The 56,615-nt window shown below is 62.8% G+C and carries 54 protein-coding genes and 2 pseudogenes (2 of these 56 cut by a window edge); 22 read left to right on the top strand and 34 right to left on the bottom strand.

The features are described from left to right. The 4 genes from NL528_RS19120 to NL528_RS19105 all read left to right on the top strand — a co-directional run. Positions 1–39, top strand: the final stretch of a protein-coding gene (locus NL528_RS19120) for a mandelate racemase/muconate lactonizing enzyme family protein (RefSeq protein WP_309184230.1). The gene continues 1,161 nt to the left of window position 1, outside the view; the window shows 39 of its 1,200 coding nt (coding positions 1,162–1,200); its start codon lies off the left edge, out of view; it ends in the stop codon at positions 37–39. Between the two features lie 9 nt (positions 40–48). Next, entirely contained in the window at positions 49–816 is a 768-nt protein-coding gene (locus NL528_RS19115; protein WP_309184229.1) for an SDR family oxidoreductase, read from the top strand. 36 nt (positions 817–852) lie between these two features. Beyond that, positions 853–1,884, top strand: a complete 1,032-nt coding sequence (locus NL528_RS19110; RefSeq protein ID WP_309184228.1) for an L-idonate 5-dehydrogenase — start codon at positions 853–855, stop codon at positions 1,882–1,884. Between the two features lie 443 nt (positions 1,885–2,327). Further along, positions 2,328–2,576, top strand: a complete 249-nt coding sequence (locus NL528_RS19105; RefSeq protein WP_309184227.1) for a PilZ domain-containing protein — start codon at positions 2,328–2,330, stop codon at positions 2,574–2,576. Positions 2,577–2,603: 27 nt separating this feature from the next. Here the strand turns inward: NL528_RS19105 and NL528_RS19100 are convergent. After that, positions 2,604–4,355, bottom strand: a pseudogene (locus NL528_RS19100) (putative bifunctional diguanylate cyclase/phosphodiesterase); the annotation flags it as partial. A gap of 557 nt (positions 4,356–4,912) precedes the next feature. Here NL528_RS19100 and NL528_RS19095 point away from each other — a divergent pair. Together NL528_RS19095 and NL528_RS19090 are read left to right on the top strand one after the other, a co-directional pair. After that, positions 4,913–6,652: a helicase HerA domain-containing protein gene (locus NL528_RS19095; RefSeq protein WP_309184226.1), complete on the top strand. Its 1,740-nt coding sequence runs from the start codon at positions 4,913–4,915 to the stop codon at positions 6,650–6,652. A 97-nt stretch (positions 6,653–6,749) separates the two neighbouring features. Beyond that, a complete protein-coding gene (locus NL528_RS19090; RefSeq protein WP_309184225.1) occupies positions 6,750–7,328 on the top strand; it encodes a peroxidase-related enzyme in 579 nt (192 codons plus the stop codon). Positions 7,329–7,346: 18 nt separating this feature from the next. On the opposite strand, the gene NL528_RS19085 is transcribed toward NL528_RS19090, so the two are convergent. Next, positions 7,347–7,973, bottom strand: a complete 627-nt coding sequence (locus tag NL528_RS19085) for a ParB-like protein (RefSeq protein WP_309184224.1) — start codon at positions 7,971–7,973, stop codon at positions 7,347–7,349. Positions 7,974–8,089: 116 nt separating this feature from the next. Between NL528_RS19085 and NL528_RS19080 the strand changes: the two genes are divergently transcribed. The 7 genes from NL528_RS19080 (at position 8,090) to NL528_RS19050 (ending at position 13,905) form a co-directional block, all read left to right on the top strand. Continuing rightward, a complete protein-coding gene (locus NL528_RS19080; RefSeq protein ID WP_309184223.1) occupies positions 8,090–8,974 on the top strand; it encodes an ion channel in 885 nt (294 codons plus the stop codon). A gap of 85 nt (positions 8,975–9,059) precedes the next feature. Beyond that, on the top strand, positions 9,060–9,401 hold the full coding sequence (locus tag NL528_RS19075; RefSeq protein ID WP_309184222.1) for a hypothetical protein: 342 nt from the start codon (positions 9,060–9,062) through the stop codon (positions 9,399–9,401). Between the two features lie 192 nt (positions 9,402–9,593). Beyond that, entirely contained in the window at positions 9,594–9,887 is a 294-nt protein-coding gene (locus tag NL528_RS19070) for an acyl carrier protein (RefSeq protein ID WP_192740419.1), read from the top strand. Between the two features lie 9 nt (positions 9,888–9,896). Then, positions 9,897–10,370, top strand: coding sequence for a 3-hydroxyacyl-ACP dehydratase FabZ family protein (locus NL528_RS19065; protein ID WP_309184221.1), 474 nt, complete (start codon positions 9,897–9,899; stop codon positions 10,368–10,370). Continuing rightward, complete coding sequence (locus NL528_RS19060; protein ID WP_309184220.1) at positions 10,363–11,565, top strand: beta-ketoacyl-ACP synthase; 1,203 nt, start codon at positions 10,363–10,365, stop codon at positions 11,563–11,565. Before NL528_RS19065 ends, NL528_RS19060 begins: the two co-directional genes overlap by 8 nt. A gap of 106 nt (positions 11,566–11,671) precedes the next feature. Further along, a complete protein-coding gene (locus NL528_RS19055) occupies positions 11,672–12,949 on the top strand; it encodes a beta-ketoacyl-ACP synthase (RefSeq protein ID WP_309184219.1) in 1,278 nt (425 codons plus the stop codon). Positions 12,950–12,969: 20 nt separating this feature from the next. Beyond that, positions 12,970–13,905 carry a lipid A biosynthesis lauroyl acyltransferase gene (locus tag NL528_RS19050; RefSeq protein ID WP_309184218.1) on the top strand — a complete coding sequence of 312 codons (936 nt, stop codon included), beginning with the start codon at positions 12,970–12,972 and terminating at the stop codon, positions 13,903–13,905. Between the two features lie 154 nt (positions 13,906–14,059). Here the strand turns inward: NL528_RS19050 and NL528_RS19045 are convergent, their stop codons facing one another. The 14 genes from NL528_RS19045 to NL528_RS18980 all read right to left on the bottom strand — a co-directional run bounded on the left by NL528_RS19045 (position 14,060) and on the right by NL528_RS18980 (position 30,845). Beyond that, complete coding sequence (locus tag NL528_RS19045) at positions 14,060–15,169, bottom strand: polyamine ABC transporter substrate-binding protein (protein WP_309184217.1); 1,110 nt, start codon at positions 15,167–15,169, stop codon at positions 14,060–14,062. A gap of 6 nt (positions 15,170–15,175) precedes the next feature. Then, a complete protein-coding gene (locus tag NL528_RS19040) occupies positions 15,176–16,345 on the bottom strand; it encodes an aminotransferase (RefSeq protein WP_309184216.1) in 1,170 nt (389 codons plus the stop codon). Positions 16,346–16,353: 8 nt separating this feature from the next. Then, positions 16,354–16,632 carry a rhodanese-like domain-containing protein gene (locus NL528_RS19035; protein WP_309184973.1) on the bottom strand — a complete coding sequence of 93 codons (279 nt, stop codon included), beginning with the start codon at positions 16,630–16,632 and terminating at the stop codon, positions 16,354–16,356. Between the two features lie 163 nt (positions 16,633–16,795). After that, the gene (locus NL528_RS19030; protein WP_309184215.1) at positions 16,796–18,721 is read right to left on the bottom strand and encodes a potassium transporter Kup; all 1,926 of its coding nucleotides are present in this window, start codon (positions 18,719–18,721) and stop codon (positions 16,796–16,798) included. Between the two features lie 146 nt (positions 18,722–18,867). Further along, positions 18,868–20,766 carry a potassium transporter Kup gene (locus NL528_RS19025; protein WP_309184214.1) on the bottom strand — a complete coding sequence of 633 codons (1,899 nt, stop codon included), beginning with the start codon at positions 20,764–20,766 and terminating at the stop codon, positions 18,868–18,870. A 158-nt stretch (positions 20,767–20,924) separates the two neighbouring features. Next, positions 20,925–21,755 (bottom strand): flagellar motor protein MotB, encoded by an 831-nt coding sequence (locus NL528_RS19020; RefSeq protein ID WP_309184213.1) that lies wholly within the window; start codon positions 21,753–21,755, stop codon positions 20,925–20,927. A gap of 32 nt (positions 21,756–21,787) precedes the next feature. Next, positions 21,788–22,561 carry a motility protein A gene (locus NL528_RS19015; RefSeq protein WP_074281133.1) on the bottom strand — a complete coding sequence of 258 codons (774 nt, stop codon included), beginning with the start codon at positions 22,559–22,561 and terminating at the stop codon, positions 21,788–21,790. Positions 22,562–22,774: 213 nt separating this feature from the next. After that, positions 22,775–23,668, bottom strand: a complete 894-nt coding sequence (cbbX, locus tag NL528_RS19010) for a CbbX protein (RefSeq protein WP_375144063.1) — start codon at positions 23,666–23,668, stop codon at positions 22,775–22,777. 157 nt (positions 23,669–23,825) lie between these two features. Beyond that, the gene (locus tag NL528_RS19005) at positions 23,826–24,245 is read right to left on the bottom strand and encodes a ribulose bisphosphate carboxylase small subunit (protein ID WP_074281132.1); all 420 of its coding nucleotides are present in this window, start codon (positions 24,243–24,245) and stop codon (positions 23,826–23,828) included. A gap of 11 nt (positions 24,246–24,256) precedes the next feature. After that, a complete protein-coding gene (locus NL528_RS19000) occupies positions 24,257–25,717 on the bottom strand; it encodes a form I ribulose bisphosphate carboxylase large subunit (RefSeq protein ID WP_309184211.1) in 1,461 nt (486 codons plus the stop codon). Between the two features lie 50 nt (positions 25,718–25,767). Then, complete coding sequence (fba, locus tag NL528_RS18995; protein ID WP_309184210.1) at positions 25,768–26,853, bottom strand: class II fructose-bisphosphate aldolase; 1,086 nt, start codon at positions 26,851–26,853, stop codon at positions 25,768–25,770. Between the two features lie 33 nt (positions 26,854–26,886). Further along, positions 26,887–28,920: a transketolase gene (gene tkt, locus NL528_RS18990; RefSeq protein ID WP_309184209.1), complete on the bottom strand. Its 2,034-nt coding sequence runs from the start codon at positions 28,918–28,920 to the stop codon at positions 26,887–26,889. Then, positions 28,917–29,792, bottom strand: a complete 876-nt coding sequence (locus tag NL528_RS18985; protein WP_309184208.1) for a phosphoribulokinase — start codon at positions 29,790–29,792, stop codon at positions 28,917–28,919. The genes tkt and NL528_RS18985 overlap by 4 nt, the downstream gene beginning before the upstream one ends. 15 nt (positions 29,793–29,807) lie before the next feature. Then, entirely contained in the window at positions 29,808–30,845 is a 1,038-nt protein-coding gene (locus NL528_RS18980) for a class 1 fructose-bisphosphatase (RefSeq protein ID WP_309184207.1), read from the bottom strand. Positions 30,846–30,996: 151 nt separating this feature from the next. Here NL528_RS18980 and NL528_RS18975 point away from each other — a divergent pair, with 151 nt between their 5' ends. After that, the gene (locus NL528_RS18975) at positions 30,997–31,968 is read left to right on the top strand and encodes a LysR family transcriptional regulator (protein ID WP_309184206.1); all 972 of its coding nucleotides are present in this window, start codon (positions 30,997–30,999) and stop codon (positions 31,966–31,968) included. Positions 31,969–32,067: 99 nt separating this feature from the next. Further along, on the top strand, positions 32,068–33,042 hold the full coding sequence (hemC, locus tag NL528_RS18970) for a hydroxymethylbilane synthase (RefSeq protein WP_375144062.1): 975 nt from the start codon (positions 32,068–32,070) through the stop codon (positions 33,040–33,042). A 9-nt stretch (positions 33,043–33,051) separates the two neighbouring features. Here the strand turns inward: hemC and hemE are convergent, their stop codons facing one another. The 6 genes from hemE to NL528_RS18940 form a co-directional block, all read right to left on the bottom strand. Continuing rightward, positions 33,052–34,098, bottom strand: coding sequence for a uroporphyrinogen decarboxylase (gene hemE / locus NL528_RS18965; protein WP_309184205.1), 1,047 nt, complete (start codon positions 34,096–34,098; stop codon positions 33,052–33,054). Between the two features lie 133 nt (positions 34,099–34,231). Then, on the bottom strand, positions 34,232–35,059 hold the full coding sequence (locus NL528_RS18960; RefSeq protein WP_309184204.1) for an SDR family NAD(P)-dependent oxidoreductase: 828 nt from the start codon (positions 35,057–35,059) through the stop codon (positions 34,232–34,234). A gap of 9 nt (positions 35,060–35,068) precedes the next feature. Next, on the bottom strand, positions 35,069–35,704 hold the full coding sequence (locus NL528_RS18955; RefSeq protein ID WP_375144061.1) for an RraA family protein: 636 nt from the start codon (positions 35,702–35,704) through the stop codon (positions 35,069–35,071). 228 nt (positions 35,705–35,932) lie between these two features. Then, on the bottom strand, positions 35,933–36,823 hold the full coding sequence (gene pssA / locus NL528_RS18950; protein WP_309184969.1) for a CDP-diacylglycerol--serine O-phosphatidyltransferase: 891 nt from the start codon (positions 36,821–36,823) through the stop codon (positions 35,933–35,935). An 81-nt stretch (positions 36,824–36,904) separates the two neighbouring features. Then, entirely contained in the window at positions 36,905–37,603 is a 699-nt protein-coding gene (locus NL528_RS18945) for a phosphatidylserine decarboxylase (protein ID WP_309184202.1), read from the bottom strand. 56 nt (positions 37,604–37,659) lie between these two features. Further along, on the bottom strand, positions 37,660–39,660 hold the full coding sequence (locus tag NL528_RS18940; RefSeq protein ID WP_309184201.1) for an ABC transporter ATP-binding protein/permease: 2,001 nt from the start codon (positions 39,658–39,660) through the stop codon (positions 37,660–37,662). Between the two features lie 212 nt (positions 39,661–39,872). On the opposite strand from NL528_RS18940, the gene NL528_RS18935 reads away from it, so the two are divergent. Beyond that, on the top strand, positions 39,873–40,478 hold the full coding sequence (locus NL528_RS18935) for a TIGR00730 family Rossman fold protein (protein WP_309184200.1): 606 nt from the start codon (positions 39,873–39,875) through the stop codon (positions 40,476–40,478). Positions 40,479–40,491: 13 nt separating this feature from the next. Here NL528_RS18935 and NL528_RS18930 read toward each other — a convergent pair whose 3' ends face one another. From NL528_RS18930 to cysS, 4 genes are all read right to left on the bottom strand, one after another. Next, entirely contained in the window at positions 40,492–40,869 is a 378-nt protein-coding gene (locus tag NL528_RS18930) for a VOC family protein (protein WP_309184199.1), read from the bottom strand. A gap of 112 nt (positions 40,870–40,981) precedes the next feature. Then, a complete protein-coding gene (cimA, locus tag NL528_RS18925) occupies positions 40,982–42,580 on the bottom strand; it encodes a citramalate synthase (RefSeq protein WP_309184198.1) in 1,599 nt (532 codons plus the stop codon). Then, positions 42,577–43,089 carry a GNAT family N-acetyltransferase gene (locus tag NL528_RS18920; RefSeq protein ID WP_309184197.1) on the bottom strand — a complete coding sequence of 171 codons (513 nt, stop codon included), beginning with the start codon at positions 43,087–43,089 and terminating at the stop codon, positions 42,577–42,579. Before NL528_RS18920 ends, cimA begins: the two co-directional genes overlap by 4 nt. A 114-nt stretch (positions 43,090–43,203) precedes the next feature. Beyond that, positions 43,204–44,598 (bottom strand): cysteine--tRNA ligase, encoded by a 1,395-nt coding sequence (gene cysS, locus NL528_RS18915; protein WP_309184196.1) that lies wholly within the window; start codon positions 44,596–44,598, stop codon positions 43,204–43,206. A gap of 287 nt (positions 44,599–44,885) precedes the next feature. Here cysS and NL528_RS18910 point away from each other — a divergent pair, with 287 nt between their 5' ends. Together NL528_RS18910 and NL528_RS18905 are read left to right on the top strand one after the other, a co-directional pair. Continuing rightward, positions 44,886–45,194 carry a hypothetical protein gene (locus NL528_RS18910; RefSeq protein WP_074281117.1) on the top strand — a complete coding sequence of 103 codons (309 nt, stop codon included), beginning with the start codon at positions 44,886–44,888 and terminating at the stop codon, positions 45,192–45,194. Positions 45,195–45,384: 190 nt separating this feature from the next. Further along, on the top strand, positions 45,385–46,560 hold the full coding sequence (locus tag NL528_RS18905; RefSeq protein WP_309184195.1) for a DUF2865 domain-containing protein: 1,176 nt from the start codon (positions 45,385–45,387) through the stop codon (positions 46,558–46,560). Positions 46,561–46,562: 2 nt separating this feature from the next. Here the strand turns inward: NL528_RS18905 and NL528_RS18900 are convergent, their stop codons facing one another. From NL528_RS18900 to NL528_RS18890, 3 genes are read right to left on the bottom strand one after another with little or no spacing between them, the layout of a single operon-like run. After that, complete coding sequence (locus NL528_RS18900) at positions 46,563–48,314, bottom strand: NAD+ synthase (protein WP_309184194.1); 1,752 nt, start codon at positions 48,312–48,314, stop codon at positions 46,563–46,565. 45 nt (positions 48,315–48,359) lie between these two features. Then, the gene (locus tag NL528_RS18895; RefSeq protein WP_074281115.1) at positions 48,360–48,713 is read right to left on the bottom strand and encodes a diacylglycerol kinase; all 354 of its coding nucleotides are present in this window, start codon (positions 48,711–48,713) and stop codon (positions 48,360–48,362) included. A 1-nt stretch (position 48,714) separates the two neighbouring features. After that, entirely contained in the window at positions 48,715–50,103 is a 1,389-nt protein-coding gene (locus NL528_RS18890; protein ID WP_309184193.1) for a class II 3-deoxy-7-phosphoheptulonate synthase, read from the bottom strand. A 172-nt stretch (positions 50,104–50,275) separates the two neighbouring features. On the opposite strand from NL528_RS18890, the pseudogene NL528_RS18885 reads away from it, so the two are divergent. Then, a pseudogene (locus NL528_RS18885) lies at positions 50,276–51,182 on the top strand (alpha/beta fold hydrolase). A 672-nt stretch (positions 51,183–51,854) separates the two neighbouring features. On the opposite strand, the gene NL528_RS18880 reads toward NL528_RS18885, so the two are convergent. Then, complete coding sequence (locus NL528_RS18880) at positions 51,855–52,130, bottom strand: PilZ domain-containing protein (RefSeq protein WP_309184192.1); 276 nt, start codon at positions 52,128–52,130, stop codon at positions 51,855–51,857. A gap of 333 nt (positions 52,131–52,463) precedes the next feature. On the opposite strand from NL528_RS18880, the gene NL528_RS18875 reads away from it, so the two are divergent. Beyond that, positions 52,464–52,679: a hypothetical protein gene (locus tag NL528_RS18875; protein ID WP_309184191.1), complete on the top strand. Its 216-nt coding sequence runs from the start codon at positions 52,464–52,466 to the stop codon at positions 52,677–52,679. A gap of 752 nt (positions 52,680–53,431) precedes the next feature. Here NL528_RS18875 and NL528_RS18870 read toward each other — a convergent pair. The 3 genes from NL528_RS18870 to NL528_RS18860 all read right to left on the bottom strand — a co-directional run bounded on the left by NL528_RS18870 (position 53,432) and on the right by NL528_RS18860 (position 55,157). Next, positions 53,432–53,692, bottom strand: coding sequence for a transcriptional regulator (locus NL528_RS18870; protein ID WP_309184190.1), 261 nt, complete (start codon positions 53,690–53,692; stop codon positions 53,432–53,434). 62 nt (positions 53,693–53,754) lie between these two features. Then, the gene (locus NL528_RS18865; protein WP_309184189.1) at positions 53,755–54,105 is read right to left on the bottom strand and encodes a type II toxin-antitoxin system RelE/ParE family toxin; all 351 of its coding nucleotides are present in this window, start codon (positions 54,103–54,105) and stop codon (positions 53,755–53,757) included. A 389-nt stretch (positions 54,106–54,494) separates the two neighbouring features. Further along, a complete protein-coding gene (locus tag NL528_RS18860; protein ID WP_309184188.1) occupies positions 54,495–55,157 on the bottom strand; it encodes an SOS response-associated peptidase in 663 nt (220 codons plus the stop codon). 87 nt (positions 55,158–55,244) lie between these two features. Between NL528_RS18860 and NL528_RS18855 the strand changes: the two genes are divergently transcribed. Then, complete coding sequence (locus NL528_RS18855; RefSeq protein WP_309184187.1) at positions 55,245–55,670, top strand: hypothetical protein; 426 nt, start codon at positions 55,245–55,247, stop codon at positions 55,668–55,670. 267 nt (positions 55,671–55,937) lie between these two features. Then, positions 55,938–56,429 (top strand): metallophosphoesterase, encoded by a 492-nt coding sequence (locus tag NL528_RS18850; protein ID WP_309184186.1) that lies wholly within the window; start codon positions 55,938–55,940, stop codon positions 56,427–56,429. A gap of 58 nt (positions 56,430–56,487) precedes the next feature. Here NL528_RS18850 and NL528_RS18845 read toward each other — a convergent pair. Beyond that, the gene (locus NL528_RS18845) for an IS3 family transposase (RefSeq protein ID WP_143206051.1) occupies positions 56,488–56,615 on the bottom strand; it runs 1,005 nt beyond the window's last position. Within the gene, positions 56,488–56,615 belong to an annotated coding region that runs on past the window's edge; the region does not span the whole gene.

The following is a 56,615-nucleotide window of genomic DNA, read 5'->3' as shown; positions in this document are numbered from 1 at the left end:
GATCGTTCCGATCTGACCGTGCGCCGCAGCAACATCTAAGGATTTGAAATGTCGCACGCCTTGTTCGATCTCTCCGGCCGCACCACCCTGGTGACCGGTTCCTCGCGCGGGCTTGGCCGCGCCATTGCCGAGGGGCTGGCGAAAGCCGGCGCGCGGTTGATCATCAATGGCGTCGATCCCGCGCGCGTCGAAACCGCGGTCGCCGACATGCGCGGCGCCGGACACGCCGCGGAGGGTTCGGCCTTCGATGTCACCGATGAGGAGGCAATCGTTGCAGCCTTTAAGCGCTTCGACGCTGCCGGTATCGAGATCGACATCCTCGTCAACAATGCCGGCATTCAAGTTCGAAAACCGCTGGTCGAATTCTCTTCCGCCGAATGGCGTAAGGTGATCGAGACCAACCTCACCAGCGCCTTCGTGATCGGCCGCGAAGCGGCCAAACGGATGATCCCGCGCAAGCGCGGCAAGATCGTCAACATCGGATCGCTGGCGAGCGAACTGGCGCGGCCGACGGTCGGGCCCTACACCGCGGCCAAAGGCGGCATCAAGAACCTGACGCGTTCGATGGCGGTCGAATGGGCGGCGAGCGGCATCCAGACCAACGCCATCGGTCCCGGCTACATGCTGACCGACATGAACGAGGCCTTGGTGAACAACCCCGATTTCAACAACTGGCTGATGTCCCGCATCCCCTCGAAGCGCTGGGGACGTCCCGACGAACTCGTTGGTGCTGCGGTATTCCTCGCCTCAGCCGCGTCCGACTATGTCAACGGCCAGATCATCTACGTCGATGGCGGCATGCTGGCGGCGATGTAAGCCCGCCCGGCCACGACCAAACGCCAGGAGAACATCATGCAAGCCGTCGTCATCCACGCTCCGAAAGATCTGCGGATCGACAGCTTTCCAGACCCGGCGCCGGGTGCCGGCGAAGTCCGCGTCAGGATCGCGGCCGGCGGCATCTGCGGTTCGGACTTGCACTATTATCACCATGGTGGCTTCGGCACGGTCCGGATCCAGCAGCCGATGGCGCTCGGGCACGAAATATCGGGCATGATCGCCGCTGTCGGCAGCGACGTGCCGCATCTCAAGTCCGGTATGCGGGTGGCCGTGAATCCGAGCAGCCCCTGCAACCTCTGCGTCCATTGCCGCGAGGGAATGCGCAATCAATGCCTCGACATGCGCTTCATGGGCAGCGCGATGCGCATGCCGCATGTGCAGGGAGGTTTTCGCGAGAACGTGACGGTCGAGGCATCACAGGCTATTCCGATCGCCGATTCCCTCTCGCTCGGCGAAGCCGCGATGGCCGAGCCGCTCGCGGTCTGCCTCCATGCCGGAAAACAGGCGGGTCCGCTGCTCGGAAAACGCGTTCTGGTGACCGGCTGCGGCCCGATCGGCGCGCTGATGGTCGTCGTCGCGCGCTACGGCGGTGCTGCGGAAGTGGTCGTGACCGATATCGCCGACGCTCCGCTGGCCGTTGCACGCACACTCGGCGCGAGCCTTACCGCCAACAGCGCGACGGAAGCATCCGCGCTCGATCCCTATCGCGCCGGCAAGGGCGTGTTCGACGTGCTGTTCGAGGCCTCCGGAAATCAGGCGGCATTGCGCGCCGCGCTCGACCTGATGCGCCCCGGCGCCATCATCGTGCAGCTCGGGCTCGGCGGCGAGATGACGCTTCCGATCAACGCCATCGTCACCAAGGAATTGCAGTTGCGCGGCACGTTCCGGTTCGATTCCGAATTCGAACTCGCGCTGCGTCTGATGGGCGAAGGGCTGATCGACGTGAAGCCGCTGATTACCGCTTCGCTGCCGTTCAACGCAGCGGTCGACGCGTTCGAGTTGGCCAGCGACCGGTCGAAATCGATGAAGGTGCAGCTGACGTTTTGAGAGCGGCATCCAGGCGGACGTCCGAAGTCTCACCTCGCATTGGCCGGTGATGGCGTCCGTCTCCGGTGACGCGCCAGCCCGACGAGAACGGTGTCGGCCAGATCGAAGCTATCGTTGGCATGCTGCGTCAGAGAACGGCAAGGTTGGCCGTGTCCAGCTCAGACCGATCTGCCGCGACGACCGTTCGCGCCAGCCGCCTAGCGCCAGAGCCGCGACGCAAATCAATGCCACAACCCCCGCGAGCTACCGCCAAAGATGCTTCCGGCCAGGCGGGCGACGATTGCGAGTCATCCGCGGTTCCGGTAAAGCAAGAGCGTGTCACGCAGGTCTTGATGTGGCGTCGCCGCTCGGTTCGCCCGCCCTTCAGGTCGTTGACCACAGTGGAACGGCTCACGCGGACCGATAGGGACGCTACTCCGTCGTCACATGCGGAGGGTGGGCTGATGGAAGAACACAGAGCGGACCAGCGCCGGCGTGTCCTCAAGGCCGGTACGATTTCCTTCGGCGGCGGAGGTGCGATCAGCTGCACGATCCGCAATCTATCCGAGACCGGTGCGGCACTCGAAGTGGAATCCCCGGTCGGCATTCCCGATCAGTTGACCCTGTTGGTCGAAGCGGAGCACAGCAACCGGCAATGCCAGGTTGTTTGGCGGAAAGAGAAGCGGATCGGCGTCCGCTTCGTACCGGGTTAGCCGCCGTGGCCGACTGCGCCCGGCGCTTCAGGCCGCCGATACCGCGCGGCTCCGGTGCGAGCGCAACAACTGGCGTATCTCGACCGCGGGGATCGCGGGGCTGAACAGATATCCCTGCATCTCGGTACAGCCGAGCACGCGCAGCAATTCTCGTTGCTGTTCGGTCTCCACGCCTTCCGCCGTCGTCGTCATGTTGCTCGCGGCCGCGATGTTCACGACGGCCTCGACGATGGAGGATGAGGCAACCGCGCTGGCGATATCCCTGACGAAGGAGCGATCGATCTTGATCTTGTCGAACGGAAACCGCTGCAGATAGCTGAGCGAGGAATAGCCGGTTCCGAAATCGTCCAGCGCGATGCGAACGCCGATCGCCCGCAACTGATGCAGCACCTCCAGCGCCATTTCGTCGTCGCGGATGAGCACCGCCTCGGTGATCTCGAGCTCGAGCCTGGAGGCGGCAAGGCCGGAAGCAGCAAGTGCTGCGGCCACGTTGAGCGCCAGCGTCCGGCTCTTGAACTGAACCGGCGAGACATTGACCGCGACGCGGATGTCATCCGGCCAGTTCACAGCCTCGGCGCACGCGGTGTGGAGCACCCAATGACCGAGCTGGTTGATCAGGCCGGTCTCCTCGGCGATCGGAATGAATTCCGCCGGCGAAATCATCCCGCGTTCGGGATGGCGCCATCGCAGCAGCGCCTCGCAACAGCTGACCTTGCCGTGATCGAGCGTGACCACAGGCTGGTAATAGGCTTCCAGGCTGCCATCATTGATCGCCTGACGCAGTTCGAACTCGAGGCTTCGCCGCGCCTTGGCGCGTGCATCCATGCCCGCCTCGAAGAACCGGTAGGTCCGGCGTCCGTCGCCCTTGGCCCCATACAGGGCCAGGTCCGCATTCTTCAGCAACTGGTCCAGATCCAGCCCGTCGCCGGGCGCGAGCGCGATACCGATGCTGGCATCGGTGGTGATCAGGTGACCGGTGCACTCGAACGGCTCTCTGATCGCGGCATAGATGCATTCGACGAGGTGGCAGGTCTCCGACTGGCTTTTGATGGCGGTCTGAATCACCGCGAATTCGTCACCCCCCAGCCGCGCCGCCACATCGGTGTCCTTGAGACAGCCGCGCAGCCGGTCGGCGACGCCTTTCAGCAGCTCATCGCCGATCGCGTGGCCGAGCGCATCGTTGATGCTCTTGAATTCGTCGATGTCGATATACATCACGGCCAGCCGTTCGCCCGGCCTGATCGCCTGCAGGGCCTGTTCGAGCCGCTCGCGAAACAACACCCGGTTGGCCAGGTCGGTGAGCGCGTCGTAATGCGCCATATGCGCGATCTTCTCGTCGGCGCGGGTGCGCAGGGTGATGTCTTCGATGGTGGCAACCCACCCGCCCCCTTTCAGCGGCTGGTTGACGATCTCGATCGCCCGGCCGCCCGGAGCCTCCGTGAGCTGGCGCGTGCTTTTTCCGAGCGATACGTTTCGTATGATCGCATTGCAGAATTCGTCGACATCGCCGTCAAAGGATCCGGTTTCCTTCCGATGCGCGATCAGCCGCTGCATCGTGCAGCCCTGTTTGGCCACTTCCGGCGACAGGCCGAACATCTCGATGTAACGCTGGTTGCAGATGATGATCCGCGCCGACGCGTCGTAGAGAACGAGGCCTTGCGGAATGTTGTTCACGGCGATGCTGAGGTGCCGCCGCTCCAACGTGAGCCGCCGGCCCGACAACCGGTGACGCTTCAGCAACAGGCAGACGACGACGGCGAGGACGGCGGCAACGGCAAGCAATACGCGTTCACGCAAGCTCCAGGCGGTCATTCCCGCGCCAAACAGGATCGCCGCCGACAGTCCGGCGCAAAAGGCCAGCCATCCGACCCTCCCGGCCGTTTCGGCGGCACTCGCAGAACCGCCCGGCGACTGATGGCCGCTATCGATACTCACCTGGTGCCCTCCCAGAGCGCGTCAACGTTACGCATGACAGATGGAAGGTGCGTTACAACTTGCAGTTAGCAATCGGTTATCGCGACCCAATGGCTGACCCAATCTTTGGTCCGGGGATCGCAGGGTAGCGTCACGCGACCGCCGCGCCGGGCTCTCTCCGTCGAAATGGTAAACGAAGGATTAAGCGCCAGCGCGCGCGGTGCGCGCGAACCGAAGCGAAGAAACGCTGATTTTCCAGCATAACGAGCGCTGAAGCGACAACCGGGGTGCCGTGGCAAAACAAATCCTGACCAAGATGCGGCAGATTTAGCCAATCCTGAACCCGGCGAATTTAACCGTTTCGGTAACCCGCATCGGCATAATGCAGCTGACCCAATTCATGACATGCCAGGTTTAACACTGTGACATCCTTCGGACGCGTGATTTCGGTGCGGGGCTCCCTCGCCCGGGTCGGACTTCTGGCGGTGAACAAGATGGGCCTCGCCGAGGTGCGGGCTACCGTCGGCCGCTTCGTCAGCATCCGCTGCGCAAATTCCACCATCGTCGCCATGATCACGGAAGTGTCGTGCGAGAATCTGCCGACATCCGACAGCTACATCGCCAGCGCCTCGGTCGACCTGCTCGGCGAAATCCTCGGCGGGCCCGAGCGTCCCAAATTCCAGCGCGGCGTCACCAACTATCCGACCATCGGCGATGCCGTCGACCTGATCAGCAATGCGGAACTGCGCACGGTCTACGCGCCGAGCGGATCGGATCAGATCAATATCGGTACCCTGCAGCAGGATCCCTCGGTCATCGCCTATGTCGATATCGAGGAAATGCTCTCCAAGCATTTCGCGGTGCTCGGCTCCACCGGCGTCGGCAAATCGACCGGCGTGTCGCTGCTGCTGAACGAAATTCTCAAGTCGCGGCCGAACTTGCGGATCTTCCTGCTCGACGTCCACAACGAATACGGTCGCTGTTTCGGCGATCGCTCGCTGGTGCTCAACCCGCGTAACCTGAAACTGCCATTCTGGCTGTTCAATTTCGAAGAGATCGTCGACGTGCTGTTCGCCGGCCGCCCCGGCGTGCCGGAGGAACTCGACATCCTCGCCGAAGTCATTCCGATGGCGAAGGGAATCTATACGCAGTACCAGAACACCGATCGGCTCGGGCTGAAGCGCGCCGATCCCAAGGCGATCGGCTACACCGTCGATACGCCGGTGCCCTACCGTCTGGTCGATCTGATTTCGCTGATCGACGAGCGCATGGGCAAGCTGGAGAACCGCTCATCGCGCATCATCTACCACAAGCTGATTTCGCGCATCGAGACCGTGCGCAACGATCCGCGCTACGCCTTCATGTTCGACAACGCCAATGTCGGCGGCGACACCATGGCGGAAGTCATCAGCCATCTGTTCCGGCTGCCGGCCAACGGCCGTCCGATGACCGTGATGCAGCTGGCCGGTTTCCCCGCCGAAGTCATCGATTCCGTGGTGTCGGTGGTGTGCCGCATGGCGTTCGACTTCGGGCTGTGGAGCGACGGCGTCTCGCCGCTGCTGTTCGTCTGCGAAGAGGCGCATCGCTACGCTTCCGCCGACCGCAACATCGGGTTTGGGCCAACCCGCAAGGCCGTCTCGCGCATCGCCAAGGAAGGCCGCAAATACGGCGTCTATCTCGGGCTGGTGACGCAGCGTCCGGCCGAACTCGACGCCACCATCATCTCCCAGTGCAACACGCTGTTCACGATGCGCCTTGCCAACGACCGCGACCAGGCGCTGCTGCGTTCCGCGGTCTCGGACGCCGCCGCCAATTTGCTGTCGTTCGTCCCCTCGCTCGGCACCCGCGAAGTGCTCGCGTTCGGTGAAGGCGTCGCACTTCCGACCCGGCTGCGCTTCAAGGAAGTGCCGTTGCATCAACTGCCGCGCAGCGAAGCAACCATCTCGACCGTGCCGTCGGTCGCCGCCGGCCACGACATGCATTTCGTCTCGGCCGTGCTGGAACGCTGGCGTGGCGCTACCTCGCATCGCGATGTGCCGAACGATCCCACCATCAACGACCGGCCCGCCGCCCGCACGGTGTCGTTGGAAGCGCCGATGCTGCAGCCCTCGATGGGGCTCGATCCCGATCGCTTCTCGCTGCTGAAGAAGCCGCTGCGCTAAAGCGCATTCCAGCAAGCCACTCCTGCGCTTTGCGCCGAAGCCGCCATCGACTATGGTTTCGCCATAACCGCACCACGCGGCATGCCGGAACCTTTTCATGACACAGCCGATCGCAAGACGATTCCCGACGCCGTCCCTCGACAAACTGCCCGACGATATCCGCACCCGCATTCAGGCGGTGCAGGAAAAGTCCGGCTTCGTTCCCAACGTCTTCCTGACGCTGGCCTATCGTCCCGACGAGTTTCGCGCCTTCTTTGCCTATCACGACGCGCTGATGGACAAGGATGGCGGCCTGACCAAGGCCGAACGCGAGATGATCGTGGTGGCGACCAGCAGCGCCAACCAGTGCCATTACTGCGTGATCGCGCACGGCGCCATCCTGCGCATCCGGGCCAAGAATCCGCAGATCGCCGACCAGATCGCGGTCAACTACCGCAAGGCCGACATCACGCCGCGGCAGCGCGCCATGCTCGACTTTGCGATGAAGGTGAGCGCGGAGGCGAACCGGATTTCGGAGGAGGACTTCACAGCCGTCGCCAGCCACGGCTTCAGCGACGACGACATCTGGGACATCGCCGCGATCTCGGCATTCTTTGCGCTGTCGAACCGGATCGCCAATGTCACCGCGATGCGCCCGAACGACGAGTTCTACATGATGGGGCGGCTGCCGAAATAGAAACGGGCGCGCCGGACGCTAGCCGTCCGACGCGGGCCCACACCAGCCGGGCAGATAGACCGCGTCCTGGCTTTTGGCGAAAGCCAGCGCTTTCTCCATCGACCTGGAGAAATTTGCTTCCACGCTCTTGCGCGACATTTTCCGGCGCAGAAAATCCGCCCACAGGAATTCGCTGAACGGCGTGGTGTCCTTGGCAAAGCCGCCGGCGCGGCGCAATTCGCCGGCGAGGCTGCGGAACGGGTCGTCCTTGAGGGCGGCTACCGATTTCGGGATATCCTTGAATTGCCGGCGTTCGCCTCTGGCGTCGTACGGATAGACCCATCGCTTGTTGTCCATCACGCCCCAGAACGCTTCGCGCTGGACCATGGTGAGATCGCCGATCACGGTCACCAGGATATCGTTGACGCCTTCGTCGTGCAGCGCACGCGCCAGATGATGATGATCGACCACGTAGTAGTTCTGGTCCGGCCCGAAAACCACGGGAATCATGTGCTTGCCCAGCAATTCGGCGCGCTTCTTCGCCGACTTGTGCTCCCGCCAGCGCTTGCGCTTTTCCTTCACTTCCCGCATCCCAACCGTCATCTGGGTTGGACGCAGCGAGAGGATCGGGACCGGCTTGACGTATGGTTCACGCGTGTTGGCCATAACTAACCCCGTATTTGACTGGCGAAACCTGCTCTGAAGCCGGTTCCACTATGCCATGATGGCGCGGGCGATCAAATGCCCCTGCCACCTCACAGAGATTTGCGAGATTTGAAACCATGGCGAAAAGCCCGAACGAACGAATGTCGAAGGCCCAGGTCGTGCGTTTTGGCGGCCGCGAAGTGATCACCGAAGGCCTGCACCTCAATTTCTGGGCTGATATCAGCCACCGCTGCATGACGGCGTCATGGCCGGCCTTTATCGGCGGTGCAGCATTGGTGTTCGTCGCCTTCAACGCGTTTTTCGCGGTGTTCTACTGGATCGGAGGCCAGCCGATCTCCAACGTGCCGGGCGGCGACTACATCGACTATCTCTATTTCAGCATCGAGACGCTTTCGACCGCTGGTTATGGCGACATGCATCCGCAAACCCATTACGGGCATTTCATCGCGACCGTCGAACTGTTCACCGGGATCTTTTCGATGTCGCTGATGACCGGGCTGATCTTTGCACGCTTCTCGCGTCCGAGCGCGCGGCTGCTGTTCGCCGACAATCCCGTCATTTCAGACCATGAGGGCGAACAGACGCTGATGATCCGGCTCGCCAACGAACGCCACAACATCATCAGCAATGCCACCGCCAGATTATGGCTGTTCAAGAATATCGTCAGCAAGGAAGGCCAGCCGTTCCGGCGGTTCTACGAGTTGCCCTTGCTGCGAAACGAGAGCCCGGCGCTGGCACTGAGCTGGACGCTGTTTCACGTCATCGACGCCGGCAGTCCGCTTTACGGATTGACCGCCGATGACCTCGAAGCCATCGAGGTCTCGCTCGTGGTGGTGGTGTCCGGATACGACGTCGTCGCAGCGCAAACGGTGCATGCGCGAAAGTCGTACGATTATCCCGAGATCCGCTTTGGACAGCGCTACGCGGAAATCCTCGGCACCGCCGAAGACGGCCGTCTCAGGATCGATTACGGCCGGTTCCATGACACCGTGCAGGGGTAGACCTGCATTCACGCGCACCAAGATTTTATGTGAGCCGCCGGGCGAGCGTGTTAAACTGAACTGCAACGCCTCCGGACCGACAGCAGTGAAAACCCAGCGGCCTATTACCAGGGATGACGAGCACGTCGTGCTCAAATTCCGGCCGCGCACGTCTGCCCATCCGCCGGGCCGGCAGGACGCGCCGGCGGAGCCGGCAAATATCCGGCACGTTGCAAACGATCTGTCCCGCTACGAGCGGCCCCGGGACGAGCCGGACGACTTCCGTCATCGCATGCTGGCGAACATTGCGGCCTTCGCGTTCACCGTGGCGCTGACCGCGATCGGGATTTGGCTGGCGATGAGCATTGCGGACCTCCGCAAAACCCAGGATTGCGTGCTGATGGGCCGCCATGACTGCGCCCGGATTTCCATGGTGCCGCACGGCTAGATTGTGGAACCGGCCAGCCGTTTGCCCAAAAATCCGTCCCCGCAGGGGGAGCCAACCTCCATTGAACTCAGGGCTCCGCTCCGATATACGGGCACTCAACTCCGGCCGGAGGGCATCGGACATTCCGGGGCCGCCGCACCCGCCCCGACCAAGCCGCTCCAGAATTATCTCCAATATATCAAAGGCTTAATGATGTCTTCCACATTCGATCAGATCGCCAACATTATCGCTGAGACCTGCGACATTCCGCGCGACACGATCAAGCCGGAGAGCCACGCCATCGACGATCTCGGGATCGACAGTCTGGACTTCCTCGACATCGCCTTTGCCATCGACAAAGCGTTCGGAATCAAGATGCCGCTCGAAAAATGGACCCAGGAGGTCAACGACGGCAAGGCCACGACCGAGCAGTACTTCGTGCTGAAAAACCTCGCCGATCGTATCGACGAACTGGTCGCCGCCAAGAACGCAGGCACGGGCGCGTAATCGCCCGTCATGAACCTCGATTACTTCCAGCTGATCGACCGCATCGTCGACCTCGACATCGCCAAGCAGACGATTGTCGTCGAGGCGCAGGTTCCGCAGCAGCACACCATCTTCGAGGGGCATTTCCCGGGCTTTCCAATCATGCCCGGCGTCCTCCTGACCGAAGCGATGGCGCAGAGTTCCGGCTGGCTTTTGCTTGGCGTATTGAAGTTCGAGCGCATGCCGTTCCTGGCAATCGTGAAGGAAGCCAAGATGCGAGGTTTCGTCAGCCCCGGTCAGTTGCTGACGATCGATGCGAAGGTCGAGCACGAAGGTTCCGGCTTTGCCGTCACGAAGGCCAAGGGCCGCGTCGGCAAGGAGCTGAAGTGCAGCGCTGAAATCACCTTCGGCCTCGCCCCCTTCCCCGACCCTGCCTTTCGCGTTCACATGGACGCGATGGCCAACAAGATCGGCTTCCCGCTGCAGGCGATGCCCCATGACTGAGCCGAAATCACCGGGTGCGAAGGAAGTCTGGATCACCGGCATCGGCATCGTGTCCTCGCTCGGTGAAGGGCTGGACGCGCACTGGGATGCGCTCAACGCCAGGCGTATCAATTTCGACGACAAGCGTTTCGCGCCCTACATCGTCCATCCGCTGGCCCCGGTCGTCTTCGACGCCCAGATCCCGAAAAAGGGCGACCAGCGCCAGATGGAGGCGTGGCAGCGCATCGGCACCTATGCCGCCGGGCTGGCGCTCGATTCCGCCGGCGTCAAAGGCAATCAGGAAATCCTTTCCCGGATGGATATGGTGATCGCGGCCGGCGGTGGCGAACGCGACATCGCGGTTGACATGGCGATCCTCAACGCCGACGCGCAGGGCAATTCGAGCCCCGGCTTTCTCAACGAACGGCTGATGAATGACCTGCGGCCGACCCTGTTTCTGGCCCAGCTCTCCAACCTGCTCGCCGGCAACATCGCTATCGTTCATGGCGTCTGCGGCACGTCGCGCACCTTCATGGGCGAGGAAGCCGCAAGCATCGATGCCGCACGGATCGCGCTCGCGCGCATCGAGGCCGGTCAAAGCGACATCGCGCTGATCGGCGGCGCCCATAATGGGGAACGTCCCGACCTCATGATCCTCTATGAATTCGGCGATTTCAACCTGACCGACAAATTCTCGGGCGTCTGGGCCCGCGAGAACAACAGCGGCTTCGCCATGGGCTCAGTTGGCGCTTTCCTGGTGATGGAATCACGGGAACACGCCGAGGCGCGCGGCGCAAAGCCCTACGCAAAGCTGACCCGGGTGGTGGCCGACCTTGCGCAGCGCAAACAGCCGGGCGCGGTGACGAAATCGCTGGAAGCGCTGTGGACGAAGCTCGGCGTTACCGCCGACAGCGGCAACCTCATCACCGGCGCGACCGGCGTCGAGCCCGTGACGGCGGAAGAGAGAGCCTTCCTGCGCCAGCACCCCGGCTTCGCGGTGCGCGCAACCGGCACGACGTTCGGCCACACGCTGGAGACCCAGTTTCCGCTCGGGCTGGCGCTCGCCGCACTTTCGATCTCGCGCGGCGCGCTGTTTCCGCCCAACGATCCGACCGGGTTCGAGGTTGAAAAGTCCGAACCGCCGACCCAGATTGTCGTGGTGGGGGCCGGTCACTGGCAGGGCGAAGGCATGGCCCTGGTCGAGGCGGTCAAGTAGAGCATGATCCGGAAGGGCGGCCCGCTTTTCCGGCGAGAATGTTTGAGCAGCAGAAGTAGAGCGCGATAGCGCTGCACGGGTACGGCGCAGCATCGACGGGGGAATCATGGCAGCACCACGCGATAAATTCGGCAGGCCGATTGTCGTCGTTACCGGCATGGGCATTGTCACCTCGCTCGGCACCGGCAAGAAAGACAATTGGGCGAAGCTGACCGCGGGCGAATCCGGCATCAAGACGGTCACGCGCTTCCCCGTCGAGGGACTGAAGTCGACGATGGCCGGGACGATCGATTTCGTCACCGTCGAGCCGTTCTCGTCGACCAGCCTTTCGGAGCGTCTCGCCGAGATGGCTACCGAAGAAGCGCTGCAGCAGTCCGGAATCGGCAGCAAGGGTAATTTTCCGGGCCCGCTGTTTCTGGCGGTCGCGCCGGTCGAGACCGAATGGCCGCAGCGGCTGGAAGTCGGCCGCACCGTCGGAAAAAAAGAATTCGACTATTTCGATGTTCTGCGTGCCAGCGGTGGCGGAAAGTTCGCCGAATATCACCATCGTTTCATGTTCGGCTCGGTCGCCGGTCACCTCGCCGAAACCTTCGGAACCAAGGGATCGCCGATCTCATTGTCGACCGCTTGCGCCTCCGGCGCGACCTCGATCCAGCTCGGCGTGGAAGCGATCCGCCGCGGCGAAGCCGATGCGGCGCTGTGTGTCGCGACCGAAGGCACGGTCAATCCGGAAGCGATGGTCCGCTTCTCCCTGCTCTCGGCGCTTTCGACGCAGAACGATCCGCCGCAGGCCGCGTCAAAGCCGTTCTCGAAGAACCGCGACGGTTTCGTCATGGCCGAAGGCGCCGGCGCCCTGGTGCTGGAAAGCTATGAAGCGGCGATGGCGCGCGGCGCCTCGATCATTGGCGTCGTGGCCGGCTGCGGTGAACTGACCGACTCGTTCCACCGCACCCGGTCGAGCCCCGACGGCAAGCCGATCATCGGCTGCATGCGCAAGACGCTGGCCGATGCCGGCATGACGCCCGAACAGATCGATCACATCAACGCGCACGGCACCGCGACGCCGGAAAACGACAAGATGGAGTATCTCACCACCGCGGCCGTGTTCGGCGAACGCGCCAATCACATTCCGGTATCGTCCAACAAATCGATGGTCGGCCACACCATCTCCGCGGCCGGCGCGGTCGAGGCCATCTTCTCGCTGCTGACGCTCGAACATCAGCGGATTCCGCCGACCATCAATTACGACATGCCCGATCCGGCGATCCCGTTCGACGTGGTGGCAAACAAGGCGCGCGACGCCCGCGTCACGGCCGTGATGTCCAACTCGTTCGGTTTCGGCGGGCAGAATGCCTCGCTGATCCTGACGCGTGAACCGGTCTAGCGGGCCGCGCGTTCGCAGCGATGAACCGCCTGCTCCTTCGCACCAAGGCGCGCCTTCGCGACGCCGCCAAGCCGATGACCGAGGCCGCCGTCGGCGCGCTGACGGTCGGCATGTTGCGCACCACGCGCTATTTCGATCCGGTCAAGACCGCCAACCTGTTCGGCCGCGTCACCCGCTTCATCGGCCGAAGGCTGCGCGAGGACCGGATCGGCCGCGACAATCTGAAAGCCGCATTCCCGGAAAAATCGCCGGAAGAGATCGAGGCCATTCTCGCCGGCGTGTGGGATAATCTCGGGCGCGTCGGCGCCGAGTTCGCGCATCTCGACCATATCTGGGACTACGATCCCGATCATCCCGAAAAGCCAAGTCGCGTCGAGTTCTCGCCGCGAACCAGGGAACTGTTCGATCAGCTCAGGGATGACGGAAAGCCGGCTTTGTTCTTCGCCTGCCATCTTGGCAACTGGGAGCTGCCGGCGCTCGCCGCGGTCGCGCACGGGCTCGATGCCGCGATCCTGTTCCGGCGGCCGAACATCGAATCCGCCGACCGCGCCATTGAACGGATCCGCACCGTCAAGATGGGGACGCTGATTCCGGCCGGCCGCGAGGCGCCGCTGAAGCTCGCGGATGCCCTGCAGAACGGCCAGCACGTCGCGATGCTGGTCGATCAATATCTCACCAACGGTGTCGACGTCACGTTCTTCGGCCGCAAGACCAAGGCCAATCCGATGCTTGCCCGCCTGCTGCGGCAGGTCGATTGCCCGATCCACGGCACGCGTATTATTCGCCTGCCCGGCAATCGTTTCCGCGCCGAGCTGTCCGAAGAGGTCAAGCCGGTGCGCGACGCGTCCGGTCAAATCGATGTTCAGGGAACGATGCAGGCGATCACCGACGTCGTCGAAGGCTGGGTCCGGGAATATCCGGAACAGTGGCTGTGGCTGCATCGAAGGTGGCGGTGAGCGGCGCCCGCGGCCCTCAATCCGTCATTGCGAGGAGCGTAGCGACGAAGCAATCCAGACTGTTTGCGGTGGTGCCGTTTCTGGATTGCTTCTGGGAGCCTGTCATCGGGCGCGCATTCGCGCGACCCGTTGGCTCGCAATGACGAGGAGAGAACTACCGCCCCGTCTTCACCTTGGTCCAGAGACGGTTGATGACGCGCTGGGTGGCCGGATCGCGCGCGGTGATCACGAACAGCTTCTTCTGTGTCGCCTCATCAGGGTAGATGTTCTTGTCGTTCAGGATTTTTGGATCGACCAGTTTCTGGCTGGCCATGTTGCCGTTGGCATAAGACAGAAAATCCGAATTCCTGGCCGCGACGTCGGGCCGGTAGAGATAGTTGATCAGCTCATAGGCTTCCGCAACATTCCTGGCGTCGGCGGGTATCGCGAGATTGTCGAAGAACATCTGCGCCCCCTCCTTCGGAATGGTGTAGCCGATTTCGATATCGGATTTGGCCTCGGCCGCGCGGCTGCGCGCCTGCATCACGTCGCCCGACCAGCCCACCACAAAGCAGATCTCGCCGGAAGCCAGCGCGCTCAGATATTCGGAGGAGTGAAACTTGCGGATATAGGGCCTGATCTTGATGACGAGATCGGCGGCCTTCTCCAGATCGGCCTGCCTGGTGGAATTCGGATCGATGCCGAGATACCCCAGCGCGGCGGGAAGGATATCGTCGGCGGAATCCAGCATGTGGATGCCGCAATCCTTGAATTTCGCGAGATTCTCGGGCTTGAACACCATGTCCCAGCTGTCGATCCTGGCATCCGGCCCGAGTATTTTCTGCGCCATCTTGACGTTGTAGCCGATGCCGGTGGTGCCCCACATATAGTTGGCGCCGTAATTGTTGCCGGGATCGTAGGTGGCGAGTTGATTGGTCACCACCGGCCAGGCATTGGCGAGGTTCGGCAATTTTGACTTGTCGAGCTTCAGGAAGACTTTCGCCGTGATCTGGCGCTGCAGGAAATAGCCGGTGGGCACGACGACGTCGTAACCCGATTTGCCCGCGAGCAGCCGCGTCTCCAGCGTCTCGTTGGCGTCGAAGGTGTCGTAGACCACCTTGATGCCGGTTTCCCTGGTAAAATCCTCCAGCACCCCCGGCGCCATGTAGTTCGACCAATTGTAGAAGTTGACGGTGCGCTCCTCGGCCATGGCGGGAAGCGAAAGCAACAGAACCGCAGCAACGGCACCAATGAAACGGATTGGATGACGGTTCTGGTCGCACATCTTTCTCTACCTCTTTCGGCCGTGCACCGCGTCCGACAAGCGCTGCAGCGCCGTGTCGAGCGTTGAATCCTTCTTGGCAAAGCAGAAACGCACGACCGAGGTCACGGCGTCCTGCTCGTAAAAGGCCGACACCGGAATGGCCGCCACCTTGTAGTCGGTCACGATGCGCTTGCAGAACGCCTCATCGGTCTCGTTCAGCCCTAGCGGCGACAGATCGACGGTGAGGAAGTAGGTGCCCTGCGATCTGAGCACGGGAAAGCCGATGCTCTCCAGCCCCCTGGTGAGACGGTCCCGGCTCCGCGCCAGATCCTTCCGCATGTCGTGGAAATATTCGGCTGGCTTGCCGAGGCCATAGGCGACCGCAGCCTGCAGATTGGGTGCCGTCGTGAAGGTCAGAAACTGGTGCACCTTGGCGGCGACGCGCAATAGCGGCGGCGCGGCGCAGACAAAGCCGATCTTCCATCCCGTCAGCGAAAAGATCTTGCCGGCGGAGCCGACCTTGATGGTGCGGTCGCGCATGCCCGGGATCGTGATCAGCGGGATATGCTCGCGGCCGTCGAAGATCACATGCTCCCAGACCTCGTCGCAGATCGCGATGGTGTCGAACTGCTGGCAGAACCGCGCCAGCAGCTCGAGATCCTCGCGCGGATAGACCACGGCGGCGGGATTGAGCGGATTGTTGAACAGCACCGCCTTGGTCTTGTGGTTGAAGACGCTGGCCAGCATCTCCTCGGTCAGCCGCCAGTCCGGCGGCTCGAGGCGCAACAGGCGCGGAATGCCGCCGGCCTGGCGGATGATCGGAAGATAGCTGTCATAGACCGGCTGGAACACGACGACTTCGTCACCGGGCTCGACCACGGCGAGAATGGCCGATGTCAGCGCTTCGGTGCCGCCCGAGGTCACCATCACTTCGGTCATCGGATCGAGGTTGAGCTTGTGCCAGCGTCCGTAATGGTCCGCGATCGCCTGCCGCAGTTCGGGGATGCCCATCATCGACGGGTACTGGTTGTAGCCGTTGATCGACGCGTCCGCCGCGGCGCGCCTGATGTCCTCGGGGCCGGGATCGTCGGGAAAGCCCTGACCGAGATTGATGGCGTCGTTGTCGCGCGCGAGCTGCGACATCGCCTCGAAGATGGTGACGGGAAGGTCGGCGAAGACCTTGTTCATGGAAGTCATGGCAAGGGTCAGCCGCCGGCCCTGGTCGGCATTCCCGCAGCCTTCCAGCCCAATATGCCTCCGGCGAGGTGCTTGTCGTAGGGCAGGCCCGCAGCCTGCGCGGCCAGCGAGGCCGTCACCGACCGCTTGCCGGAACGGCAGGCGAAGACGACCTGCTTGCCCTTGGGGTCGGGAATGGCCGTCGGGTCGAATGTCGAAAGCGGAACCACGACGCCGCCGGGATAGGCCTCGACGGCAACCTCATTGGGCTCGCGGACGTCGACGAGCAGATAGCGTCCGTCCGCCATCCCCTTCGACACCTCTTCCGGCGTCAAGTCGTGCACCTGATGATCCGCCACGCATATCCTCCCGATAATCGATTAGCTAACCCGCCCCGTCATTGCGGGCGCAAAGTCGCCTCTCGCGCGGGGAAAATCAAGCGCTGTAAACGGCTTAAAGCGACCGCTGAAGCTAGATTGTGACTTGCGTGCCGACCTCGACCACCCGCCCGGTCGGAATCTGGAAATAGTCGGTGGCGTCGTTGGCGGAGCGGCTCAGCCGGATGAAAAGCAGGTCCTGCCAGCGCGGCATTCCCGAATGCGCGGCCGGCTTGAGCGACCGCCGGGACAGGAAGAACGACGTCGACATGATGTCGAACTGCCAGCCGAGCTTGCGGGCGATCGCCAGCGTCTTCGGCACGTTGGGCGATTCCATGAAGCCAAACCGCAGCGTGACCCGGGAGAAGGTCGCGCTGAGCTGTTCCATCCGCACCCGCTCGGCCGGATCGATCCGCGGCGTCGGCGCGGTCTCGATGGTGAGAATGACGTTCTTCTCATGCAGCACCTTGTAGTGCTTCAGGCTGTGCATCAGCGCGGTCGGCGCGCTCTGGGGATCGCTGGTCAGGAACACGGCGGTGCCGGAAACCCGCTGCGGCGGCCGTTTTTCCAGCATCGCCACCAGGTCGGCCAGCGGGAATTCCAGCTTGCGCGATTTCTCGAACAAGAGCCGGCTGCCGCGCCGCCAAGTGTACATCAGGAGCATCACCATGCCGCCCAGCGCCAGCGGCACCCAGCCGCCCTCGAGCACCTTCAACAGGTTGGCCGCGAGGAAGGTGAGATCGAGAAACAAAAACGGCGCGATCAGCGCGGCGGCCGCGAACGGCGACCATCTCCAGACCCGCCAGATCACGACAAAGCCCATCATCGCCGTCACCACCATGGTGCCGGTGACGGAGATGCCATAGGCCGAGGCCAGCGCGCTCGAGGAGCGGAACAGCAGCACCAGCAGCATCACCGCGATCAGCAGCAGCAAATTGATGCGCGGGATGTAGATCTGGCCGGAATGCGCTTCCGAGGTATGGCGGATTTCGAAGCGCGGCAACAATCCGAGCTGGATGGCCTGGCGCGTCAGCGAATAGGCGCCGGTGATCACGGCCTGGCTTGCAATCACGGTCGCCGCCGTTGCCAGCGCCACCATCGGGATCAGCGCCCAATCCGGGAACATCAGGAAGAACGGATTCTCTATCCCCTTGGGATCGCCGATGATCAGCGCGCCCTGCCCCATATAGTTCAGCGCCAGCGACGGCAGCACGATGAACAGCCAGGCGGTCTGGATCGGCTTTTTGCCGAAATGGCCGAGGTCGGCGTAGAGCGCCTCGGCGCCGGTGACGGCGAGGAATACCGCGCCCAGCGTCACGAAACCGATGACGCCGTGATGGATCATGAATGAAACCGCGTAGAGCGGATTGAGCGCAAGCAAGACTTCCGGATGCTGGACGATCGGGTGCAAGGCCGCGACCGCGATGACCGCGAACCAGATGCACATCACCGGCCCGAAAAAGGCCGCGACCCGCGCGGTGCCGCGCGATTGAACCGCAAACAGCACCAGCAGAATGAGCACGGTCAGCGGCACGACATACGGATCGAAGGCGGCGGTGACGAGCTTGATGCCTTCGATCGCCGACAGCACCGACAGCGCCGGCGTAATCACGGCGTCGCCGTAAAACAGCGCGCCGCTGATGATCCCGAGCAGAACGATGGCGCCGGCGCCCTTGCTGACCGCCCGCTGCGCCAGCGCCATCAAAGCCAGCGTGCCGCCCTCGCCATGGTTATCGGCGCGCAGCAGGATCACCACATATTTCAGCGTGACGACGACGATCAGCGCCCACAGGATCAGCGAGAGAACGCCGAGCACCGCCAGCGTGGTGACGCCGCCTTCGGTCGCGCTTGCGGCGACAATGGCTTCGCGCAGCGCGTAGAGCGGGCTGGTGCCGATGTCGCCATAGACGACACCGATGCTGCCGAGCATCAGGGCCTTAAAGCCGGCCGTCGAATGCGCTTCCCCATGTCCGTTGGCCGCGGGCGTTTCCGCCGCGGTGATCGTACTCTCGGACAACATGGGAAGGGCCTCTATTGTTCACTGCACAATGCAGGATGGACGCCTATACCCCCGGCGCGAATGCATAGGTTAGGCTGAATTTAGGCCTCCGATATGCGTAAGACGCATAGGTCAGCGGGTCAAGAGGGCCGAATCCGTATTAAATATCAAATAGTTACCTGCGTTCCGACCTCGACGACCCGCCCCGTGGGGATTTGGAAGTAGTCGGTGGCGTCGTTGGCGGAGCGGCTCATCGCAATAAACAGGTGATCCTGCCATTGCGGCATTCCCGACTGCGCCGACGGCTTCAGCGAGCGCCGCGAGACGAAGAACGACGTCGCCATGATATCGAATTGCCAGCCGAGCTTGCGCGCGATCACCAGGGCCTTGGGCACGTTCGGCGATTCCATGAAACCGAACCGCAACCGCACGGTGGAAAACTTGTCGCTGACCTTTTCCATGCGCACGCGCTCGGACGGCTCGACGCGCGGCGTCTGCGCGGTTTCGATGGTCAGGATCACATTGTGCTCGTGAAGCACCTTGTTGTGCTTGAGGTTATGCAGCAGCGCCGTCGGCACGAAATTCGGATCGCTGGTCAGGAACACCGCGGTGCCCTTGACGATATGCGGCGGGCGCTTTTCGAGGCTCTTGATCAGGTCGGCCAGCGGCACCTCGATGCGGCGAGTTTTTGCGATCAGGATCGCAGCACCTCGGCGCCAGGTCCAGATCATCACCGCCATCGTCACGCCGAACAGCAGCGGCACCCAGGCGCCTTCGAGCAGCTTCAGCAGGTTTGCGCTGAAGAAGGTCATGTCGACAACGACGAACGGCAGGATGACCGCAGCCGCGATCGCGACCCGCCAATTCCACAATTTCCAGATCACGACAAATCCCATGATCCCGTCGGCGACCATGGTCGTGGAAACGGCGATGCCGTAGGCCGAAGCCAGTCCGCTCGACGTGCGGAACAACAGCACCAGCAGCAGCACGCCGATCAGAAGCAGCCGGTTGACCCGCGGCAGATAAATTTGTCCGGCATGGGTCTCCGACGTGTAGCGAACCTCGAAGCGCGGCAACAGGCCGAGCTGCACCGCCTGCCGGGTCAGCGAATAGGCGCCGGTGATCACCGCCTGGCTGGCGATGACGGTCGCTGCGGTCGCCAGCGCCACCAGCGGCAACAGCAGGATTTCCGGCACCATGCGGTAGAACGAATTTTCAATCGCCGCCGGATCGGACAGCACCAGCGCGCCCTGCCCGAAATAATTGATCAGCAGCGCCGGCAGCACGAAATACAGCCAGCCGGCCTGAATCGGCTTGCGTCCGAAGTGGCCGAGATCCGCATAGAGCGCTTCGCCGCCGGTCACGGCGAGAAATACCGCACCCAGCGTCACCAATCCGATAGTGCCGTGGGAAAGCAGGAACTGGACCCCATACCAGGGATTGATCGCCGCCAGCACCGACGGATCGTCGCTGATGTGCACGAAACCCATCGCCGCCAGCGCAGCAAACCACACCACCATCACCGGACCGAACGCCGAGGCGACGCGGGCGGTGCCGCTGCGCTGCACCGAGAACAGCACGACCAGGATGAAGATCGTCAGCGGCACCACATAATGTTCGAGCGCAGGTGCCGCGAGCTTGAGGCCTTCGACCGCCGACAACACCGAAATCGCCGGCGTGATCATGGAGTCGCCGATGAACATCGAGGCGCCGATGACGCCGAGCGCCAGCAGCGGCCAGCTTCTTCGGCCAAGCGCCCGCTGACCCAACGCCATCAGCGAGAGCGTGCCGCCCTCGCCGTTATTGTCGGCGCGCAGCAGCAGCAGCACATATTTTGCGGTGACGACGATGAAGAGCGACCACAGGATCAGGCTGAGCACGCCGAGCACGATGACGCGCGTGACCGGCTGGCCCTGGGCCGCGCCGGCCACGGCCTCACGGAATGCATACAGCGGCGAGGTTCCGATATCGCCGAAAACCACGCCGATGCTCCCCAGCGTCAGCGCCCAAAAGCCTGAGGTGGCCGGCGCCTCATGGGCCTCGGTAGATGTGACGCTGACAGCCATGACGGAGGAAAAACGCTCTCACGGTTGATTTGATCCGGGCGGCTATCGACGCTTCCGCGTTGCCTGTCAATCGGGCAACCATAGCACCGCCGGCGGTGCGGGACCGCCTGCAAAGCAGGCCCCCACCAGAATTCCGAGATGGTAATATAGTAGTCGCGCTAGGGCTTCAGGCCCGGCGGAAGCGGTGGATTTTCGCGCATCAACGTGATGGTCACGCGACGGTTTGCCGGCAGCGTCGGATCGTCGGGAAACAGCGGCTGGCTGTCGGCCTTGCCGGAGACCGCGAAGATGTGGGACGGCGGCAGCCCTTCGCGCTCGAGGATCTGGCGCACCGCGTTGGCGCGGTCTGCCGAAAGATCGAACGCGCCGTAGTCGCTTCGCGCCGGCACGAAGCCGGCCGCGGTGTGGCCGATGATGGAAACCCTGAGCGGTGTCGCCTTGAGCGGGGCCGCAAGTTTCTGGATCAGCCGGCGCGTACGCTCGTACGGCTCCTTTGAGCCATCGGCGAACATCGACCGGCCGTCCTGGTCGACGATTTCGAGGTTGAGACCCTGGCTCGTCTCTTCGAACATGATGTGCTTGGACACCTCCGTCAGTTCCGGCATGTCCTGCAACGCCTGCCGCAACGAGGCCGACGCGAGCGCGAATTCACGGTCGACTATGTTACGGGTGCCGTCGGTCTGGCTGTGCTCCTTGTCCTCGGGGGTCGGCGTCGCCGATGATTCTTCCGGCGTGATATGATCGGTGTTTTTCAGCTTCGGTCGCGTCGGCAAGCCATCGGATTCGACGATGCCGGAATAGCGTACCTGGGTCTGCACGCCGAACGCGTCGCGCATGGAACCTGCGACGATCTTGAGCTTCGCGTTGTCCATGGTGGAAAAAGCGACGAGCATCACGAAGAAGCTCATCATCAGGCCCATGAGGTCGGCGAAGGTCACGAACCAGCCGTGCCCTCCGCCATGTGCATCGCCGCGCTTCTTCTTGGCCATTGCTTAGCTCCGAACCGCTGTCACCCGCGAGGTCAGGCGGGAACCGGTTCGCCCTCTTCGTGGCGATGCTTCTCCGGCAAGTAGGCCAGCAGCATTTCCCGAACCAGCGCCGGGCTCTTGGAGTCGCGGATCATCAGAATGCCGTCGATGATAAGCGTGCGATTGGTTTCCTCATCCAGAAGCTTGCCGTGCAGCTTGTCGGCAATCGGAAGGCAGAACAGGTTCGCGACCAGCGCGCCATACAGCGTCGCCAGCAGCGCGGTCGCCATGAACGGGCCGAGCTTGGAGGGGTCGGTCATGTTGGCGAACATCTGCACCATGCCGATCAGGGTTCCGATCATGCCGAACGCCGGTGCGCAGTCGCCGATGGCGCGGTAGATCTTGCTGCCTTCGTCGAGGTGCATCAGGAAGTTGTCGCGGTCGCGCTCCATATTGTCGCGAATGAATTCGAGATCGTAGCCGTCGGCGACGTAGCGGATGCCCTTGGCCAGGAACGGTTCATCGGTTTCGACCTTTTCCAGCCCGACCGGTCCCTGCTTGCGGGCGATTTCGGCGATGCGGGCGAGCTCGTCGACCAGATCGCGCGCGGACAACCGGCTCATCGTGAAGGCGAACTTCGCGCCGAGCGGCAGCCCGTGCAGCATCACGCCCAGCGGAAAACGGATCATGGTGGCGGCGATCGATCCGCCGAAAATGATGATGATCGCATGTTCGGAGATGAACATGTGGATGTCGCCACCCAGGAGCATCATCGTGGAAATGACAATAATGCCAGCCACGAGCCCAACGCCCGTCATGATATCCATGGGAGACTCCAACGCGTACGCAACACCCGGCCGTTCTGAACGGGGCGCGGCCCGAACCGGTCCACGTGCACGAACCCTACGTCGGCGCCATTAAAGACGCGTAAAGGTTAAGCTGCGGCTCTTCGGTACAATTCCGAATAAGGGCGGATTGGACGCGATTGGCGGCAAGGCTGGAAAGCCGGGTCCATGCCGCGGCACGATTTCAATGCTTTGCTAACCATAACTCGCGGGGCTGCTGCCGTTTGCGAAAACCCTGGAGGCAAGGACATCCGAGGCCTCCAGCGACATGATGTCCTCGGCGCTCAGGACGCGGTCGAGATCGGCGACGAGCCGGCTGGCCTGGCGCAGCCGCATGCGGTCGAGCGCGTTGCGGATCGATCGCGCATTGGAAAACAACGGTTGGGCCTTGCGCAGCGTGATGTAACGCACGAACGCTTCCCTCGCCGCAGGACTGAACCTGTAATTCATATCTGCAAGCATCAGCTCGGCGATCGCGAGCAATTCGTCGTCGGCATAATCGGGAAAGTCGATGTGGTGGGCGATGCGCGAGCGAAAACCGGGATTGCTGCCGAAGAACTTGTCCATGCGGTCGCCATAGCCGGCCAGGATCACCACCAGGTCCTCGCGCTGCGATTCCATCACCTGCAGCAGGATCTCGATCGCTTCCTGGCCGTAGTCGCGCTCGTTGTCCGGCCGGTGCAGGTAATAGGCCTCATCGATGAACAGCACGCCGCCCATCGCCTTCTTCAATATCTCCTTGGTCTTGGGTGCGGTGTGGCCGATATATTGCCCGACCAGTTCGTCGCGCGTGACCGACACCACCTGGCCGCGGCGCACGAAACCGAGCCTGTGCAGGATGCTGGCGATCCGCAGCGCCACGGTGGTCTTGCCGGTCCCGGGATTTCCGGTGAACGACATATGCAGCGTCGGAACTTCCGACGTCAGTCCCATCCGCTTGCGGATGCGTTCGATCAGCAGCAGCGAGGCGATTTCGCGAATCCGGGTCTTGACCGGCTTCAGCCCGATCAGTTCGCGGTCGAGCTGCGTGAGAATCTCCTCGATGCCGACGGCCTCGAGCTCCTCACGGAGGTTGACCTTGCCTGTCATCGCTGCGACGTCCAAATCCATTTGCTAACCTTCGGCGCGCCGGCGCGCCCCTTTTCCCGGAAATAAAAACTCCGCCGCCGCTTTCACAGCGACGGAGCAGTGCATCCGGCAGGGAACGATGAGGGGGCAATCGTCACCGCTGGCCGGATGGAGGAACCTAGCGGTAGCGCTGACCCTCGGGACGATCGACCGCGTAGGATGTCGTGGTGTAGCGGATGTTGCGGCCATCGACCTCGTGCCGCTCCAGCCGGAAGCCGGGCTCGTCCTTCGGCCGGTTGACGATGAACGACAACCGCAGCGACTCCCAGCCATGGCTGGAATCGAACGCCGACATTCGGATGTAGCGGTCGCCATAAACCTTGCGGCATTCATTGAGCTCCATCATCACGCCGGCGGCGTCGCGGAGATCGAACATCGGCAGTCCCCACATCTCCCAGAAATTATTGCGGGGGTGCGGATCGTCGGTGAACTCGATGTTCACCGCCCAGCCCTTGCCGAGGCAATACTGCACCTGTCGGGAAATCTGCTCGTCGGTGAGATCGGGCAGGAACGAGAAAGCGCCTTGCGTTATTCGCATGATATTGCTCCTTACATCGAGACGCTGGCGGTGGGGGCGTAGTCGGGCATGTCGGTCGACTCGTAATTGAAGGTGACGTCCTTCCAGACCTCGAGCGCGGCCTTGAGCGGCGTACAGGTTGCCGCCGCCTTGGCGAGAATTTCCGGCCCTTCGTGCAGATAGTCGCGGCCTTCGTTGCGCGCGAGGATCATCGCTTCCAGTGCGACGCGGTTGGCGGTGGCGCCCGCCTGGATGCCCATCGGGTGGCCGATGGTGCCGCCGCCGAATTGCAGCACCACGTCTTCTCCCAAATGATCGAGCAGCTGATGCATCTGGCCGGCGTGAATGCCGCCCGACGCCACCGGCATCATCTTGTTGAGGCTCGCCCAGTTTTGGTCGAAGAACACACCGTGTTCGAGTTTTGCCGGATTGAAGTCCTCGCGGCAGATGTCGTAATAGCCGCGCGTGGTGGCGGGATCGCCTTCGAGCTTGCCGACCACCGTGCCGGCATGGATGTGATCGACGCCGGCAAGCCGCATCCATTTTGCGATGACGCGGAACGAGACGCCGTGGTTGCGCTGCCGCGTATAGGTGGAGTGCCCTGCCCGGTGCAGATGCAGGATCATGTCGTTGCGCCGCGCCCATTTCGCCATCGACTGGATTGCGGTGTAGCCGATCACGAGATCGATCATGATGATGACCGAGCCGAGTTGCTTGGCGAATTCGGCGCGCTCGTACATGTCCTCCATCGTGCCTGCGGTGACGTTGAGATAGGTGCCCTTGATCTCGCCGGACGCAGCCTGCGCCTTGTTGACCGCCTCCATGCAGTAGAGGAACCGCTCGCGCCAGTGCATGAACGGTTGCGAGTTGATGTTCTCGTCGTCCTTGGTGAAATCGAGCCCGCCTTTCAGCGCCTCATAGACCACGCGGCCGTAATTGCGCCCGGACAGGCCGAGCTTCGGCTTTACGGTGGCGCCAAGCAGCGGACGGCCGAACTTGTCCATGCGTTCGCGTTCGACCACGATGCCGGTAGCCGGGCCCTGGAACGTCTTCACATAAGCGACCGGCAGCCGCATGTCTTCGAGCCGCAATGCCTTCAAAGGCTTGAAGCCGAACACATTGCCGATGATGGAGGCCGAGAGGTTGGCAATCGATCCGTTCTCGAACAGATCGAGATCGTAGGCGATATAGGCAAAATACTGCCCCGGCGAATTCGGCACGGGATCGACGCGGTAGCATTTCGCGCGGTATTTCTCCGCCGCCGTCAGCCGGTCGGTCCAGACCACCGTCCACGTCGCGGTCGAGGATTCACCGGCCACCGCCGCCGACGCCTCGATCGGATCGACGCCGTCCTGCGGCGTCACCCGGAACAACGCGATGATGTCGGTGTCCTTGGGCTCGTAGTCGGGCTCCCAGTAACCCATCTTCTTGTATTCCATCACGCCGGATTTGTAGCGATCCTTGCCGCGGACGGTCATCGATAGGTCATTCATGGCTGTTCTCCTTCAAGTTCTGGCAGCGAAGACGATTCAAAATGCATTGGTCACTCGGCCGCCTCGACCATGCCGCCGATACGTGGGTCGAGCGATCCGCTGCGATAGCGCCTGGCCATCTCCGACAGCGGGATCACCTTGATCCTGACGGCGTGGCCGGCGGTACCGAATTGTTCAAAACGCTCGCGGCAGAGGTCGCGCATCGCATCCATCGCCGGTTTGAGGAATTTGCGCGGATCGAACTCGCTTTTGCTTTGCGTTGCGACCTTGCGGAACGCCGCGGTCATCGCCAGCCGGCAGTCGGTGTCGATATTGACCTTGCGCACGCCATGCCGGATGCCGCGGGCGATTTCCTCGACCGGCACGCCCCAGGTCTGCGGCATCTCGCCGCCGAACTGGTTGAAGATGTCCTGCAGCGGTTGCGGCACCGAGGACGAGCCGTGCATCACCAGATGCGTATTGGGCAGCCGGCGATGGATTTCCTCGACCACCCTCATGGCAAGGATGTCGCCGTCCGGTTTGCGCGAGAACTTGTAGGCGCCGTGGGAAGTTCCCATCGCAATCGCCAGTGCATCGACCTTGGTGGCGCGAACGAAATCGACCGCCTGGTCCGGGTCCGTCAGCAATTGATCGTGGCTGACCTTGCCTTCGACGCCGTGGCCGTCTTCCTGCTCGCCGCCGCCGTGTTCGAGCGAACCCAATACGCCGAGTTCACCTTCCACCGAGGCGCCGATCCAGTGCGCCATTTCGACGACACGCCGGGTGATGTCGACATTGTAGTCATAATCCGCTGCGGTCTTGGCATCCGCCTTCAGCGAACCGTCCATCATGACGGAGGTGAAGCCATGCTTGATCGCGGTGGCGCACGTCGACTCCTCGTTGCCGTGATCCTGATGCAGGCAGAGCGGGATCTGCGGATACATCTCTTCCAGCGCGTCGATCATCCCCGACAGCATGATGTCGTTGGCATAGGAACGCGCGCCGCGCGAGGCCTGGATGATGACGGGTGCATCGACGGCGGCCGCCGCATCCATGATCGCAAGCCCCTGCTCCATATTGTTGATGTTGAAGGCCGGCACGCCGTAGCCATGCTCGGCGGCGTGATCCAGTAGCTGTCTCAACGTAATTCGCGCCATGGAAACCCCTTTCAATTTCCTGCCGGTGTATGATCAAGCCGCCGCCATCTTTGATCGCGCGATGCAGCGCAGCGCCGCTTTTGCGACCGCATCCGCGGTAATGCCGAATTCGCGATAGAGCACCTCCGCCGGCGCGGATGCACCGAAACCGGTCATGCCGACAAACTCGCCGCTATCGCCGAGCCAGCGTGCCCAGTCGCCCTCTACTGCGGCTTCGATACCGATCCTCGGCACGTCTCCGAGGACTTCCGCGCGGTATTCGCGCGGTTGTTCGCGAAACAGATCGAAGCAGGGCGCAGAAATGACGGCGGCGCGGATGCTGACGCTCTTCAGCAGTTCCGCCGCGTGCAGCGCGATCGACACTTCCGAGCCCGTTGCGATCAGGGTGACATCGCGGCCGCCTTCGGGTTCGACGACCACATAGGCGCCGAGCGCGACCCGGTTGGCGTCGCCGCCGGCTTCCCTAAACGTCGGCAACCCCTGCCGCGACAGGCACAGCACCGACGGGCTCGTCTGTGACCGCAACGCGCAATCCCAGGCCTCTGCGGTTTCGACGGCGTCGGCGGGCCGAAACACCAGCAGATTGGGAATGGCCCGCAACGATGCCAGATGCTCGACCGGCTGATGGGTCGGACCGTCTTCGCCCAATCCGATCGAATCGTGCGTCATCACATGGATGACGCGTATTCCCATCAGCGCCGCCAGCCTGATCGCGGGACGGCTGTAGTCGGCGAAGGTGAGAAACGTGCCGCCATAGGGGATGAATCCGCCATGCAGCGCGATGCCGTTCATCGCCGCCGCCATGGCGTGCTCACGAACGCCATAGTGAATGTAGCTCCCCTCAAACTGACCGGGCCGCACCGGCTGCTGGGTCTTGGCCCGCGTCAAATTGGAGTGGGTCAGATCGGCGGAGCCGCCGAGAAAATTCGGCAGGGCTTCGGCGATGGCGTCAATCACAAGCTGCGACGCTTGCCGGCTTGCAATATTTGGCCGCTCTGTCGCGAAGCAATCGCGAATCTGCGCAATCGCCCGGGTATAGCCGCACGGCAGATTTCGATTGAGCGCATCATGAAACGGCGAGCGTGGGCTAACGTTGAGACGCCTGGTCCGCTCGATCCAGCTCCGCCGAGCGGCATGGCCGCGCGCGCCGATCCCGCGCCATTGCCCAAGCACAGATTCCGGAATCTCGAATGGCCCGTGCGGCCAGTCCAGCGCGGCGCGGGTCCTGGCGATCTCCTCGGTGCCGAGCGGCGCGCCATGGGCTTTTTCGGTGCCCTGGCGGTTCGGCGCACCGAAGCCGATCACCGTGCGGCAGGCGATCAGCGACGGGCGATCGCTGTTGCGGGCGCGTTCTATTGCCGCTGCGATCGCCTCCGGATCGTGGCCGTCGACGCGGCTGGCCAACCAGCCCGAGGCCTTGAACCGTGCAAGCTGGTCGTCCGAACAGGACAGCGCGGTCGCGCCGTCGATCGAGATTTCATTGTCGTCGAACAATACGATCAGCCGGCCGAGCCCGAGATGCCCGGCGAGCGAGATCGCCTCGTGGCTGAGGCCCTCCATCAGACAGCCGTCACCGGCGATCACGTAGGTATAGTGATCGACGAAATCGTCACCGAAGCGTGCATTCATCAAGCGCTCGGCCAGCGCCATCCCGACCGCGGTGGCGATGCCCTGCCCCAACGGCCCCGTGGTGGTTTCGACGCCCGGCGTGTGCCCGTATTCCGGATGGCCCGGGGTCTTCGATCCCCACTGCCGAAAGGCCCGCAATTGGTCCGATGTCACGCCCTCGTGACCCGTCAGGTGCAGCAGCGCATACAACAGCATCGAGCCGTGACCGGCCGACAGCACAAATCGGTCGCGGTCTGGCCACGCCGGATCGGCGGGATCGAATTTGAGGAAGCGCGAAAACAACACGGTGGCGACGTCGGCCATGCCCATCGGCATGCCCGGATGACCCGACTTGGCCTTTTCGACGGCGTCGATCGCTAGAAAGCGGATCGCGTTGGCCATTTCCGCGTGCGTGGCATCGGGACGGCTTTCTATGCTGGCGAGAGCTGGAGCAGTCATACCGTGCGCCTCTTTCGTTCCATCAGTTGCAGGATCAGCGGGGTGAGAATGAGTTGCATCGCCAGATCGAGCTTCGACCCGTGAATCACGATCGAGTTGGCGCGCGACATGAAGCTGTTCGGGATCATCGACAGCAGATAGGGAAAATCGATCCCGCGCGGATTTTTCAGCCGGATTACCACCATCGATTCGTCCGGCGTCGGTATCCAGCGCGCGATGAACGGGTTCGAAGTATCGACCGTCGGCACGCGCTGGAAGTTGATGTCGGTCTCGGCGAATTGCGGACAGATGTAGTTCACGTAGTCCGGCATCCGCCGCAGGATGGTGTCGGTCACCGCCTCCTGGGTGTAGCCGCGGTCGCTGCGGTCGCGGTGCAGCTTCTGGATCCACTCCAGATTGATGACGGGCACGACACCGATCTTGAGATCGGCATGCTGCGCGATATTGACCTTGTCGGTCACCACGGCGCCATGCAGCCCTTCGTAAAACAACAGATCCGACTTTTCCGGCAGCGTGCCCCATTCGGTGAAGGTGCCGGGCTCCGCACCATACAGCTTGGCTTCCTCGTCATCGTGGACGTAATGCCGCGTCATGCCGGTGCCCGACTCGCCGTAGTCGCGGAAGACTTTCTCCAGCTCCTCGAACAGATTGGTTTCCGGGCTGAAATGGCTGAAGTGCTTGTTGCCGCACTCGGCCTGCTCCGCCATCTTGGTGCGCATCTCAAAGCGGTTGTAGCGATGGAAGGCGTCACCTTCGATGTAGGCGGCCGCGACCTTTTCGCGACGAAAAATGTTCTCAAACGTCTTCTTCACCGACGTCGTGCCGGCGCCCGATGAACCCGTGATCGATATGATGGGATAGCTGCGCGACATCTGATGGATCCGGCTTCAGAGAAACAGGCCGCGCCGCGCGAACAGCGGCGCGTCGCTATGGTCGAACATCGGTTCAATGCCCTCGTGAATGACGGCGACGTCGCGAACGCCGCGCACCGATCCCATGATCAGCGGTACCCGCTGGTGCGGCGTTTTCGCCGCCAGCTCGAGAATGCGCCGGCGGCCGGTGGTCGCAGCCCCTCCCGCCCATTCCATCACCAGCGCCATCGGATGCGCTTCGTACAGCAGCCGCAATCGCCCCTCGCGATAGCCGGGACGCGCGTCCGCCGGATAAAGGAACACGCCGCCGCGTACCAGGATGCGTAGCGACTCGGCCACCAGCGAGCCGATCCAGCGCATGTTAAAGTCCGCGCCGCCGGCCCCGTTGCTGCCGGCAAGGCATTCGTCGATATAGGCGCGGACCGGTCCGTGCCAGTGGCGGTGGTTCGACGCGTTGATTGCGAATTCGGGCGTATTGGGCGCAATCTTCACGCCCTGCGCGATCAGCAGGAACTCGCGGGCCAGCCGGTCGAGAATGAAGATATCGACGCTGCCGTTGATCGCCAGAACCAGTATGGTTTGAGGGCCGTACACCACGAACCCCGCGGCGCACTGCGCCGTGCCGGGCTCGAAGAAGGTGGAGAGCACGTCGTTGCCGCGCGGACGGATCGAGAAAATCGTTCCGATCGAGATATTGTTTTCAAGATTGGCCGATCCATCGAGCGGGTCGATCGCGACGCAAAGCGGCGCCCCGGCATCGAGCATTTCTGGCAGTTCCGATTCCTCGGACAGAATGGCGGCGACCGGCGCTATGCGCAGTGCCCGGCGCATCATCTCGTCGGCGGCGACGTCGATATCTTTCTGCAGATCGCCGTCAGGATTTATCCCGCTGTGCCGCCCGGTGATGCCGGCCAGCGGCCCGTCGGCGATGAGGACGGCAAGACGGATGGAAGCGGCGGCGACCGCCTCGATCACGGCGGCGACCGCAGGCGCGTTCGGCGCGTCCTGCACCGCTCGGTCGAGATGCGAACGCAAGGTTACGCGCTCGTCCATGGCCGTTCCCCTGTCACCGCCCTCTGCGGGGCCATTTGCGAAGCGCCATGCCGGTCGGCAGCGCGCCTGGTAACAACACCCCAGTTTGCAAAATTAGTGAAATTTTCTTATCTTTGGCGAAAGCAAAGTTTTTCTTATAGAGGTGACGCCGATGGCCAGCCGGTTTCTGCGGGAATTGACCATTCGCCAGCTCCGCGCGCTGGCCGCTGTCCACAGGGATCGCTCGGTGACCGCGGCAGCCAAACAGCTTCATCTCACACAGCCGGCCGTCACTCTGCAGATTCGCAATCTGCAGGCGCTCGCGGGACTGCCGCTGATCCAGCGCACTCCCGACGGCATGCTGTTGAGCGATGCCGGGCGCGAAGTGCTCGCGCTTTCCGAGCGGATCGAGGCAGCGATCGCCGATTGCGAAACCACGCTGGAGATGATGGCGGGAAAAACCGCGGGCCGCATTTCGATCGGCGCCGTCAGCACGGCGAAATATTTTGTACCGTTCATGATCTCAGGCTTTTCGAAGCTGCATCCCAACATCGACGTCACGCTGTCGATCGGAAACCGGCAGGAGATCGGCACCGCGCTACACGGCTATGATCTCGACTTCGTCATCATGGGCCGCCCCCCGGCCGACATCGACATGGACGTTCACCTGATCGGCGATCACCCCCATGTCATCATCGCGCCGACGGCGCATCGCCTGGCGCGAAAGCCCCGCATCGCGCCGAGCGAGCTCGCCGGCGAAACCTTCCTGACCCGCGAGCCCGGATCGGGAACACGCGGCCTGATGGAGCAATTGTTCGAAACATCCGGCATCCGTCCAAAGATCGGCCTCGTGATGAGCAGCAACGAGACCATCAAGCAGGCCGTGATCGCAGGTCTTGGAATAGCGTTCATCTCGGCGCATACGGTGGCCACCGAACTCGACGAACGGCGGCTGGTGACGCTCGACGTCGACGGCCTTCCCATCGTCCGGCAATGGTTCGCGCTTTCCCGCAAGGACAAGGTCCTGCTGCCGCCGGCCCGCGCGATGCTGGAATTTCTGAGCGCGCGCGGTGCGCAGTTTTTGCCGCGAACCCATGGCCGGATCAGGCTCACCCGCACCACCGCACGCGGCAAGCGCCGGTGAGGCTCCGTTTGCATTCCGCGGCTGGCTGGTCTTAATCTCCGCGCGCGCCGCGATCCCTTTTCGCGGTTGCCGAATGGAGCGTCGGTGGTGGCAGTTACAATGCGGATAGGCACGCGCAAGAGCACGATGGCGCTCGCCCAGACCGAGGAAATCGCGCGGCGCCTGTCGATCGCCGCACCCGAGCTGAACGTCGAAATCGTCAAGTTCGAGACCACAGGCGATACCGACCAGACCAGCAAGCTGCTGGTCCATGGCGGCAAGGGCGGCGCGTTCGTCGCTGAAATCCGCGCCGCCGTCGTATCGGGCCGGCTTCACGCCGCCATGCATTCGCTGAAAGACATGCCCGGCAATGAGGATACGCCGGGGCTGGTGATCGGCGCGACGCTGGCGCGCGATCCGCCGACCGACGCGCTGGTGCTGCGGCCGGGCGTTACGATCGAGGATATCAGGCGTTCGCGCGGCAGGGGTTTCAAGATCGGGACCAACGCGGTGCGGCGCGCGGCCTATGCGCGACGGCTGTTTCCGGAGATCGAGGTGATTCATTTTCGCGGCGCGGCCGACACGCGCGTCCGCAAGCTCGACGGCCGGGAAATGCAGCGCCTGCCCGGTGGCGGCGAGGTCGGACCCGCCGACGCGCTGATCATGGCGCGGGCCGGCCTGGAGCGCCTCGGTTTCGCGGACCGCATCGCCTGCGAACTATCGCCCAGGGAAATGTTGCCTGCGGTGGGACAGGGTATCGTTGCCGTCGAGTGCGCGGTACAGGACTGGCAGACCCGGCGTTATCTTGCGCTGATCGACGATCCGGCCGCGCATCTGAGCTGCGACGCCGAGCGCGAGGTGTTGTGGGTGCTCAATGGCCACTGCAATTCGCCGATCGCAGGCTATTCCACCATCGAAGGCGCGGAGATGACGCTCACTGCCTCGGTGCTGGACGACGCCCGGGACGGGAAATTCATCGAGGTCACGCGCTCCGGTCCCGCCAACCGCCCGCGCGAACTCGGCCGCGCGGTCGGGCTCGAACTGCTGCATAAGGGTGCGGCCGATATCATCGCGCGCACGCGGCCCGAAGCGTGAGATGACGGATCAACCCCGGTACGCGCGCACCCGCTTCACCATCTGCTCGACATGCGCGATCGGGGTTTCCGGCTGGATGCCGTGGCCGAGGTTGAAGATCAGCCGGCCGGCGGCGTAGTTCGACAGCACGTCATCGACCGCGCGATCGAGCGGTTCGCCGCCGGCGATCAGGACCAGCGGATCGAGATTGCCTTGCACCGCGACGCGGCTCTGCACCTTGTTGCGGATCAATGACGGTTCGGCGGCCCAGTCGATGCTGACCGCATCGACTTTGGTTGCCTCGACATAGGACGGCAGCAGCGCGCCGGCGCCGCGCGGAAAACCGATGATCTTCGCATCGGGCACTTTTTTGCGCACGCCCTCGACGATCCGTTTGGTCGGCTCGACCGACCAGCGCTGGAATTCGCGCGGTGGCAGCACCCCGGCCCAGGTGTCGAAGATCTGCAGCACGTCGGCGCCGGCCTTGAGCTGTCCGAGCAGATACAGGATCGAATTCTCGACGATGGCGTCGATGATTTTCGCAAACGCTTCGGGGTGGCGATAGGCCATCATCCGCGCCGGCGCCTGGTCCGGCGTGCCCTGTCCGGCCACCATGTAGGTCGCCACCGTCCACGGCGCGCCGCAAAATCCGATCAGCGCGATCTTCGGGTCGAGCTCGCGCCGCACCCGGCGCAACGCTTCGAACACCGGTTCAAGCTTGCTGAAGTCGCCCGCCGATGACAGCGCGCCGACCTTGTCAGGCGTATCCAGCGGATCGAGCCGCGGACCTTCGCCAACCTCGAACCGGACATCGCGCCCGAGCGCATAGGGAATGACGAGAATATCCGAAAAAATGATCGCAGCGTCGAAGGCGAAACGGCGGATCGGTTGCAGCGTCACCTCGACGGCGAATTCGGGCGTGAAGCACAGGTCGAGAAAGCCGCCGGCCTTGGCGCGGACTTCGCGGTATTCCGGCAGATAGCGGCCGGCCTGCCGCATCATCCACAGCGGCGGAACCGGCTGGCGGCGGCCGGAAAGCACCTCGACAAAGGGTTTTGTGGTCGGAGACTGGGTCAAGCGGTGCTTCCGGGGTTGATCGACAGGCTGTTTGTCCGTTCCGATACACTGCCGATGCGGTCTTGGCCACGGCGAGATGCGGTCCGGCTGGAAAAAGGCAGGCCGGAGATGGGCGAAACCCGGCGCGTTCGCGTCAGGCCCCAGGCGCGCCGGTCAGCTCGAGGCTGAGCGCCCGCAGACGCCTGCGCGCGGTCGCATCATAGGCCTGCGGGTTGGCCTTCGCCTCGTTCATGCCGTTGAAGAACAGGCCGCTCTTGCTCTCGACGTCATCGCCGGTCACCAGATGCAGGATCGCATCGCCTCCCTGCTCGACCGTCGACATCGGCGTGATGCCGCCGGCGCGCACCATCGTGGTGTTCATGTAGGTCGCGGGGTGCAGCGAATTCGCGGTCACGCCCGATCCCTTCAGTTCCTCGGCGAGATCGATGGTGAACATGATCTGCGACAGCTTGCTCTGCGCGTAGGCGCGGCTGCCGCTGTAGTTCTTGGTGATCATCACATCGTCGAAATCGATCGGGTGCTGGCCGAGCGAGGCGACATTGACGATCCGTGACGGCGCGCTCGCCGTCAACAGCGGCAGCAACAGACGCGCCAGCAGGAAGCCGGAGAGATAATTCACCGCAAAGCGCAGTTCGTATCCATCCTTGCTGGTCTGCCGCGCGGGCCCTTCGTTCTGCGATCCGATCCCCGCATTGCTGACGAACACGTCGAGCCGCCTGTGATCGGCCAGCACCGCATCCGCCAGCATTCGCGCTTCCGCCAGCGACGACAGATCGGCCTGATAGAAGGTTGGCTCAAAGCCCCCTGCCCGCTTGATCTCATCGGACAGGGTTTGGGCCCGCGTCTTGTCGCGGCCGTGGATCAGCACCTTCGCGCCGGCGACGGCAAGTTTCGCCGCGACATAGCGACCGACGCCGTCGGTCGAACCCGTGATCAATACGGTCTTGCCGTCCATTTTCATGGTGAGGCGTCAGTGAATCTCGGCCGACTTCTTCAGCGCCGCTTTCAGCTTCTCGAGCGAAAAATCCTTGGCTCGGGCGATCTCCAGGATCGGCGTCTCGCGGCGGCCGCAGAGTTCGGCGGCTTCGGGAATTTTTGCGGCGATGTCGACCGGGATCACGATCGCGCCATGCTGGTCGGCATGGATCAGATCGTCGGAGCGCACCGTCATCCCGGCGACGCGCACTTCGCCGCCAAAATTCTCGGCATGGACCCAGGCGTGCGACGGACCGATCGATCCGGCGAGCGCTTGGAAGCCCGGCGCCCATTGCGGGATGTCGCGAATCGAGCCGTCGGTGATGACGCCGAGGCAGCCGAGCGCCTTGTGCACGTTGCTCTGCACCTCGCCCCAGAATGCGCCGTAGCCGACATCGGCGCCGTCGATATCCTGGATCACGGTGATGCGCGGGCCGAAGCCGGTGCCGACATATTCGTAATATTCGATGCGGCGCTTGGCCTGCTCGTCGGCCGGAAGGCCGGACTTGAGCACCGAACGGATCGTCACGGTGCGGGCATAGCCGACCATCGGCGGTAGATCCGGAAACGGGCATACCAGCGGCTTCGTCGTGTAGCCGATCAGGCGGCGCTCCGGCGCCACGATTTCCATCGCATTGCAGATCGTCGGCGTGTCGTAGCGCGCCAAGGCTTCGAGGACGGACGCAGGTAGTGGAGCGGAAGTGTGCTTGTTCACGGCGTTTCTCCTGATGTTGCACCGGCCATTTTGAAAGCCGTGGTTCATCAAGCCCTATAGCCGAGATTGGGGTCGAACCCAACTCGGCGATAGCTCATGGCAGATATCTCGGCGGATATTTCGGATGGAAGCCGTGCAAGCCGCTCAGTTCAGCCGGGCCGGCCGTTCTTCCTGCTTGGCATCGGTCGCGGGCGGCGCGAAAGCGGCCGGCGCCGGGCTCGGTGGTGCTGCGGCATCTGCGGGCGCAGCCGCCTGCGCGGCCGCGGCGTTGCGCTCGTGGTCGCGATAATTCTTCCATCCCAGCGGCAGGCTCATCAGATAAAGCACCGAGCCGAACGACAGGATGTGCCAGGGATAGCCGATCAGCAGCGCGACGAAGAACACCACCGAGACGAAAACCGGCAGCACCATCTCGGGCGGCACGCGCATGCGCACCGTCTTGCCGGAAAACACCGGCAGGCGCGACACCATCAGGAAGCCGATCAAAAGCGTATAGAGAGCGGTCAGCGTGGCCGGCGGCTTCGGTGTGCCCAAAAACGCCAGATAGACCGGCAGCAGCACGGTAATCGCACCTGCCGGCGCCGGTACGCCGGTGAAGAAATTCGCGGCGAACGGCGGCTTGTTCGGATCGTCGATGGAGGCGTTGAAACGGGCGAGCCTCAAGCCCCCCGAGATCGCAAACACCATCGCCGCGATCCAGCCGCCATTGTTCAGTTCATGCAACTGCCAGAAATACAGGATCAGGCCGGGTGCCACGCCGAAATTGACGAAGTCGGCGAGGCTGTCGAGTTCGGCGCCGAATTTGGACTGGCCCTTGATCATGCGCGCGACACGGCCGTCCAGGCCATCGAGCACGGCGGCGAATACGATGGCGCCCACCGCGAGCTCCATCCGCCCTTCGGTCGACAGCCGGATCGCCGTCAGCCCGGCGCAGATCGCCAGCAACGTGATGAAGTTCGGCACCAGCATCCGCACCGGGATCGGACGAAACCGGCGGCGGCGTATTTCCGGAGATTGGGGGTCTGATGGCAACATGGCTGGGTAATATATAGCAGGCGCCACGCCCCTCCGCCATCGCGGTGGGGAACCGACTGATTGCTCGCGCTAAATAGTTAATTAATCCGCCCGGTAGGTTCGCGCGGCGTCGGCGGACCTGAAATCGGCCAAAATGGTCTCGCCTGCGACCGCGGTCTGGCCCTCGGAAACCAGCGATTTAGTGCCCTCTGGCAAATAGACGTCCAGGCGCGATCCAAACCGGATCAGGCCGAACCGCTCACCGGCACCGATCGACTGCCCCTCGCGCACGAATGAGACGATTCGCCGCGCCACCAGGCCCGCGATCTGGACCACCCCGATGCGCCCGTTCGCCGTCGAGATCACCAGCGAGTTGCGCTCATTGTCTTCGCTCGCCTTGTCGAGTTCAGCGTTAATGAAAGTGCCCGGCCGGTACGCGATGCGGTCGATCCGGCCCGCCACCGGACTGCGGTTCACGTGGCAATTGAACACGCTCATGAACACCGAAATCCGCGTCAACGGCTTGTCGCCCAGACCGAGTTCAGCCGGCGGCAACACCTGCGCGATCATCGAGACCCGTCCGTCGGCCGGCGACACCACGATGCCCTCGCGTACCGGCGTCACGCGCACCGGATCGCGGAAGAACAGCGCGCACCAGACCGTCAGGACCGTTCCGATCCAGCCCAGCGGCGTCCAGAGCAGGAACAGGACCAGACTTGCAAGCGCAAAGCCGCCGATGAAGGGATAGCCCTCGGGATGGATCGGCGGGATTTGCGCGCGGATGGAATTGGCGATGGACATGGGGGCTCGCTGTCATCTTTCCCACTCCCATGGTGGGAGATGGAGCTTCGTTTCGGCTATTCTGCGGCGGTCGCCAAGGAATCTTTGCCCGGACCGCTGACCGGATCTTTGCCTGGATCCTGAACGGGATCCTCGACCGGCGGCGGTACGCGGTTCGGCGCCTCGTGCTCGTCGTCGATCTGCGCGAGTTTTTCCCGCGCCTCCTCAGCCTCGCGCTGCCGGTTCCACGTACTGGCATAAAGTCCGCCGGAAGCCAAAAGCTGCGCATGGGTTCCGCGTTCGGCGATGCGGCCCTGATCCAGCACGATGATTTCATCGGCGCCGACGATGGTCGAGAGCCGATGCGCGATCACCAGCGACGTGCGATTGCGCGAGACCCGCTCGAGCGACTCCTGGATTTCGTGTTCGGTGTGGCTGTCGAGCGCCGAGGTCGCCTCATCGAGCACCAGGATCGGCGGCGCCTTGAGCACGGTGCGCGCGATCGCCACGCGCTGCTTCTCGCCGCCGGACAATTTCAGCCCGCGCTCGCCGACCTGGGTTTCGTACCCCTTTGGCGACATCTTGATGAAGGTGTCGATCTGCGCCAGCTGCGCCGCCTTTTCCACCTCGGCATCGCTGGCGTCCCAGCGGCCGTAGCGGATGTTGTAACGGATGGTGTCGTTGAACAGCACGGTATCCTGCGGCACCATGCCGATCGAGGCGCGCAACGAGGCCTGCGTGACATTCCTGATATCCTGGCCGTCGATCAGGATCTTGCCGCTGGAGACGTCATAGAGCCGGAACAGCAGCCGGGAAATCGTCGATTTGCCGGCGCCGGACGGACCGACGATCGCGACCGTCTTGCCGGCGGGCACCTCGAAGCTGAGGCCTTTCAGGATCGGACGTTCGGGATCGTAGGCAAACCGCACATCGTCGAAACGCACATTGCCGGTGCTTACGACCAACGGCGTCGCGCCGGGAATATCCCTGATCTCGGGATTGCGCGACAGCACGTTGAACATCTTCTCGATGTCGATCACCGCCTGCTTGATCTCGCGATACACCATGCCCATGAAGTTCAACGGCTGGTACAACTGGATCATCATGGCATTGACCAGCACGAAATCGCCGACCGTTTTGCTGCCGTCACGGACGCCGAGCGCGCACATCAGCATGATCGCGGTCAAACCGGCCGTGAAGATGACCGCCTGTCCGGTATTGAGAACCGCCAGCGAGGTATAGGTCTTCACGCTGTTGTGCTCGTAGCGCTCCATCGAGCGATCATAGCGTTCGGCTTCGCGCTGCTCGGCGCTGAAATACTTCACCGTCTCGTAGTTCAACAGCGAGTCGATCGCCTTGGTATTCGCTTCGGTGTCGGAATCGTTCATCTTGCGGCGGATTTCGATCCGCCATTCGGTCGCGAGATAGGTATAGTACATGTAGACCACGACCGTGATCGCGGTGACGAGCACGTAGCGCCAGTCGAACTGCCAGAGCAGCACGCCCATCAGCAGCGACACCTCGACGATGGTCGGGATCAGCTGCAGGATCACCATCCGCACGATCACTTCGATGCCGGTGCGGCCACGCTCCAGCACGCGAGTCAACCCGCCGGTCTTGCGCTCCAGATGGAAGCGCAGCGACAGCTCGTGCATGTGAACGAAGGTGATGTAGGCGAGCTTTCGCACCGCATGCATGGCGACGCGGGCAAAGATGCCGTCGCGCCATTGCGTCAGCACCGCCATCAATACCCGCACCGCACCGTAGCTTGCGGTCATCAGCAGCGGCGAAGCGATCAGCCACATCGTCCAGTTCGATGACTGCACCGGCGCGCTCGGCGTGCCGTTGAGCGCGTCGATTGCCCATTTGAAGGTGAACGGCACCGACAGCGTCGCGAGCTTCGCGATCAGCAGCAGCACCATCGACCAGACCACGCGCATCTTCAGATCGACGCGGTCGCCTGGCCAGATGTAGGGCCACAGATGCACCAGCGTCCCGGTCAGGGTCGCCTTTTCGGGTGGCGTAATGGCGGCGGATGGCCCGTCGCCGGCGCGCGGGTGCGAATCGGTATGGGCCATTAGCGGGGCGCCTCAGGCAGGGCGGCGCGCCGGCTCGCTGACACGTGATTTCCAGTGATCTGCATTCTGCCCGTCATATAGAGCGTTTAGACGCCGGGTACAGCCTCGGGGAGCAATTCTTTCGCATTTTGCAGGCATTTGCGGCCTGATTCGGCTCCGACAGGGGATACACCGGACTTGACGCATTTTACGTTGCAGTGCCACATAACCACATGAGTCAAATCAAAACCGTCTGTGTCTATTGCGGCTCCGGCCCTGGCACCAACCCCCGCTTTGTCGAAGCCGCCATCGCCCTGGGCAAGGTCTTCGCCGAAAACGATATCCGCCTCGTCTATGGCGGCGGCTCGATCGGCCTGATGGGCGCGGTCGCCAAATCCACCCTGGACCATGGCGGCTCCGTCACCGGGATCATTCCGGATTTTCTGAGAGCCCGGGAAAACGCGCTGACGCGCGTGCAGGAGATGATCGTCACGCCCGATATGCATGAACGCAAGCGGCTGATGTTCGAACGCTCCGACGCGTTCATCGCCCTCCCCGGCGGCATCGGCACGCTGGAGGAACTGGTCGAGCAATTGACCTGGCAGCAGCTCGGCCGTCACAACAAACCGATCCTGCTCGCCAACATCGATAATTTCTGGGAGCCCCTGCTCTCGCTGCTCGCCCATATGCGCATGACCGAGTTCATCCGCGCGACGCTGCCGCTCGATGTTCTCACGGCCGACCGGGTCGAGGATATCCTGCCGCGCTTGCGCACCGCCGCCGCTCGCGCACCGAAAGGCAGCGAGGAAATGGTGCCGGAAGTGGCGCGACGGCTTTAGGGATTCAGTCGCATCACTCGCTCGGAAACGTCACCGCCTCGATACGGTTGCCGTCGGGATCGACGATGAATGCCGCATAGTATTTCACCCGATCATTCGGACGCAGCCCCGGCGCACCGTCGGAGCGGCCACCGGCGTTGAGTGCAGCGGCGTGGAATGCATCGACATCACCTGATGATTTCGCGCGAAGGCAGATGTGGGTGCCGCTCTCCGGTGCGACCGGCGCCATGCCGGCGCGCAGATTGATCCAGAATTCCGGATAGCTCTTGCCGAAGCCGACCGTCGCCGGCCGCGTCACCAGCCGCGAAAGCCCGAGCGTCGCCAGCGTCATTTCGTAGAAGCGCGCGGCGCGTTCGAGGTCAGCGACGCCGACGGAGATGTGGTCGATCATTGAAAGGCCCCCGCTTTTTCACCGTCATTGCGAGCGAAGCGAAGCAATCCATAGACCTACAAGGAAAGAATGGATTGCTTCGTCGCTACGCTCCTCGCAATGACGGTGTTCCTCACGCCGGCGCGCCTGATTTCACCAGCTTGTAGATCACCGAATCCATCAACGCCTGGAACGAAGCGTCGATGATGTTGGGCGACACCCCGATCGTGGTCCAGCTTTCGCCCGCCTCGTCCTCGCTCTCGATCAGCACCCGCGTCACCGCTTCGGTGCCGCCATTGAGGATACGCACGCGATAGTCGATCAGCTTCAGGCCTTCGATATATTTCTGGTATTTGCCGAGGTCCTTGCGTAGCGCAACGTCGAGCGCATTGACCGGGCCGTTGCCTTCCGCCGCCGAGATCAGCCGCTCGCCGGCGACGTCGACCTTCACCACCGCCAGCGCCACCGTGACGCGCTGGCCGTTGGCGTTGTAACGCTGCTCGACATTGACGTCGAACTGTTCGACCCGGAAATATTCCGGCACTTTTCCAAGCGTGCGCCGCGCCAGCAGGTCGAACGAAGCGTTGGCGGATTCGTAGGCATAGCCGGCGGCTTCGCGCTCCTTCAATTCATCGACCAGACGCGCCAGTTTCGGATCGCTCTTCTCATAGGCGATGCCGGCGCGGTCCAGTTCGGCGATGACGTTGGAGCGGCCGGCCTGATCGGATACCAGCACCTTGCGGTGATTGCCGACCAATTCAGGCAACACGTGCTCGTAGGTGTGCGGGTCCTTCATGACCGCGGAGGCATGAATGCCGGTCTTGGTCACGAACGCGCTTTCGCCGACATAGGCCGCGTGGCGGTTCGGCGCGCGGTTGAGCATGTCGTCGAGCGCCCGCGACACCTTCATCAGGGTCGCCATCTTCTCTGTGGTGACGCCGATCTCGAAAGCGTCGGAGAATTCGTGCTTCAGCCGCAGGGTCGGGATCAGCGAACAGAGATTGGCGTTACCGCAGCGCTCGCCGAGCCCGTTCAGCGTACCCTGGATCTGCCGCGCGCCCGCGCGCACCGCGGCCAGCGAATTGGCCACCGCCTGCTCGGTGTCGTTATGGGCGTGGATGCCGACGTGACCACCGGGGATGTGCTTGATCACGTTGCCGACGATGGTTTCGACCTCATGCGGCATGGTGCCGCCATTGGTATCGCACAGCACCACCCAGCGTGCACCGGATTCATAGGCCGCTTTCGCGCAGGCGAGTGCGAAGTCGGCGTTCTCCTTGTAGCCGTCGAAGAAATGCTCGCAATCGACCATCACCTCGCGGCCCGCGGCTTTCGCCGCGCCGACGCTGTCGCGGATCGAGGCGAGATTTTCCTCGTTGGTGGTCTCGAGCGCGACGCGCACCTGATAGGCCGAGGCCTTCGCGACGAAACAGATCGCGTCGGCCTTGGCTTCCAGCAACCCCGCGAGCCCGGGATCGTTCGAGGCCGAGCGGCCGGGCCGCCGCGTCATGCCGAACGCCGTGAACTTCGCATGCTCTAACTTCGGCTTTTCGGCAAAGAACTCGGTGTCGGTCGGATTGGCGCCGGGATAGCCGCCCTCGACATAATCGATGCCGAGCTCGTCGAGCATCCCCGCTATGATCTGCTTGTCATGCAGGGTGAAATCGACGCCGTTGGTCTGCGCGCCGTCGCGCAGCGTGGTGTCGAACAGATAGAGGCGTTCGCGGCTCATGTTTGGCCTCCCGGCGCAGCACCGTCGGCCAGCGTCTTCTGCATCGTGGTATTGGCAAGCCACTCGCCATTGACAGTGACGGTATTGCGCTGCATGCCGACATAGCCGCGCTTTGAGAAAAATTCCGCCGCGTTGTCGCTGGCGTCGACCGTCAGGCTTTTCGCGCCGCGCGCGCCCGCGAGTTTTTCCAGCGCCTCGCACAGCATTGACGCGACACCCTGCCCCGCAGCGGTCGGGTGAACGTAGAGCAGGTCGATATGGTCAGGCCCCTTCAGGGAGGCGAACCCGACCGGCGAGTTCTGCAGCGTCGCGATCAGCGTGAGCTGGCCGGCGAGACGCTTGCCGAATTGCTCTTCGTCCTCGGCGGCGCTGGCCCAGGCTTCCTGCTGCGCTTCGCTGTAGTCGTCGCCGGTCAACTCCTCGATGGCGGCAACAAAGATCGCCGCCAGCACGGGCGTATCCGCCGCCAGGAACGGCCGCAGCGCAGGTTGGGGCAATGCCTGTCCCATCGCGTCAAAATACTCCGAACAGTTTTAGCGCAAGCACGATCGCGGCGATGATGACCGCCCACTTGATGAAGATGTAGTAGCGCCAGTGTTTTGGGAAAGGCGTATCGGGCTTGCTCATCGCGCGATCTCCCAGGTGGTGCCGTCCTTGGAATCCTTGATGACGACGCCCATCGCGGCGAGTTCATCGCGGATGCGGTCGGATTCCTTGAAGTCTTTTCGGGCGCGCGCGGCCGTGCGGTCGGAGATCAGGCCGTCGATCTGCTTGGCGTCGATGCCGCTCGCTTGCTGCTTGCGTGCCTTCCAGTCCGCAGCACTCTCCGACAGGAAACCGAGCAGCCGCAAGGAGGCAGCAAACTGGCTGCGATCCTGATCGTTTCCGGAAGCCGCGTTATTCCGCAAGCCGTGCAGCGACGCGACCATCTGCGGCGTGTTCAGGTCGTCCGACAGCGCCGCGATGACGGCGTCGGAAGGCCGCCCGCCCTTAATGTCGGCCGCGACCCAATACCAATCGTCGAGCGTCTTGGCGCTTTCTTCCAACCCCTTCAACGTCCAGTCCATTGGAGAGCGATAATGCGCCTTCAACATATTGAGGCGCAGCACCTCGCCCGGCCAATCAGCCAGCAGTTCCCGGATCGTGACGAAGTTGCCGAGCGACTTCGACATCTTGGTGTCTTCGATCTGCACGAATTCATTGTGCATCCAGTAGTTCGCCATCGCAGGCGTGCCGTGCGCGCAGCGCGACTGCGCGATTTCGTTTTCGTGATGCGGGAAGATCAAGTCCAGGCCACCGCCGTGGATATCGAACACGTCACCGAGATACGCAGCACTCATGGCCGAGCATTCGATGTGCCACCCCGGGCGGCCCCTGCCCCATGGGCTTTCCCATCCCGGCTCATCGCCGGACGATTGCTTCCACAGCACGAAATCGCCCGGATTTTTCTTGTGTGCATCGACAGCGACGCGCGCGCCCGGTCGCTGCTCGTCCAGCTTGCGGCCCGAAAGTGCGCCATAATCCGGCATCGACGCCGTATCGAACAGAACTTCGCCGCCCGCCTCATAAGCATGACCGCGCGCGATCAATTGCCTGATGAGCGTCACCATATCCGTCTTGCCGTCAGCGCGCGGCAGCACGAAATCAGTCGCGCGGGGTTCGAACGTCGGCGGAAGTGAACCCAATGCCGCGGCGTCGGCGTAAAACTGGTTAGCCGTCACTTCCGTGACCTTGCGGATCGCCTCGTTCAGCGGCAGCCCGGGAAAGTCCCGCACGGCCCGCGCGTTGATCTTGTCATCGACGTCGGTGATGTTGCGGACATAGGTGACGTGATCGGCGCCGTAGAGGTGCCGCAGCAGCCGGAACAGCACGTCGAACACGATGACCGGGCGCGCGTTGCCGATATGGGCGAAGTCGTAGACCGTCGGCCCGCAGACATACATGCGCACATTCGAGGGATCGAGCGGCGTGAACGGCCGCTTCTCCTTGGTCAACGTATCGTAGAGGCGCAATTGCATGGATATCCCGTCCGTTGCGGCCGGGCGTCGAGTGATCTCGGTTGAGAAAAGACGGCCTCAGCCAGCGAATCGCTAGCTAATAATCTCGCGGCAAATGCTGCAGATGGCGAGGAAACCGTTCATGGTTCCCACCATGTCCCAGCCCGGGGGACGCCGTCAAGGGCCTGCTTAGCCCGGATTTGCACCCGATTTGGGCCGCCCGCCCCGGCCAGCGCCGCCATGGTTAATCATTCTTAACGCTTTGGGTCTATCTGATAAAGGGCGGTCCCCTCCTTCCCCGGTGCACCATGCGACCTTTGTCAGCATTCATTGCCTGCGCATTCCTTCTCGCCGCTTCCGCCGCCTCGGCCGACAGCCGCGTCTTCATCATTGCCAACCAGGCCGACGGCTACGGCGTCGACCAGTGCCTCGCCAAGGGCGATAAATGCGGCGCCCATGCCGCCCGCTCCTATTGCCAGTCACGGGATTTTGCGCAGGCCACCGCCTACCGGCGCGTCGATCCCGACGAGATTACCGGCGCGGTTCCCAAGGCCGGGAACGAGAAATGCACGGGTAATGGTTGCGGGGAATACGTCGCCATCACCTGCCAGCGCTGAACCGGGCCGGCACGGCGTACTCTGAGGGGGCGCTTTGCCACACCCGTGCCCCGGAAACGACGTGACGCTGCCCCGAGAAGCAGCTATGTCAGGCGGCCTTGGCGATGGAAGCGGCTTTGGCCGCACCTTGCCGCCTTGGCCGCGCCTTTCGGTTTCCATAACCGCGCGGATTCGCTCTCGAAGGCCGGATATGCCTGAAACCCTTACCTCCTTCTCGTCCCGCTGGATTTTGACCTGCGCCATGCTGATCGGCATCACGCTGCCGTGCACGGGCGCGTTCGCGCAGATGAACCCCGGCGACTCGCCGCCACAACAGCAACAGCCGACACAACAGCAGGGCGCGCAGGGCAATCCGATCTGCATCCGTCTCGAGGGGCAACTGGCGACGATCGACCGCGGCGCCGGCAGCGGCGATCCCGCCAAGGACGACCAGATCCGCCGCTACCAGGATGCGGCCACCAAGCAGCAGGCCGAACTCGATCGCGTCACGCTGCAGGCCAAGCGAATGGGCTGCGACAGTTCCGGTTTCTTCTCGCTGTTCAACGGCCAGTCGGCGCAATGCGGGCCGGTCAACAACCAGATCTCGCAGATGCGCGGCAATCTCGATCAGATCACGACCAGCCTCGAACGCCTGCGCAGCGGCGGGATCGGCGGCGCCGACCGCGAGAACCAGCGCCGCTCGGTGTTGACCGCGCTGGCGCAGAACAATTGCGGCCCGCAATACGTCAACGCGGCGCGGGGCCCGGGCAGTTTCATCGACAATCTGTTCGGCAACAATAACAACAACAGTCCGGGGGCGCCCGGCGTCGATATGGGTCCGCAATCCGGAACGTTCAAAACGGTCTGCGTGCGCACCTGCGACGGCGCCTATTTCCCGGTCTCCTTCGCCACCGTGCAGGCGCGCTTTGCCGACGACGAGAGGACGTGCAAGGCGCTGTGCCCGGCGACGGAAGCGAGCCTGTTCGCCTACCGCAACCCCGGCGAAGACATCAACCAGGCGGTCTCGATCACCGGCCAGCCCTACACCGCGCTACCCAATGCATTCAAATTCCGCACTGAGTTCAACCCATCCTGCGCCTGCAAGGCCGCCGGCCAGACCTGGTCGGATGCGCTGAAATCGGTCGACGACAAGGCTGCCGTCGAGCAGCAAGGCGACATCATCGTCACCGAAGAGAGCGCGAAGAAAATGCAGCAGCGCGCCCAGCCGCAGCCGGCGAAAGGCGCGTCTGCCAAGAAGGGCGCCGGCACCACGGCGACCGCGCCGCCGGCCGCGGCATCGGCCGCGCCTGCCACCGATTCCACGGCTCCCGCCGGCGACAGGCCGATCCGCACCGTCGGCCCGACCTTCATTCCGCCGAAGCAATAATCTCAGCCCTCGAACGCGTCCACCGAGGCCCGGCCCACGCGTGACAGCAGCGTGGGATCGGGTTCGGGCAACGGCTTGCCCGGATCGCGAAAGCGGTTGGTGATGGGATAGCGGCGGTCCCGGCCAAAGTTCTTTTGCGTGACCTTGACGCCGGGCGCGGCCTGCCGGCGCTTGTATTCGGCGATGTTGAGCAGGCGATCGATCCGCGTCACCACCTCGGGCGGAAAACCCGCCGAGATGATCGAGGCCAAAGGCTCCTCGCGCTCGACCAAGCGTTCCAGGATCGCATCGAGCATGTCGTAGGGCGGCAGCGAATCCTGGTCGGTCTGGTTCTCGCGCAATTCGGCGGTCGGCGGCCGCGTGATGATGTTGACCGGTATCACCTCGCCCGACGGGCCGAGCGCGCCGTCCGGCTTCCATTCATTGCGCAGGCTCGAGAGCCGGAACACTTCGGTCTTGTAGATATCCTTGATCGGATTGAAGCCGCCGTTCATGTCACCGTACAGCGTGGCGTAGCCGACCGACATTTCCGACTTGTTGCCGGTCGTGACCACCATCGCGCCGGTCTTGTTGGAAATCGCCATCAACAACGTGCCGCGGGCGCGCGCCTGCAGATTCTCTTCGGTAATGTCGCGCGGCAGCCCTGCGAACGTCCCCGACAAGATCTTCTCAAAGCCGTTCACGGCGTCCGCGATCGGCAGCACCTCGTAGCGGATGCCGAGCGCGGTTGCGAGCTTGGCGGCATCGTCGAGCGACACCTGCGCGGTAAATCGAAATGGCAGCATCACGCCGCGGACCTTGTCAGCACCGAGCGCATCGACCGCCATCGCCGCGCACAGCGCCGAATCGATGCCGCCGGACACACCGAGCAGCACGCCGGGAAAACCGTTCTTGCGGACATAGTCGCGAAGGCCCAGCACGCAGGCCGCGTAATCGGCCTTGTCGCCCTCGAGCAGCGGCGTGATCGGGCCCGAGCAGCGCCAGCCGTCACTGGTCTTCGACCAGTGCAGGGTCGTGATGTTCTCCTCGAACGCCGGTAACTGCACCGCCACCGAAAGATCCGCGTTCAGCGCAAAGGAGGCGCCGTCGAAGATCAATTCGTCCTGCCCGCCGACCTCGTTCAAGTAAATCAGCGGCAAACCGCTCTCGGTGACACGGGCCACGGCGATCGACAGCCGCAGATCGTTCTTGTCGCGCGCATAAGGCGAGCCGTTCGGCACCACCAGGATCTCGGCGCCGGTCTCGGCCAGACATTCGACGACGTTTTCGTATTCCTCGGACTCTTCGAGCCAGATGTCCTCGCAGATCGGCACACCGATCCGCACCCCGCTTACGGTCACCGGTCCGGACGCCGGCCCGCGCGCGAACAGCCGCTTCTCGTCAAACACGCCGTAATTCGGCAGATTGGCCTTGAAGCGCAGCGCCGCGATGCGACCCTCGTCAAGCAAGGCCACGGCGTTATAGAGCTTGTCGTCCTCGACCCAGGGCGTGCCGATCAGGACAGCCGGGCCGCCGCCGGCGGTCTCGCGCGCCAGTTCCTCGACCGCGGCGCGGCAGGCCGCCTGGAACGCCGGCTTCAGGATCAAATCTTCCGGCGGGTAGCCCGCGATGAACAGCTCGGAAAAAACCACGAGATCGGCGCCATCGGCCCGCGCCTTCTCGCGCGCCACACGCGCTTTCGCGGCGTTGCCGGCGACGTCGCCGACGGTCGGGTTCAACTGGGCCAGTGTGATCCTGAATTCGACTTTGCTCATGGTGCCAATGGTGCCCTGCACAAGCCCAAACTGCAATCGCTTGCTTTAGATCGCGCCCATGCGTTCGGCGATGGCGAACAGCCAGAACAGGCCGCCCATCACCAGCGCGACGCCGACCGCGGCAGATCCCATATCCTTGACCCGCCCGATCTGCGGATCGTGGTCGGTGGTAAGGCGGTCGGCGAGCTTTTCGATCGCGGTGTTGAGAAGTTCCACCACCAGCACCAGGACAACGGCCGCGACCAGTTCGACGCGGCGCATCGCCGTGACGCCGATCAGCCACGCCAGCGGCAGCGAAATCGCCAGCGCCGCAATTTCCTCACGGACGGCCTGCTCCGACCGGATCGCAAAGGCGAGACCGTTTCGGGTATTGATCGTGGCCCGCCAGAATCTCAGCAAATCAAAGACCCGCTGCGGCCGGCATCGGCTGGACCTTGCCGGCGCGTTCCTGCTTCAACAGTTCCGCGATCAGGAAAGCCATGTCGATCGACTGTTCTGCGTTCAAACGGGGATCGCAGACCGTGTGATAGCGGTCGTTGAGATCCTCGTCGGTGATGGCGCGCGCGCCGCCGATACATTCGGTGACGTCCTGCCCGGTCATCTCGAGGTGCACGCCGCCGGCATGGGTGCCCTCGGCCTGATGGATCGCGAAGAACGATTTCACCTCCGACAGCACCCGGTCAAACGGACGGGTCTTGTAACCTGACGTCGAGGTGATGGTGTTGCCGTGCATCGGATCGCACGACCAGACCACGACCCGCCCTTCCCGCTTCACGGCGCGGATCAGCGGCGCCAGATGATCGCCGACCTTGTCGGCGCCGAAACGGTTGATCAGCGTCAGCCGTCCCGGCTCGTTGTCGGGATTGAGTACGTCGATCAGCTTCAGCAACTCGTCGGCTTTAAGCGATGGCCCGCATTTCAGGCCGATCGGATTCTTGATGCCGCGGAAATATTCGACATGGCCGTGGTCGAGCTGGCGGGTGCGATCGCCGATCCAGATCATGTGCCCCGAGGTCGCGTACCAGTCGCCGGTGGTGGAATCGACGCGAGTAAAAGCCTGTTCGTAGCCCAGCAGCAGCGCCTCATGGCTGGTGTAGAAGTCGGTGGCGCGCAGTTCCGGATGGCTCTCGAGATCGAGGCCGCAGGCGCGCATGAAATTCAGCGCATCCGAAATGCGGTCCGCCAATTCCTTGTAACGGCGCGACTGCGGCGAGTCCTTGAGGAAGCCGAGCATCCACTGATGCACGCTGCCGAGATTGGCAAAGCCGCCGGTCGCGAACGCGCGCAGCAGATTGAGCGTCGCCGCCGACTGCCGGTAGGCCATCAACTGCCGCTGCGGATCGGGGATGCGCGCTTCCCTGGTAAACGCAATGTCGTTGATGATGTCGCCGCGATAGCTCGGCAGCTCGACGCCGTTGATCGTCTCGGTGTTGGACGAACGCGGTTTCGCGAACTGGCCGGCGATGCGGCCGACCTTCACCACCGGCAGCGCGCCGGCGTAGGTGAGCACGACCGCCATCTGCAGCAGCACGCGGAAGAAGTCGCGGATGTTGTTGGCGCCGTGTTCGGCAAAGCTCTCGGCGCAGTCGCCGCCCTGCAGCAGGAACGCTTCGCCGGCGGCGACGCGCGCAAGCGCCTTTTTCAGGTTGCGGGCCTCGCCGGCAAAAACCAGCGGCGGAAACGTCGCAAGCTGCGCTTCGACATCGGCCAATGCCTTGGCATCGGGATAATCGGGCATTTGCAGCACCGGCCTGGTGCGCCAGCTATCGGGTGTCCACCGCTCGGACATGGCGTTAACTCCTGAGCAAAAACCGCTACTTATGGCAGGTAGCGGAGTTCCGGCTTATACACACGCAAAAGGCCGGCCGCCAGTTGGATTTCCGCTTCTCCGCACAAGCCCTTGCGGCAAAAGCCGAATTCGCATTTGCTGTGGCGCTCGCAAACCTAAGGAGGAGATCGCGGTGGCCGAGCCGGGCTTGGACGACGTATTTGCCGACGACATCACCGTGCCTGCGGCGGATGGCTATCCGCTGGCCGCGACGCTTGTTTTTGCCGCGCGGCGCCAAGCGCCATGCCGCGCTGATCAATTCGGCGACCGCCGTGCCGCGCAAGCTCTACCGCGGCTTTGCCGGCTATCTCGCCAAGCGCGGCTGCGCGGTCTTGACCTACGATTACCGCGGCACCGGCGACTCCAGGCAGAAGGCGATGGCCGGATACAACCAGCCGAAATCGCTGGTCGGCTTCAAAGCCTCGATGTCGGATTGGGCCGCGCAGGACGTAACCTCCGCGGTGTCGTGGATGCGTGAGCGTTACAAGGCGCTGCCGTTCGCCTATGTCGGCCATTCCTTCGGCGGCCAGGCGCTGGGCCTGCTGCCGAACAATGCCGAGATTTCGCGCGCGCTTTTGATCGCCGCCCAGGCCGGCTACTGGAAGCTGATGGCCTCCCCCGAGCGTTTTCGCGTCTACGCGATGCTGAATTTCGTAGGCAGCCCGCTGACCCGCGCGCTCGGCTACATGCCGGGCTGGGCCGGCCTGGGTGACGATCTGCCGAAGGATGTCTTCCTGCAATGGGTCGGCTGGGTGATGAACCCGCGCTATCTGCTCGGCGATCCCACGCTCACGGCGTTGCAGAACTTTCCGAAATACAAGGGCGCGCTGCGGGCGCTGTGCCTGTCCGACGACCCCTAGGCGACGCGGCCGGCGGTCGAATTGCTGTGTTCGGGATTTACCGCGACCAAGCCCGAGATCATCACGGTGACGCCGGCGGCTACCGGCGCCGCCAAAATCGGCCATCTCGGTTTCTTCCGCCCCGAGCATCGCGACACGCTGTGGCGAGGGGCGGCGGAATGGATTGAGGCGGCGGAGTGATTCAGTTTTCAAACAGCTGGAGACGTTTCGACCGCAGAGCCGTCATTGCGAGGAGCGTAAGCGACGAAGCAATCCATTCTTTCTTTGCGTGGCAACATGGATTGCTTCGCTCCTCGCAATGACGCTGATAAGGCCGCCCCACACACAACTGGCAGTCTGCTTGCGCGCCCGACGCTGCTGCGTCCATCGCATCTCATCCCAACGTATGTGACGATCCGGATACGCCCCTCGTGGGGGATGAGACCGCGGGATTTCTAATGCTGATTTGGGGGTAATGGGAAGAGGAATATTTTCTCAAAGAGGACTGGACAGGGCAAATCAAGTTGAAAGCGCTCGGCAATTTTCTTTCTGCGCGCATCTCGAATGTGCCCGCCTTTTTCGGCTGCCGGCGGAAATTGCTCCCAAATCACGAACGTCTCAAATCGGGAAACCGTGGAACACCCGGCCACGGGATGCAGAACAGCACCAGCTCAACATCCCGGAAAACAACAACGCCGCTCGAGCGGAATATGATCGCTCGGCGGCGTTGGGCAGTCACCGGGGCTCCTGAAATCCCCCCGGCAGATTTATGTCTGCACAGGCCGTGCCAAGATTCATCTAGCAAATTGCGACAGGAATGAACCACTTCCGGGCTGGACCTGAGAAATCAGTGGATGTGGGCCTACGGCGGTATCAGAGCACGAATTTGATGCCGAACATCCGGCCCCTGCGCCAGACCACTTCGCAGGGCTGGCGCTTCGGATGATCCGGCACCAGCGCCAGCTTGAACCGGTCGGCGACGTCGATCTCGGCGTCGGTCACGATCCTGGCGCCGCCCGGCGACACGTCCATGACGACGCATTCGGTCTTCGTCAGCTCATCGTCGACCGTGAGCCAGGCCACGTGCTTTTGCAGTTGCCGCCGCGGTTCGCGCTGCACCTTTGCCCTGAGCGCATCAACAGTCGTCATGATGACCATCCGTCATGGGATTAGCTGGTCATCAGATTTACGGGGTATCCCGTGAAGGTCTTGTTAGGACATTGGATTGGAATTTATCGGTTTTCCCGGCGGATGCCGTGCGCAGTCGATCAGCGGTTTACACTTTGCTAACGCGCCGGCGGGCCGATTTCAGCGGATTAATTTTGGCCGCTAACCCTGTGGCATAGGTTCGACATCCGGCGCGTGAGGGCTTGGGTCGGGCGCATGCTCCACCCGCGCCTTGAGATCGGCGGCCTTTTCGACCAGCGCTGCCGCCACTTTCGGATCCGATGTTGTCTGGGCGAATTTGAGAAGGATGGTTGCTTGACGCTTTACGTATTGCCTGCCGACCACTTTTCTTATCCCCGGTTGCCAACCCCGCATGGATATGCCGAAAGCCGGGGAATCGTTCCGGGGCAGCGTTACAAAGTGAACATTATTTTTTGTTCCAGCGCAGATACCGCTTTTTTCAGCGGCGATCCCGCGCCGGGATTGGAACCCGGCGACGGCGCGAACGTCGAATCCTTCGCTTCCGGCTGAATGCCCCCCAAAGACCCGGCCGGAAGAAAACCTCCCACAGGTTGGCGGTCCCGGTACGGTCCTATCCCCCGCGCCGGGGCCGTTTGTGCGGCCTGCGCCGGGCACAAAAGAAAACGGCTCCAGCAGAGAAGAACTGGGGCCGTAAGTTTGAGTGCACCGGAGCGCCCCGATGCACTTGTCTCACCGGGCCCGCTTCGGGCCGCTCCAAAATAGCTTCAGCAAATGCGCCGAACGAGAAGCCCCGCTGTCACGCCGGGCGATCGCAAGTATCCGTTTCATGTGATGCAATGCTTGAGACTATTCGGAAGAAAACGCCGCGTCTGTGCGCAACCTAACATAGCGACTTCCGGCGGAGCGAAATCGAATTTGCGCCGGCTTCCAAATACGGCTGGCCGCGGCATTAGGAACAAGCGCGGTCAATCCGACTTGAAGCATGGGCCAACCAAAGTATCAGGCCTGCACGGTCCCACACCGATAGCCCCCAAACCCTGTGGGACCGTGCTTTCCTGCCCGCGGTCAGGAAAGAACCCGCACTTCCCGGCACCACAACGTGGAGAGGCCCCAGCCCCTTGGGGAAAGAGCTGAGGCCTCTGCCGATTTGGGGGCTTAACGCCGGACCTGTAGTGGGCAAGTCCGGCGATTGAAATGATGCGGCCGCTTCAGGGTTCTCGCAACGACGATTGCGAGAACGCCGCTGCCTCTTTGGGGGTAGCCCGAATTTTTTTCACCGGTTCGCTTTTGACGGCGGCCCATCATGGCCGCGCGACGGCTTCCATGATTTCCTTCGGACGCCGCTTGATCGCCAGCAGATAGGCGGCAGCAGGCGCATCCGGCATGCGCCGTCCTTGCTCCCAGTTTTTCAGCGTGGGCAGCGGAATACGATACGCCGCGGCGAAGTGATGTTGCGACATCCGCAGCGAAAGACGGATGGCTTTCACGTCCGGCAACTCGACCTTGGACACGCGCAATCCGCGCACCTTCTTGCCCGCGGCATGCTTTGCCGCCTGCTGCATGCTCTCAATCAGTTCCTTTCCAAACTTTCCCATGTCTCTTGTTCCTTCCTTTCGCCCGTCACTCAGCTCTTCAAGATCGCCGCCAGCTTTCGAACGACCTTCTTTTCTTCCGCCGTGAGGTTCTCCTGACGCGCCTTCACGTAGACCATCAGCAGATAGAGCGGGCGGTTGCCACTATGATAAAAGTAGACCACCCGTGCCCCGCCGCGTTTGCCGCTTCCGGGCCGCGCCCATCGGATCTTTCGCACACCGCCCGTTTCGGGGATCAGGTCCCCTTCTTCGGGATTCCGCGAGATGAAATCGATGAAGGCCTCCCGTTCGGCGTCGTCCCAGATATCCTGGGATTGGCGGATGAACAGAGGCGTTTCCGCCACGGTGATGAATCGTCGTGCCACGCCAGAAGTATACGCCATTGGCGTCCATAACTCCAGAGAAAAGACGCCATTGGCGTCCTACTGAGCTTGGGCAATACCTGGACTGTGCGGCGGTCGTACGGGATCTGGTCGGCAATATAAAAAGCGATCCAGCGGCGGCCCCGGCGGACAACATTTTCATGCCTTGAGCTTGCCTGGGAACCTCTTAAGCGACGCGAGAAAATGCCTCGGATACGCTCCAGTAAGACTACGGATAACCAAACCCGCGTATTTGGTGCAGATTAGTTGTTGCTGGGGATTTAAGGGGCCAGCACCTGAGCCAAAGCCGAGCAAGCGAACATACTCCGCTTGCTCGGCCTGGCGGCTCCGAAGCGGCGGCTCTTCTGGCGTGAACAGAATTGTCGCCAAGGACTTTACGGGCGCCCGCGTTATGCCGCCGCTTGATCTTCCTTGTCCGCACCGCGCGCCACGATCCTCAACGCGTCATCCGGCAACGGCCGCTGCAGCGCCTTCGCTTCGTCCCACGGCGCGCGCAGCCAGACGTCGCGCTCCTTGTCCGTCGTCAGGATCACCGGCATGGCCTTGGGATGAATCGGTTCGACGATCGCATTCGGCGTTGTCGTCAGAAAACCGTAGACCAGATGCGGACCGGGGATCGGTTTTGATTTCGTGCCGCGGTCGCCTCTGAATTCGGTCCACATCCCGGCAAACGCGCACAACGGGCGGTCATCGTTCAGCGCGAACCAGACCACGTCTTTCTTCTTCGTCTCCGGGTTCGGCTCCGGCGCATATTCCGCAAAGCTGTTGAGCGGAACGAGGCAGCGATGTTCCGGCCTGGTCCATCCGCGCCAATGCGGCGACGAGGTGTTGCGGATGTTGGTCACCGGCGGGCCACCGGTCTTCGGCGGCGGCGGCATGCCCCAGCGCATCAACACCATTTCGCGCTCGCCGCCGGCATTGCGCACCACCGGCGCCGGGTAATCGGGAAACACGCCGGGCATCGGCGGCAGATTGCCGACGTAACGGTTGATCACCCGGAACAGCCGCTGGATCGCCTCCTGATTCGTGGTGATCGAATACAAATTGCACATCGGCGAGCCTTGGTGGGGCGGACGCGTCCCGGGCCTCTAATCCTAGTGGTATTGCCTCACGCCGCAAGGCTCGCTGTAATTCCGACCATGAGCACCAAGTCGCGCGAGGTCATCTGGGGCGGCCGCGTCATGGGCGCGAATATGCGCGCCGAAGGCGCGCGCGAGGAAGCCAGAAAGGCCGTGCGCGCGGCCGACCGAGCCGAGGCGGAAGCCTGGTCGGTCCGGATGGAAGGTTTTGGCGGCCCGGCGCAGCCCTCGCCCACGATCGGCCAATGCCTCAACGGCGGCCTCGGCTGGCTTGAAGTGGAGTGCAACCGCTGCAACACCCGCGCAAGCCTGCCGCTCGACGCCATCCGCCGCCCGCGCGACACGCCGCTGTGGAAGCTGGAAGCGTCGCTGAAATGCCGCTCCTGCCGCAAGGGCCGCTACGCGCCGCCGGTGCACATGATCAAGCTGACGGAGAGGCGCGAGATCACGCCGTATAAGTGGGTGCATCCGGAGGAGGAAAGGTGAGCTAGCGTAGCACCAATCGATAACAGGCTATCGTCGTCGAGCGGCGGATTGCGCCCCGCTAATCCATCCCAAGCGTTGACGTGTAACAATCCCGGAGGGTCCATTTTGCATAGAGGAGAATAAGCGAGCCGCACTCCTATTTGACAAAGGACTTGCGGATAAGACCAAATGCAATCAAAACGTGTTGCAATGATTTCAGTCGCGAAGTCTTAGGACCAGAAAACTTGATACTCAGACGTCCAACTAAATTTATTGGGGAATACCCTTATGTCTTCGATTAGGTGGTTGCACTTATCGGATTTCCACGTCGGCAAAGACAATTACGGTCAACGAAAGCTCTTTTCACAGATCCACCGAAACGTCGCTGCGCGAATTGCGGCTGGCTTTATTCCTGATTTTGTTTTCTTGTCAGGGGATATAGCAAACAAAGGCAAAGCCGAGGAATACGAAGAATTTATCGATTCATTCTTGTTGCCCCTGATTTTGGTGCTCGGCGACGATTGGAGCGGGAGCATCTTCTCTATTCCTGGCAATCACGATGTTCAGCGGGACAAGTCCAAGTTTTTCAATCCTCAAGAAGTGCTGAAAGCTCCTGATCATCTTTTTGATCCCACGGAACAAGGAATGGAGCAGCGCGAACAATTCGCCACTCGCTTTGAAAACTACATCAGGTCAGAACTGACAAACAGCCCCAGCAAATGGATCGCAAGCAACGAAGCCGCCTTTTCTCATGTGAGCGCTGTCCGAGGCGAGAGCTGAGCTGGCCCCGGTTGTCTGAACAAAAATTCCGCGTCGATAAGTGGAGCCTCTGCCGAGGTTAGGCCGCCGCGCGGAGCGGCGGAAGATCGAAGTAGGCTTGATCCGGGGTCATGTCGTCAAGACTCGAATGAGGACGTCGGCCGTTGTAAAAGTCGAGATACCGGCCGATCGAATGTCGCGCCTCGC

Source organism: Bradyrhizobium sp. Ash2021 (assembly GCF_031202265.1).
GTDB lineage: Bacteria > Pseudomonadota > Alphaproteobacteria > Rhizobiales > Xanthobacteraceae > Bradyrhizobium.
The sequence above is the reverse complement of the archived record's forward strand: the minus strand, read 5'-3'. Positions and strand labels throughout refer to the sequence as shown.

Bases quoted from the DNA above. Each gene is read 5' to 3' on its own strand.
- NL528_RS18905 (WP_309184195.1), top strand. From the start codon at position 45,385: ATGCCTGAAACCCTTACCTCCTTCTCGTCCCGCTGGATTTTGACCTGC.
- NL528_RS19070 (WP_192740419.1), top strand. From the start codon at position 9,594: ATGTCTTCCACATTCGATCAGATCGCCAACATTATCGCTGAGACCTGC.
- NL528_RS19055 (WP_309184219.1), top strand. From the start codon at position 11,672: ATGGCAGCACCACGCGATAAATTCGGCAGGCCGATTGTCGTCGTTACC.
- NL528_RS18900 (WP_309184194.1), bottom strand. From the start codon at position 48,314: ATGAGCAAAGTCGAATTCAGGATCACACTGGCCCAGTTGAACCCGACC.
- NL528_RS19030 (WP_309184215.1), bottom strand. From the start codon at position 18,721: ATGTTGTCCGAGAGTACGATCACCGCGGCGGAAACGCCCGCGGCCAAC.
- cbbX (WP_375144063.1), bottom strand. From the start codon at position 23,668: ATGACAGGCAAGGTCAACCTCCGTGAGGAGCTCGAGGCCGTCGGCATC.
- NL528_RS18920 (WP_309184197.1), bottom strand. From the start codon at position 43,089: ATGGGACAGGCATTGCCCCAACCTGCGCTGCGGCCGTTCCTGGCGGCG.
- cysS (WP_309184196.1), bottom strand. From the start codon at position 44,598: ATGCAATTGCGCCTCTACGATACGTTGACCAAGGAGAAGCGGCCGTTC.
- NL528_RS18850 (WP_309184186.1), top strand. From the start codon at position 55,938: ATGTCTTCGATTAGGTGGTTGCACTTATCGGATTTCCACGTCGGCAAA.
- NL528_RS18860 (WP_309184188.1), bottom strand. From the start codon at position 55,157: ATGTGCAATTTGTATTCGATCACCACGAATCAGGAGGCGATCCAGCGG.
- NL528_RS18910 (WP_074281117.1), top strand. From the start codon at position 44,886: ATGCGACCTTTGTCAGCATTCATTGCCTGCGCATTCCTTCTCGCCGCT.
- pssA (WP_309184969.1), bottom strand. From the start codon at position 36,823: ATGTTGCCATCAGACCCCCAATCTCCGGAAATACGCCGCCGCCGGTTT.
- NL528_RS19045 (WP_309184217.1), bottom strand. From the start codon at position 15,169: ATGTGCGACCAGAACCGTCATCCAATCCGTTTCATTGGTGCCGTTGCT.
- NL528_RS18870 (WP_309184190.1), bottom strand. From the start codon at position 53,692: ATGCAGCAGGCGGCAAAGCATGCCGCGGGCAAGAAGGTGCGCGGATTG.
- NL528_RS18960 (WP_309184204.1), bottom strand. From the start codon at position 35,059: ATGAAAATGGACGGCAAGACCGTATTGATCACGGGTTCGACCGACGGC.
- tkt (WP_309184209.1), bottom strand. From the start codon at position 28,920: ATGACTGCTCCAGCTCTCGCCAGCATAGAAAGCCGTCCCGATGCCACG.
- NL528_RS19060 (WP_309184220.1), top strand. From the start codon at position 10,363: ATGACTGAGCCGAAATCACCGGGTGCGAAGGAAGTCTGGATCACCGGC.
- fba (WP_309184210.1), bottom strand. From the start codon at position 26,853: ATGGCGCGAATTACGTTGAGACAGCTACTGGATCACGCCGCCGAGCAT.
- NL528_RS19025 (WP_309184214.1), bottom strand. From the start codon at position 20,766: ATGGCTGTCAGCGTCACATCTACCGAGGCCCATGAGGCGCCGGCCACC.
- NL528_RS18985 (WP_309184208.1), bottom strand. From the start codon at position 29,792: ATGTCGCGCAGCTATCCCATCATATCGATCACGGGTTCATCGGGCGCC.
- NL528_RS18945 (WP_309184202.1), bottom strand. From the start codon at position 37,603: ATGTCCATCGCCAATTCCATCCGCGCGCAAATCCCGCCGATCCATCCC.
- NL528_RS19080 (WP_309184223.1), top strand. From the start codon at position 8,090: ATGGCGAAAAGCCCGAACGAACGAATGTCGAAGGCCCAGGTCGTGCGT.
- NL528_RS18940 (WP_309184201.1), bottom strand. From the start codon at position 39,660: ATGGCCCATACCGATTCGCACCCGCGCGCCGGCGACGGGCCATCCGCC.
- NL528_RS19065 (WP_309184221.1), top strand. From the start codon at position 9,897: ATGAACCTCGATTACTTCCAGCTGATCGACCGCATCGTCGACCTCGAC.
- NL528_RS19040 (WP_309184216.1), bottom strand. From the start codon at position 16,345: ATGACTTCCATGAACAAGGTCTTCGCCGACCTTCCCGTCACCATCTTC.
- NL528_RS18975 (WP_309184206.1), top strand. From the start codon at position 30,997: ATGGCCAGCCGGTTTCTGCGGGAATTGACCATTCGCCAGCTCCGCGCG.
- NL528_RS19005 (WP_074281132.1), bottom strand. From the start codon at position 24,245: ATGCGAATAACGCAAGGCGCTTTCTCGTTCCTGCCCGATCTCACCGAC.
- NL528_RS19000 (WP_309184211.1), bottom strand. From the start codon at position 25,717: ATGAATGACCTATCGATGACCGTCCGCGGCAAGGATCGCTACAAATCC.
- NL528_RS19020 (WP_309184213.1), bottom strand. From the start codon at position 21,755: ATGGCCAAGAAGAAGCGCGGCGATGCACATGGCGGAGGGCACGGCTGG.
- NL528_RS19105 (WP_309184227.1), top strand. From the start codon at position 2,328: ATGGAAGAACACAGAGCGGACCAGCGCCGGCGTGTCCTCAAGGCCGGT.
- NL528_RS18855 (WP_309184187.1), top strand. From the start codon at position 55,245: ATGAGCACCAAGTCGCGCGAGGTCATCTGGGGCGGCCGCGTCATGGGC.
- NL528_RS19035 (WP_309184973.1), bottom strand. From the start codon at position 16,632: ATGGCGGACGGACGCTATCTGCTCGTCGACGTCCGCGAGCCCAATGAG.
- cimA (WP_309184198.1), bottom strand. From the start codon at position 42,580: ATGAGCCGCGAACGCCTCTATCTGTTCGACACCACGCTGCGCGACGGC.
- NL528_RS18935 (WP_309184200.1), top strand. From the start codon at position 39,873: ATGAGTCAAATCAAAACCGTCTGTGTCTATTGCGGCTCCGGCCCTGGC.
- hemC (WP_375144062.1), top strand. From the start codon at position 32,068: ATGCGGATAGGCACGCGCAAGAGCACGATGGCGCTCGCCCAGACCGAG.
- NL528_RS18930 (WP_309184199.1), bottom strand. From the start codon at position 40,869: ATGATCGACCACATCTCCGTCGGCGTCGCTGACCTCGAACGCGCCGCG.
- NL528_RS19115 (WP_309184229.1), top strand. From the start codon at position 49: ATGTCGCACGCCTTGTTCGATCTCTCCGGCCGCACCACCCTGGTGACC.
- NL528_RS19050 (WP_309184218.1), top strand. From the start codon at position 12,970: ATGAACCGCCTGCTCCTTCGCACCAAGGCGCGCCTTCGCGACGCCGCC.
- NL528_RS18890 (WP_309184193.1), bottom strand. From the start codon at position 50,103: ATGTCCGAGCGGTGGACACCCGATAGCTGGCGCACCAGGCCGGTGCTG.
- NL528_RS18980 (WP_309184207.1), bottom strand. From the start codon at position 30,845: ATGGACGAGCGCGTAACCTTGCGTTCGCATCTCGACCGAGCGGTGCAG.
- NL528_RS18865 (WP_309184189.1), bottom strand. From the start codon at position 54,105: ATGGCGTATACTTCTGGCGTGGCACGACGATTCATCACCGTGGCGGAA.
- NL528_RS18880 (WP_309184192.1), bottom strand. From the start codon at position 52,130: ATGACGACTGTTGATGCGCTCAGGGCAAAGGTGCAGCGCGAACCGCGG.
- NL528_RS19015 (WP_074281133.1), bottom strand. From the start codon at position 22,561: ATGGATATCATGACGGGCGTTGGGCTCGTGGCTGGCATTATTGTCATT.
- NL528_RS19110 (WP_309184228.1), top strand. From the start codon at position 853: ATGCAAGCCGTCGTCATCCACGCTCCGAAAGATCTGCGGATCGACAGC.
- NL528_RS18955 (WP_375144061.1), bottom strand. From the start codon at position 35,704: ATGGAAATCGTGGCGCCGGAGCGCCGCCTGATCGGCTACACGACGAAG.
- NL528_RS19090 (WP_309184225.1), top strand. From the start codon at position 6,750: ATGACACAGCCGATCGCAAGACGATTCCCGACGCCGTCCCTCGACAAA.
- NL528_RS19085 (WP_309184224.1), bottom strand. From the start codon at position 7,973: ATGGCCAACACGCGTGAACCATACGTCAAGCCGGTCCCGATCCTCTCG.